54 protein-coding genes (2 of these 54 cut by a window edge) are annotated in these 55957 nt (G+C 70.5%); 27 read left to right on the top strand and 27 right to left on the bottom strand.

Features of this window, described 5'->3' with window-relative positions:
• The 7 genes from OHT21_RS01400 to OHT21_RS01370 form a co-directional block, all read right to left on the bottom strand.
• On the bottom strand, nt 1–820 hold the 5' portion of the coding sequence (locus OHT21_RS01400; RefSeq protein WP_328766270.1) for a branched-chain amino acid ABC transporter permease. 212 nt of this gene lie to the left of the window's left edge; 820 of the gene's 1032 nt are visible here — the first part of the coding sequence; it begins with the start codon at nt 818–820; the stop codon falls past the left edge of the window.
• Nucleotides 817–1689 (bottom strand): branched-chain amino acid ABC transporter permease, encoded by an 873-nt coding sequence (locus OHT21_RS01395; protein ID WP_328766268.1) that lies wholly within the window; start codon nt 1687–1689, stop codon nt 817–819. The genes OHT21_RS01400 and OHT21_RS01395 overlap by 4 nt, the downstream gene beginning before the upstream one ends.
• Nucleotides 1686–2423, bottom strand: coding sequence for an ABC transporter ATP-binding protein (locus OHT21_RS01390; RefSeq protein WP_328766266.1), 738 nt, complete (start codon nt 2421–2423; stop codon nt 1686–1688). Before OHT21_RS01390 ends, OHT21_RS01395 begins: the two co-directional genes overlap by 4 nt.
• Nucleotides 2420–3184 (bottom strand): ABC transporter ATP-binding protein, encoded by a 765-nt coding sequence (locus OHT21_RS01385; protein ID WP_328766265.1) that lies wholly within the window; start codon nt 3182–3184, stop codon nt 2420–2422. The genes OHT21_RS01390 and OHT21_RS01385 overlap by 4 nt, the downstream gene beginning before the upstream one ends.
• 4 nt (nt 3185–3188) lie before the next feature.
• Complete coding sequence (locus tag OHT21_RS01380) at nt 3189–4517, bottom strand: ABC transporter substrate-binding protein (RefSeq protein ID WP_328766264.1); 1329 nt, start codon at nt 4515–4517, stop codon at nt 3189–3191.
• 502 nt (nt 4518–5019) lie between these two features.
• Entirely contained in the window at nt 5020–6528 is a 1509-nt protein-coding gene (locus OHT21_RS01375; protein WP_328766262.1) for a metallophosphoesterase family protein, read from the bottom strand.
• A gap of 404 nt (nt 6529–6932) precedes the next feature.
• Nucleotides 6933–8153 (bottom strand): acyl-CoA dehydrogenase family protein, encoded by a 1221-nt coding sequence (locus OHT21_RS01370; RefSeq protein ID WP_328766261.1) that lies wholly within the window; start codon nt 8151–8153, stop codon nt 6933–6935.
• Between the two features lie 171 nt (nt 8154–8324).
• Here OHT21_RS01370 and OHT21_RS01365 point away from each other — a divergent pair, with 171 nt between their 5' ends.
• The 7 genes from OHT21_RS01365 to OHT21_RS01335 all read left to right on the top strand — a co-directional run bounded on the left by OHT21_RS01365 (nt 8325) and on the right by OHT21_RS01335 (nt 15944).
• Entirely contained in the window at nt 8325–9149 is an 825-nt protein-coding gene (locus OHT21_RS01365) for an enoyl-CoA hydratase/isomerase family protein (protein WP_328766260.1), read from the top strand.
• A 91-nt stretch (nt 9150–9240) separates the two neighbouring features.
• Nucleotides 9241–9873 carry a hypothetical protein gene (locus OHT21_RS01360; protein WP_328766259.1) on the top strand — a complete coding sequence of 211 codons (633 nt, stop codon included), beginning with the start codon at nt 9241–9243 and terminating at the stop codon, nt 9871–9873.
• Nucleotides 9870–12443, top strand: coding sequence for a putative PEP-binding protein (locus OHT21_RS01355; RefSeq protein WP_328766258.1), 2574 nt, complete (start codon nt 9870–9872; stop codon nt 12441–12443). Before OHT21_RS01360 ends, OHT21_RS01355 begins: the two co-directional genes overlap by 4 nt.
• A complete protein-coding gene (locus tag OHT21_RS01350) occupies nt 12440–13558 on the top strand; it encodes an acyl-CoA dehydrogenase family protein (protein ID WP_328766257.1) in 1119 nt (372 codons plus the stop codon). The genes OHT21_RS01355 and OHT21_RS01350 overlap by 4 nt, the downstream gene beginning before the upstream one ends.
• An 81-nt stretch (nt 13559–13639) precedes the next feature.
• The gene (locus tag OHT21_RS01345; RefSeq protein ID WP_328766256.1) at nt 13640–14071 is read left to right on the top strand and encodes a Zn-ribbon domain-containing OB-fold protein; all 432 of its coding nucleotides are present in this window, start codon (nt 13640–13642) and stop codon (nt 14069–14071) included.
• Complete coding sequence (locus OHT21_RS01340) at nt 14068–15222, top strand: thiolase family protein (RefSeq protein WP_328766255.1); 1155 nt, start codon at nt 14068–14070, stop codon at nt 15220–15222. The genes OHT21_RS01345 and OHT21_RS01340 overlap by 4 nt, the downstream gene beginning before the upstream one ends.
• A 17-nt stretch (nt 15223–15239) precedes the next feature.
• Nucleotides 15240–15944, top strand: coding sequence for an SDR family NAD(P)-dependent oxidoreductase (locus OHT21_RS01335; RefSeq protein WP_328766254.1), 705 nt, complete (start codon nt 15240–15242; stop codon nt 15942–15944).
• A gap of 20 nt (nt 15945–15964) precedes the next feature.
• Here the strand turns inward: OHT21_RS01335 and OHT21_RS01330 are convergent, their stop codons facing one another.
• On the bottom strand, nt 15965–16621 hold the full coding sequence (locus OHT21_RS01330; protein ID WP_328766253.1) for a TetR/AcrR family transcriptional regulator: 657 nt from the start codon (nt 16619–16621) through the stop codon (nt 15965–15967).
• Between the two features lie 141 nt (nt 16622–16762).
• On the opposite strand from OHT21_RS01330, the gene OHT21_RS01325 reads away from it, so the two are divergent.
• The gene (locus tag OHT21_RS01325; RefSeq protein ID WP_328766252.1) at nt 16763–17374 is read left to right on the top strand and encodes a TetR/AcrR family transcriptional regulator; all 612 of its coding nucleotides are present in this window, start codon (nt 16763–16765) and stop codon (nt 17372–17374) included.
• 29 nt (nt 17375–17403) lie between these two features.
• Here the strand turns inward: OHT21_RS01325 and OHT21_RS01320 are convergent, their stop codons facing one another.
• The 4 genes from OHT21_RS01320 to OHT21_RS01305 form a co-directional block, all read right to left on the bottom strand.
• Nucleotides 17404–19011, bottom strand: a complete 1608-nt coding sequence (locus tag OHT21_RS01320; protein WP_328766251.1) for a 2-oxo acid dehydrogenase subunit E2 — start codon at nt 19009–19011, stop codon at nt 17404–17406.
• Nucleotides 19012–19015: 4 nt separating this feature from the next.
• Nucleotides 19016–20041 (bottom strand): alpha-ketoacid dehydrogenase subunit beta, encoded by a 1026-nt coding sequence (locus tag OHT21_RS01315; protein WP_328766250.1) that lies wholly within the window; start codon nt 20039–20041, stop codon nt 19016–19018.
• A gap of 5 nt (nt 20042–20046) precedes the next feature.
• Nucleotides 20047–21102 (bottom strand): thiamine pyrophosphate-dependent dehydrogenase E1 component subunit alpha, encoded by a 1056-nt coding sequence (locus tag OHT21_RS01310; protein ID WP_328766249.1) that lies wholly within the window; start codon nt 21100–21102, stop codon nt 20047–20049.
• Between the two features lie 112 nt (nt 21103–21214).
• A complete protein-coding gene (locus OHT21_RS01305) occupies nt 21215–21751 on the bottom strand; it encodes a VOC family protein (protein WP_328766247.1) in 537 nt (178 codons plus the stop codon).
• A gap of 245 nt (nt 21752–21996) precedes the next feature.
• On the opposite strand from OHT21_RS01305, the gene OHT21_RS01300 reads away from it, so the two are divergent.
• The 4 genes from OHT21_RS01300 to OHT21_RS01285 all read left to right on the top strand — a co-directional run bounded on the left by OHT21_RS01300 (nt 21997) and on the right by OHT21_RS01285 (nt 26251).
• Nucleotides 21997–23265, top strand: a complete 1269-nt coding sequence (locus tag OHT21_RS01300) for an aromatic ring-hydroxylating oxygenase subunit alpha (RefSeq protein WP_328766246.1) — start codon at nt 21997–21999, stop codon at nt 23263–23265.
• Nucleotides 23262–24086, top strand: coding sequence for an SDR family NAD(P)-dependent oxidoreductase (locus OHT21_RS01295; RefSeq protein ID WP_328766245.1), 825 nt, complete (start codon nt 23262–23264; stop codon nt 24084–24086). The genes OHT21_RS01300 and OHT21_RS01295 overlap by 4 nt, the downstream gene beginning before the upstream one ends.
• Before the next feature lie 32 nt (nt 24087–24118).
• On the top strand, nt 24119–25855 hold the full coding sequence (locus OHT21_RS01290; RefSeq protein ID WP_328766244.1) for a PEP-utilizing enzyme: 1737 nt from the start codon (nt 24119–24121) through the stop codon (nt 25853–25855).
• An 81-nt stretch (nt 25856–25936) separates the two neighbouring features.
• Nucleotides 25937–26251 carry a putative quinol monooxygenase gene (locus OHT21_RS01285; RefSeq protein WP_328766243.1) on the top strand — a complete coding sequence of 105 codons (315 nt, stop codon included), beginning with the start codon at nt 25937–25939 and terminating at the stop codon, nt 26249–26251.
• A gap of 18 nt (nt 26252–26269) precedes the next feature.
• Here OHT21_RS01285 and OHT21_RS01280 read toward each other — a convergent pair whose 3' ends face one another.
• Genes OHT21_RS01280 through OHT21_RS01265 form a run of 4 tightly spaced genes read right to left on the bottom strand, consistent with a single transcriptional unit; the run spans nt 26270 to nt 29283 of the window.
• Entirely contained in the window at nt 26270–27322 is a 1053-nt protein-coding gene (locus OHT21_RS01280) for an NADP-dependent oxidoreductase (protein ID WP_328766242.1), read from the bottom strand.
• A gap of 4 nt (nt 27323–27326) precedes the next feature.
• The gene (locus tag OHT21_RS01275) at nt 27327–27542 is read right to left on the bottom strand and encodes a transposase (RefSeq protein ID WP_189322789.1); all 216 of its coding nucleotides are present in this window, start codon (nt 27540–27542) and stop codon (nt 27327–27329) included.
• A 5-nt stretch (nt 27543–27547) separates the two neighbouring features.
• Nucleotides 27548–27877: a 2Fe-2S iron-sulfur cluster-binding protein gene (locus tag OHT21_RS01270; protein ID WP_246567836.1), complete on the bottom strand. Its 330-nt coding sequence runs from the start codon at nt 27875–27877 to the stop codon at nt 27548–27550.
• Nucleotides 27874–29283, bottom strand: a complete 1410-nt coding sequence (locus tag OHT21_RS01265) for an aromatic ring-hydroxylating oxygenase subunit alpha (protein WP_328766239.1) — start codon at nt 29281–29283, stop codon at nt 27874–27876. Before OHT21_RS01265 ends, OHT21_RS01270 begins: the two co-directional genes overlap by 4 nt.
• A 334-nt stretch (nt 29284–29617) precedes the next feature.
• Here OHT21_RS01265 and OHT21_RS01260 point away from each other — a divergent pair, with 334 nt between their 5' ends.
• Genes OHT21_RS01260 through OHT21_RS01245 form a run of 4 tightly spaced genes read left to right on the top strand, consistent with a single transcriptional unit; the run spans nt 29618 to nt 34414 of the window.
• The gene (locus OHT21_RS01260; RefSeq protein WP_328766238.1) at nt 29618–30760 is read left to right on the top strand and encodes a sugar ABC transporter substrate-binding protein; all 1143 of its coding nucleotides are present in this window, start codon (nt 29618–29620) and stop codon (nt 30758–30760) included.
• Nucleotides 30757–32274: a sugar ABC transporter ATP-binding protein gene (locus tag OHT21_RS01255; RefSeq protein WP_328766236.1), complete on the top strand. Its 1518-nt coding sequence runs from the start codon at nt 30757–30759 to the stop codon at nt 32272–32274. Before OHT21_RS01260 ends, OHT21_RS01255 begins: the two co-directional genes overlap by 4 nt.
• The gene (locus OHT21_RS01250) at nt 32271–33371 is read left to right on the top strand and encodes an ABC transporter permease (RefSeq protein ID WP_328766235.1); all 1101 of its coding nucleotides are present in this window, start codon (nt 32271–32273) and stop codon (nt 33369–33371) included. The genes OHT21_RS01255 and OHT21_RS01250 overlap by 4 nt, the downstream gene beginning before the upstream one ends.
• Entirely contained in the window at nt 33371–34414 is a 1044-nt protein-coding gene (locus tag OHT21_RS01245) for an NAD(P)-dependent alcohol dehydrogenase (protein ID WP_328766234.1), read from the top strand. Before OHT21_RS01250 ends, OHT21_RS01245 begins: the two co-directional genes overlap by 1 nt.
• 278 nt (nt 34415–34692) lie before the next feature.
• Here the strand turns inward: OHT21_RS01245 and OHT21_RS01240 are convergent, their stop codons facing one another.
• From OHT21_RS01240 to OHT21_RS01230, 3 genes are all read right to left on the bottom strand, one after another.
• Entirely contained in the window at nt 34693–35520 is an 828-nt protein-coding gene (locus OHT21_RS01240) for a ThuA domain-containing protein (RefSeq protein WP_328766233.1), read from the bottom strand.
• A 3-nt stretch (nt 35521–35523) separates the two neighbouring features.
• The gene (locus OHT21_RS01235) at nt 35524–36288 is read right to left on the bottom strand and encodes an SDR family NAD(P)-dependent oxidoreductase (RefSeq protein ID WP_328766232.1); all 765 of its coding nucleotides are present in this window, start codon (nt 36286–36288) and stop codon (nt 35524–35526) included.
• A 79-nt stretch (nt 36289–36367) separates the two neighbouring features.
• Complete coding sequence (locus tag OHT21_RS01230) at nt 36368–37597, bottom strand: acyl-CoA dehydrogenase family protein (RefSeq protein WP_328766231.1); 1230 nt, start codon at nt 37595–37597, stop codon at nt 36368–36370.
• A gap of 196 nt (nt 37598–37793) precedes the next feature.
• On the opposite strand from OHT21_RS01230, the gene OHT21_RS01225 reads away from it, so the two are divergent.
• The 5 genes from OHT21_RS01225 to OHT21_RS01205 all read left to right on the top strand — a co-directional run bounded on the left by OHT21_RS01225 (nt 37794) and on the right by OHT21_RS01205 (nt 43840).
• Nucleotides 37794–39332: an AMP-binding protein gene (locus OHT21_RS01225; RefSeq protein ID WP_328766230.1), complete on the top strand. Its 1539-nt coding sequence runs from the start codon at nt 37794–37796 to the stop codon at nt 39330–39332.
• Nucleotides 39333–39380: 48 nt separating this feature from the next.
• Nucleotides 39381–39986, top strand: a complete 606-nt coding sequence (locus OHT21_RS01220) for a histidine phosphatase family protein (RefSeq protein ID WP_328766229.1) — start codon at nt 39381–39383, stop codon at nt 39984–39986.
• Nucleotides 39987–40017: 31 nt separating this feature from the next.
• Complete coding sequence (locus OHT21_RS01215) at nt 40018–41211, top strand: acetyl-CoA C-acyltransferase (protein WP_328766228.1); 1194 nt, start codon at nt 40018–40020, stop codon at nt 41209–41211.
• Nucleotides 41212–41268: 57 nt separating this feature from the next.
• Nucleotides 41269–42228, top strand: coding sequence for a PDR/VanB family oxidoreductase (locus OHT21_RS01210; protein ID WP_328766227.1), 960 nt, complete (start codon nt 41269–41271; stop codon nt 42226–42228).
• A gap of 133 nt (nt 42229–42361) precedes the next feature.
• Complete coding sequence (locus tag OHT21_RS01205; protein ID WP_328766226.1) at nt 42362–43840, top strand: glutamate--cysteine ligase; 1479 nt, start codon at nt 42362–42364, stop codon at nt 43838–43840.
• A 39-nt stretch (nt 43841–43879) separates the two neighbouring features.
• Here the strand turns inward: OHT21_RS01205 and OHT21_RS01200 are convergent, their stop codons facing one another.
• From OHT21_RS01200 to OHT21_RS01190, 3 genes are all read right to left on the bottom strand, one after another.
• A complete protein-coding gene (locus OHT21_RS01200; RefSeq protein ID WP_328766225.1) occupies nt 43880–44992 on the bottom strand; it encodes a Gfo/Idh/MocA family protein in 1113 nt (370 codons plus the stop codon).
• Nucleotides 44971–45672 carry a ThuA domain-containing protein gene (locus tag OHT21_RS01195; protein ID WP_328766224.1) on the bottom strand — a complete coding sequence of 234 codons (702 nt, stop codon included), beginning with the start codon at nt 45670–45672 and terminating at the stop codon, nt 44971–44973. Before OHT21_RS01195 ends, OHT21_RS01200 begins: the two co-directional genes overlap by 22 nt.
• A gap of 259 nt (nt 45673–45931) precedes the next feature.
• Nucleotides 45932–46798, bottom strand: coding sequence for a class I SAM-dependent methyltransferase (locus tag OHT21_RS01190; RefSeq protein WP_328766223.1), 867 nt, complete (start codon nt 46796–46798; stop codon nt 45932–45934).
• A gap of 74 nt (nt 46799–46872) precedes the next feature.
• Here OHT21_RS01190 and OHT21_RS01185 point away from each other — a divergent pair, with 74 nt between their 5' ends.
• From OHT21_RS01185 to OHT21_RS01175, 3 genes are all read left to right on the top strand, one after another.
• A complete protein-coding gene (locus OHT21_RS01185) occupies nt 46873–47307 on the top strand; it encodes a helix-turn-helix domain-containing protein (protein WP_328766222.1) in 435 nt (144 codons plus the stop codon).
• A gap of 302 nt (nt 47308–47609) precedes the next feature.
• Nucleotides 47610–48548, top strand: a complete 939-nt coding sequence (locus OHT21_RS01180) for a pectate lyase family protein (RefSeq protein ID WP_443050609.1) — start codon at nt 47610–47612, stop codon at nt 48546–48548.
• A 192-nt stretch (nt 48549–48740) separates the two neighbouring features.
• Entirely contained in the window at nt 48741–49298 is a 558-nt protein-coding gene (locus OHT21_RS01175) for a hypothetical protein (RefSeq protein WP_328773929.1), read from the top strand.
• Between the two features lie 69 nt (nt 49299–49367).
• On the opposite strand, the gene OHT21_RS01170 is transcribed toward OHT21_RS01175, so the two are convergent.
• From OHT21_RS01170 to OHT21_RS01155, 4 genes are all read right to left on the bottom strand, one after another.
• Nucleotides 49368–49685 carry an antibiotic biosynthesis monooxygenase family protein gene (locus tag OHT21_RS01170; protein ID WP_328766220.1) on the bottom strand — a complete coding sequence of 106 codons (318 nt, stop codon included), beginning with the start codon at nt 49683–49685 and terminating at the stop codon, nt 49368–49370.
• 69 nt (nt 49686–49754) lie between these two features.
• Nucleotides 49755–51098, bottom strand: coding sequence for a D-arabinono-1,4-lactone oxidase (locus OHT21_RS01165; protein ID WP_328766219.1), 1344 nt, complete (start codon nt 51096–51098; stop codon nt 49755–49757).
• Between the two features lie 55 nt (nt 51099–51153).
• Nucleotides 51154–52386 carry an amino acid deaminase/aldolase gene (locus OHT21_RS01160; RefSeq protein WP_328766218.1) on the bottom strand — a complete coding sequence of 411 codons (1233 nt, stop codon included), beginning with the start codon at nt 52384–52386 and terminating at the stop codon, nt 51154–51156.
• Nucleotides 52387–52495: 109 nt separating this feature from the next.
• Complete coding sequence (locus tag OHT21_RS01155; protein WP_328766216.1) at nt 52496–53092, bottom strand: TetR/AcrR family transcriptional regulator; 597 nt, start codon at nt 53090–53092, stop codon at nt 52496–52498.
• A gap of 216 nt (nt 53093–53308) precedes the next feature.
• Here OHT21_RS01155 and OHT21_RS01150 point away from each other — a divergent pair, with 216 nt between their 5' ends.
• The 3 genes from OHT21_RS01150 to OHT21_RS01140 all read left to right on the top strand — a co-directional run bounded on the left by OHT21_RS01150 (nt 53309) and on the right by OHT21_RS01140 (nt 55949).
• Nucleotides 53309–54193 carry an SIS domain-containing protein gene (locus OHT21_RS01150; RefSeq protein WP_328773928.1) on the top strand — a complete coding sequence of 295 codons (885 nt, stop codon included), beginning with the start codon at nt 53309–53311 and terminating at the stop codon, nt 54191–54193.
• 34 nt (nt 54194–54227) lie between these two features.
• A complete protein-coding gene (locus OHT21_RS01145) occupies nt 54228–55082 on the top strand; it encodes a class II fructose-bisphosphate aldolase (RefSeq protein ID WP_328766215.1) in 855 nt (284 codons plus the stop codon).
• Between the two features lie 72 nt (nt 55083–55154).
• A complete protein-coding gene (locus OHT21_RS01140; RefSeq protein ID WP_328766214.1) occupies nt 55155–55949 on the top strand; it encodes an AraC family transcriptional regulator in 795 nt (264 codons plus the stop codon).
• Here the strand turns inward: OHT21_RS01140 and OHT21_RS01135 are convergent.
• Nucleotides 55939–55957, bottom strand: the final stretch of a protein-coding gene (locus tag OHT21_RS01135) for a methyltransferase (protein WP_328766213.1). 1142 nt of this gene lie beyond the right edge of the window; only the last 19 of its 1161 coding nucleotides appear in the window; its start codon lies beyond the right edge, outside the window; its stop codon occupies nt 55939–55941. The genes OHT21_RS01140 and OHT21_RS01135 overlap by 11 nt on opposite strands.

Here is a 55957-nt window from a genome sequence, read left to right as displayed (position 1 = left end):
TGCCGAGGCCGCCGATGACCACCATGAAGATCATGTACGCGGACCAGTGGACCCCGAAGATGGAGTCCGGCTGCACCCGCAGGGTGTTGGCGAGGGTGAGTCCACCGGCCGCGGCACCGCCCACCGCCGCCAGGACGAAGACCAGCCGCTTCGCCGAGGTCACCCGTACCCCGACGGATGCCGCGCCCACCGGGTCGTCGCGGATCGCCTCCAGCGAAGCCCCCAGCCTGCTGCGCAGCAGCACGAACACGGACAGCAGCAGCGCACTCATCAGCGCCAGGGCGAGCCAGTACACCTGGGCCTGCCGCACCGCCGGATCGGTGGCCGACAGATCGGTGAGCGAGCGGCCGGAACCGCCGCCCAGCGAAGGCGTGTTCACCACGACCAGCCGGAAGAACTCCGCGATCGCCCACATGCCGATGGCGAACTGCCCACCGGTGAGCCGGAATGCGAGCAGCGAGGTGGGTACGGCGAGGGCACCGGCGAGCAGGGCCGACAGGACGACCGCGACGAAGGGGTTGACGCCCCGGTCGACGAAGAGGAAGACACCGTACGCGCCGAGACCGATGAAGCCCTGCTGGCCGACGGAGACCAGACCGGCGTAGCCCGCCAGAGCGTTCCACATGGCCGCGATGATGACGAGGACGAACAGGGTCGTCAGCTTCGCGGTCACCTCAGGGGTGAAGACCAAGGGCGCGAATGCCAGGACGAGAAGCAGGGCAGCCAGAGCACTCGAGGCCGTACGGGAGACGGGGGTCCATCGGTGGATGGTCGAGGGGGCGGTGGTGGTAGCGGGGGTCACCGGTGGTGCGGTGGTCATGTGCGGCTCCTTCTCATGCCGAGCAGTCCCTGCGGACGGAAGGCCAGGACCGCGAGGAACACCGCGTGTCCGGCGATGATGGAGAAGCGCGGATCCACCTGCGCGCCGACCGTCTGGGCGACGCCGAGGACCATGCCCCCCACGAGCGTCCCCCACAGCGAACCGAGCCCTCCGATCACGACGACCTCGAAGGCGAACAGCAGCTGGGTCGGCCCCATGGACGGGCTGAACGACGACCGCATCGCGAAGAACGCTCCCGCCAGACCGGCGGTGGCGACGGCGATGGCGGCGGCCCAGGCGTACACCCGGCGGCTGTCGACCCCGACCAGCTCGGCGGTGTCCGCGTCGGCGGCCGTGGCGCGGATCGCCCGGCCGATTCCCGTACGGGCCAGCAGCAGTTGCAGCCCGCCGAGCAGCGCGACCGCCACCACCACGGTCAGCACACCGAGATACGGGATGCTCACCGACGACCCGAGCTGGAGACCGGCCGTGGACAGCGAACCGACGTTCAGGGAGCGGGAGTCGGCGCTGAAGATCTCCAGCAGTACGTTCTGCAGCACGATGGCGAGACCGAAGGTGGCCAGCATCGACGACATCCCGCCCGTGCGCAGCGCCCTGCTGAGGATGCCCCGCTGCAACGCCACTCCGACCAGGCCCATCACGGGCAGGACCAGCAGTACCGCGAAGAACGGGCTGATGCCGACGGCGGCGGCCAGCACCGCCACCAGGAACGCGCCGAGGACCGCGAGGTCGCCGTGGCTCAGGTTGACGGTCCGCATGACGCCGAACATCAGGGAGAGGCCGCAGGCGAAGAGCGCGTAGACACCGCCGAGCATCACGCCCTGCACGATGGCGTTGATCCAGTTCATGCCGGCTCCTCCTGCACGGTTGCGGCTGCGGCGCGGCTCAGCCCGAAGTACGCCTCGACCACCTGTTCGCGGGTGACGTCGCCGGCGGGTTCGTCCAGGACGACGCGGCCTTCGAGCATGCACAGCACGCGCCGGGCCACCCCCAGGGCGCGGCCGAGGTCCTGCTCCACCAGCAGCACCGTCGTACCGCCGGAGAGGATCGTGCCGAGCGAGTCGTAGAGGGTGTCGACCATGACGGGCGCGAGGCCCAGCGAGACCTCGTCGAGCAGCAGCAGCCGGGGGTTGGTCATCAGCGCCCTGCCGATGGCCACGGCCTGCTGCTCGCCGCCCGACAGGTTGCCGGCGCGCCGCTTCAGCAGCCCGTCGAGCAGCGGGAAGGCGGCCACGACGGCTGCCAGGTCCCATGGTCCGGGGCGCCGTACCCGGGACGCGACCAGCAGGTTCTCCTCCACGGTGAGGTCGGCGAAGAGCCGCCGCCCCTCCGGGACCAGCGCGATCCCGCCTGCGACACGGTCGTGTGCCCGCCGGGCCGTCACATCCACACCGTCCAGGCCGATACGGCCCTCGGCCGGCTGGTGTGCTCCGGCGACGGCCCGCATCAGGGTGGACTTTCCGGCACCGTTGGCCCCGACCACCGCCACGACCTCGCCCTCGTCCACGGCGAAGGAGACGTCGCGGACGGCGCGCAGCAGCCCGTGCCGTACTTCGAGATTCTCGACCGTCAGCAGACTCATGCCGCGCTCCCGAGGTACGCCTCGACGACCCGGGGATCGGACATGACGGCGTCCGGTTCGCCCTCGGCCAGGACCCGGCCCTGCGCGAGACAGACCAACCGGTCGATCACCCGCAGCAGCGCGTGGATGACATGCTCGATCCAGACGATGGCGATGCCCTCGGCGCGCAACTGCCCGATGGTGGCGATCAGTTCGTCCGTCTCGGCGTCGGTGAGACCACCGGCGATCTCGTCAAGGAGCAGTACCTGCGGATCGGTTGCCAGCGCCCGCGCCATCTCGAGCCGCTTGCGCTCCAGCAGGGTGAGCGCGGCCGCGGGCCGGTTGGCCTGGCCGAGCATGCCGCAGCGCTCGAGTACGCCGAGCGCGTGCTGCTGCGCGGCCCGACGCCGGTGCGTACCGCCCTGCACCGACGCGACCAGCACGTTCTCGTAGGCCGTCATGCCGGTGAAGGGGCGCGGCACCTGATGGGAGCGCCCGATACCGCTGCGACAACGACGGTCGACCTTCCAGCGGGTCACGTCCTGCCCCTGAAAGGTGACGCTGCCCTCGGAGGGGGCCTGCGCCCCGGAGAGGATGTCGAGCAGGGTCGTCTTTCCGGCGCCGTTCGGGCCGACGATGCCGAGGGCCTCGCCGGGGGCAAGGGTGATGTCGATGCCTTCGAGGACGACCAGACTGCCGAAGCGCCGGTGAATGCCGTTCGCCGAGAGCACCGGCGGGGCGGGGGAGGCCGCCCCGGCGGCCTCCCCTGTGCCCACGGTCATCGGCTCAGCGGAGGGGCTCAAGTTCGCCTCCCAGCGGGATGTCGCCGAAGCCGCCGTTGTCGACGATGACCGGCTCGACGGCGAACTTGCTGCCCCCCGTTGCCTTGCGCCACTGCGCCATGACCAGCGGCTCCGTGGACACGTTCTTCACCGGCCCCGACGTGAAGTCCAGCGGCCCGGCGACGGTGGTGAGCTTGGCCTTGCCGAGGGCGGCCGCCAGTTCCGTACGGTCCTTGGGGTCGGAGGTCGCCTTCAGTGCGTGGACCGCGACCTCGAAGAGCGCCATGTTGGACCCGATGACCTGGTTCCACTGCTTGCCCGTCGACTTCTCGTAGTCGTCGGCCAGTTGCTTGGCGGTCTGGTCGGTGAGGGTGGAGGTGTACGGGAACTGGGGCGACCACCAGAAGCCGGCGCTGAGGCCGTGTCCGAGCGAGCCGAGCGCCTCGACCTGGGAGGGGAGGAGACCGGTCTTGGCGATGGACGCGATACGCGGCCGATAGCCCTGCTGCCGGGCCTGCTTCCAGAAGGTGGCGAAGTCGGGCGGCAGCGGGAAGGTGTTGAAGATCTCCGCGTCCGCCTTCTTGAACGCCGCTATCTGTGCCGAGTAGTCGTTCGTCCCGTCCTCGTACGCCCCCGGGTCGACGATCCTGAACCCGCTCTTCTTCAGCTGCGGTCCGAGCCCCTGCCGGATCGCCTTGCCGTCGGGGTCGTTGGGCCACATGACGCCGACCCGCCGGTTGGTCTCCACCCCGCCCTTCGTCCACAGGGAGACGTACGCGGCATGGATCTCCGCGACGCCGATGAAGAAGTGGTAGGTGTACGCGAACGGCTTCTCGGGGGTGGCACCGCGGCCGAAGTACCAGGCCTCCCACGGCACGGCGGTCGACAGACACGGGATCTTGGCCGCCTCGCACGCGTCGGCGACGGGGTTGACCGTCTCCGGCGTGGAGGTGACGAGCATCAGATCGATCTTCTCGCTGTTGATCAGATCGCTCGCGACCTGCGCGGCCGTCTGCGGGTTCGACTGACTGTCGCGGTCGACGATCTCGACCGAGTACTTCTTGCCGCCGATCTTCAAACCGTCCTTGAAGGTGGCGCGCAGCTTCTTCAGCAGGAACGCGTTCGGCTCGCCGAAGCCCGCGGCCGGGCCCGTGCTGGGCGAGACATAGCCGATCCGGAGCACCGTGTCGGCCTGCGCGGCGGACTCCTTGATGCCGCCACACGCGGTCAGCAAACCGCCTGCGGTGAACAGCCCGGCGGCTCCGGCCGTCCCCCGGATAATGGATCTTCGGGACAAATTGCCGTTCGCGGGTGTGCTGATGGGCGCGCTCATGAATGCCTCCGGGCACTTCGAGGGAGCGGAGCTGAGGGTGGTGAAGCTGCTGAGGAAGCCGGAACGGGCGGCTGAAGCCGCTGGGGGAAGCCGTGGCCGGCAGCAGAAAGCGGTGGCGGGTTCCTTCGCGTCCCGGTAGGGCCGGGCAACGTGCCCGGATATCAGGAACCCTGATGATGGCCACGATGATGCACGCGGCGACGCCGGATGACAAGGGTGTTGCCGAGACATCTCGGACGCACTCCTCGGGGGCCGCCCATCCGGCCCCTCGGGGGAGAGGAGTTGCCGCGACGGCCTTGACGCGGCTTGTTCGCAGGCGTATTTGTTTCGCAGGTTTCCTGATATTCGTCCCGAGTGGACCGCTCGTGACGCATGCCTCGGGTTCGAGCGTTAAAGGTGCTCGAGACAGCGGACGACCTCACCGAGCGGGAGAACTCATGCAAACGGCGCCGGACGAGGAGTCCGGCGCCGAGTAGAACGCCTACCTGGGAGGCAAGGGATGTCAGGGGCCTGCCGGCCCTGTGGCTGCAAGTCGGAGAGGGCTGATGCCGGACAGGTCGTGGGCGGTCACGCTGTTGCGGTCGGCGACCGAGCGGCCGAGGGCGTGGTGCGGCCACAGGCCCCCGGCCACGCGGCGGCTGCGCTCGGTCCATTCGCGGGAGGGTGCGCTGCTGGTCTTGTAATGGTTGAGCGCGTAGCCGCCGGAGTGGATACGGAGCAGACAGAAGCCGCCCGGATAGTCCTTGACGGCGCTGACCTCCTGCAGCGTGACGTGCGGGGTCTGCGGCAGGACGGTGCGCTTGTTGCGGTGGGTGTGGCCCGCATGGTGGAGGAAGACACCGGGCGCGGCGGCGTAGGCCTCCAGGATGGAGCGGGCCTGGCGACGGCCCAGGCGCTGACCGCGGGCCACCGGGAAGGCGGAGTCCCGTACGGTCAGCGGATGGTGGCCGAACACGATCGTGGGCTGCTCCCTGTGCTCCCTCAACCGGGCCCGGAACCAGGACAGTTGCTCGGCACCGAGCCCACCCGCGTCCGCGCCGTTGCCGCGCTTCTCGTAGGTGTCGAGCCCGATGATCCGTAGCCCGCCCAGGTCGCGGGCGAAGTACGCTGGCCCATCGCCGCCGAGGAAACCGTCGCGGAAGGCGTCGCCGTCGCCGTCGCGGTGGGGCCGGTCGTGGTTGCCGCGTACGACGAAGTAGTCCTGCCCATGGCTGCCGAAGCCGTCCAGGATCCGCTTGGCCTCGGCCAGGTCATGCAGCGCACCGCCGGCCGAGATGTCCCCCGCGGCCAGCAGCAGATCCGCTCCACGCCGCCGGGCCTCCTCCACCAGGGCGCGGCTCATGATCTCCGGATACGGAGCGAGCCCCGGCTCCTGCGCCACCCCGCGCATCAGCGGTACGCCGGTCATGAGACCGGAGGTGGTCTCCCCGATGTGGAGGTCGTTGCAGAGCGCGATCGACAGCAGGTGCCGTCCCGGCGGGGGCTGCGGTGTGGTGAAGGAGTACGTGCCTCCGCTCCAGCCGAGCCCGTAGAGGTTGGTGCCGACGGCGTTGCCGCGCACGAGGTGCAGGGGTGTGGGTTTGGCCGCCCGGCCCCGCGAGCGGGCCTGGTAGTAGTACGTCTGCCCCGGCTCCAGGCCCGTGAGCTCCACCTGGTGGTGTGCGGTGGGGCGGTCCTCCGCCGCGCTGCGGTCCAGCCGGGAGGGGTGGGTGCCGTAGACGACTTCGCCCTCCGTGACGGCGGGGAGCATGTGGCCAAGCCCGTCGTCGGTGCCGGGTATCCCCGTGTACCAGGTGATGATGGCGCGGTCCTCGGTCAGGGTGACCAGTTCCAGATTGACGGCCGCCAGGGTGTCGGGGTGGTGACGGCGGTTCTTGTGCGCGGAGCCGTGCAGTGCACCGGCGGCGGCCCGCAGCAGAGCGGGGGCGAAGAGGGCACCGGACCGTAGAACTTCGCAGGGGGAGGGCAGGGCCGACAGGGCCGCGAGGGGAGCGGAGAAACAGCAGCGCATGACTGAGTATGTGCCCGCGTGCGGTGAACGCCGACCGTTGTGCCGGGGGCGGAGCCGGGTATGGAGTGCGACATCTCCGCCCGGATGCCGACTTGTTGGATCTTTCTCCGCGCTTCGCGCTTCGCGCGCGCAGACCCAACAGCGTTGCGAAGCAAGGAGTTTGGCGGGACCTGGAGAGTGCCTCCCTCGCGCGGAGGTGGAGCGGCGCACCGGCGAGCAGGCCGCGCCGCGCACCCGGACGTGTTTTTCGCCACGTGGTTGCCCCGGGCCATGATGAGCGTGGGCAGCCGCATGCCGCGGCCGGCCATGAGCTGCCGTACGCGATTGGGTTGTTGGAGATGATGCCGTAGGTTCCCGGAATCCCGGCAGGCGCCGGAGCCGACCCGGTCACGAGCCGGGCCCCGTCACGAGCCGGCGGCCGTCTCCGGGCGAGGCTGCCGATAGGGCTTCACCGCGCGGCGTGCGATGGCGAAGCGGTGCGTCTCCGACGGGCCGTCGTAGATCCGGAACGGCCGCACCTCCCTCAGCAGGCGTGCCAGGGGGGCGTCGGCGGCCGAGATGCCGAGTGCTCCGCAGATCTGCACCGCCCGGTCGACGACCCGGTTCACGGCCTCCGCCACGAAGGTCTTGGACACCGATGTGAGTTGTGCGGCGGCCGCGGAGCCGGTGTCCAACTCCCAGGCGGTACGCAGGATCAGGGCGCGGCTCGCCTCGATGTCGATCTCGGAGTCGGCCAGCATCTGCTGCACCATGCCGAGGTCGCCCAGCACGGAGCCGAACGCCATCCGGGTGCCTGCCCGCTCCAGCGCGACGTCCTGGGCGCGACGGGCTGCTCCCAGCCAGCGCATGCAGTGGGTCATACGGGCGGGGCCGAGCCGGACCTGGGCGTTCTCGAAGCCGCGGTCCACGGCTCCGAGCACCCTGTCGTCGCTCACCACGCACTCCTCGAAGGCGAGTTCGCTATGCCCGGCGAAGATGCTCTCGTCCAGGGTCTCGATGTCCCGGACGACGCGCATGCCCGGGGTGCCGGCGTCAACCAGGAACATGGTCGCGCCGCCCGGGTCGCCGGGCCTGCCGGACGTGCGGGCCATGACGATCGCGAAGCCGGCGCCATGAGCTCCGCTGATGAACCACTTGCGCCCGTCGATGCGCCACCCGCCGGGGACCCGGGTCGCGGTGGTTCGCAGGGAACGGGGATCGGCGCCCGCGCCCGGAGCCGGTTCGGTCATCGCGAAGCAGGACCGCACCTCGCCCGCGGCGAGCGGCCGCAGGAAGCGGTCCTTCTGCTCCTCCGTGGCCACCTTCTCCAGCAGATGCATATTGCCCTCGTCCGGAGCGGCGCAGTTCAGCGCCAGGGGGCCCAGCAGCGAGTACCCGGCGGCCTCGAACACCACCGCCTGTCCGCGCAGGTCGAGCCCGTGCCCGCCCCACCGCGCCGGCACGTGCGGCGCGAACACGCCTGCCTCGCGGGCGCCTTTCTGCAGGGTGTCGCGCAGGGCCTCCGGAGCGTCGTGCACCGACCCTCCGCACTCGCGCTCGGCCGGGATGACCACCTCGCGTACGAACTCCGCGGTGGCGGCGGCGAGTCGGGCGACAGGTGGATCGACATCGAACTGGATAGGCACGGTTCCTCCTGCCGACGGGCTCCGGGCACCGATGCCCGTCGCGTCCTAGAAACTGTACAGCGTCTTCAGTATCTTGCTGGGTGGCGCTCGTCTTGAGGAGCGTGGGATCTGAGGAGCGCTTGATCTGGGGGCACTCGGCCCGGCGGTCCTCGACGACGGAAGAAGACCCTTATGAGCACCCAGCCGGTCCGTGTCGTCCGTCACCCCGACGGAGTCGTCGAGCTGAGGCTGGAGGATCCCGGGAGAGGCAACGCCCTGGACCTCCCGACGGCCGAGGCGCTGCGGGACGCAGCCGTCGAGGTGGCCGCCGATCCGGGCGGCGCGGTTCTGCTGCGGGCGGCCGGCGCCGCCTTCTGTGTGGGCGGTGACCTGCGTGCCTTCGCCGGCCGGGGCGAGGACACGGGCGCCTATGTGCACGCCGTGGCGACCGCCGCACATGCGGCGGTGCGGACTCTGTACGAGCTGCCGGTCCCCGTGGTGACCGCCGTGCGCGGCGCCGCCGCGGGCGGCGGGATCGGTCTTGCCCTGGTCGGCGACATCGTCCTGGCCGCACGGTCGGCGCGCTTCCGGCTGGCCTACACGGCGATGGGGCTCACCCCGGATTGCGGGGCCACCTGGCTTCTGCCGCGCCTGGTGGGCCCCCGTCTGGCGACTGACCTGGTCCTCACCAACCGGGTTCTCACGGGCGACGAGGCCGAGCGGCTCGGTCTGGTCTCCCGGGCCGTCGAGGACGACGAAGTGGACGAGGCCGCGTACCGGACCGCCGCCGAACTCGCAGGTGGGGCGGGTGAGGCACTGCGCGCCGCGAAGCGCCTGCTGCGTGACGGTGCCGAGGGCGGGCTGAGTCGTCACCTCGACGAGGAGGCGCGGCTGATCGCCGGCCTGGCGGGGAGCGACGAGGCGCAGGCGCGGATGACGTCGTTCCTGGCCCCGCGGGTTCGTGCACGGGTGGGCAGCGGCCAGTCCGCGCCCGGCAGTCCGGAAAGTGTTTCTTGATTCCCTCTTCACTAACCCCTCCGTCGGAGCGTAACCTCCGGGCAACACAGAACTGAGGACCGGGCGACAGCACCGGGGAAATGGTGTGGCGATGCAATCTGCTGCCGTGGGCCGGACGGACGCTCTCGACGAGAACCTCACCGAAGCCGTTGTCGACCTCGTTCTGCGCGGAATGTGGCGCGGGAGGCCCGAGTCCGACCATCGCCCCCTGGTCGACGCCGGGCTGGCCATGGTGAAGGGTCCGATGGTGCTGCCGACCGAGCCCGCCAGGGCAGCCGCGGCGCGGATCCTGCGGGTCGCCGCCGATTCCGAACAGGAGCAGCGGATCACCGCCGCCTACGAGGCTTTCCTGCCCGTCAACAGGACGCTCCGCGAGGTGTGCACGGCCTGGCAGTGCCGGCCCGACGGCACGGTCAACGACCACAGCGACAGCGTCTACGACGCCGGGGTGCGCGAGTCGCTGGAAGACGTGCACGAGGCCATCCAGCCCGTACTGCGCAGGCTGGACGGGCTTCCGTCGGGCAGCGGGAGTTATGTCACGGCGCTGGAGGAAGCCCTCGATCGGTTCGACGACGGCGCGGTGGAGTGGCTGGCCTCGCCCCTGTGCGACTCGTACCACACCGTGTGGATGCGGCTCCACCAGGAGCTGCTGCTGGTTCTGGGGATCAGCCGGGCGCAGGACGAGGCGCTCGAAGAGGAACTGGTCACCAGGAGCCGGGGTTGAGCATCACCGACCGCCACTCCGGCGTACCCACACAGGCGCACCCCCCTAGCCACGCCCTGGTGCCCTACGGCCAGGGACGGATCCGAGGGCTGGACGCCGGTGAACTGGGCACGCACGGCATCGCCATGGACCGGCTGGTTGCCCTCGGACTCCCAGTGGTGCCCGGACTGACGGTGCCGGCGGGCTCGGCCGCGTCGCTGTGCGAGCCGGGCACCGCCCGCACCGCCCTGGAACTCGTGGAGCAGCTGACGGGACGGCGGATCGGCGACCGGAGCAGGCCGCTGCTGCTGCGTCTGTCGGCGAGCGCGTCGACCGAGGTCGCCGGGCTGCCGCCGGAACTCGCCTGCATCGGTATCACCCCGGCCGACGCCGATGGCATCCGTGCCGTCATCGGCCGCGACGATGTGCTGTACGAGGTATGGGCGGCCACCGTCCGGATGATCGCGGAGTACGCCCTTGACGTGCCCGCACCGGAGCTCGACGACGCTTCGCTCGACGCCCCTGATGCCAGGGCCCGCGTCGACGCACTGCTCTCGACGGTCGCCCGGCATGCCGAGCGGCCGTACCCCGACGACCCGGCCGAGCAGCTCGCGCTGGCCGCTCGGGCGGTGCTGGGGCGGTGGGCCTCACCCCGGGCCAGGCGGTCCCGCAAAGCCCAGCGGCTCCCTGCGGAGCTGGGCATCGCACTGCATGTCCAGGCCGTGCGCATCGGGCCATGGGACCACTCCGGCTTCGGCACGGCGGTCAGCCGGCACCCCGACAGCGGCCGCTTCTCGCCGCAGGGCTCCTTCTTCCGGGGCGTACGCCGCAGCGCGCCGCCCCCGCGCACGGGCGAGCCGCTGGAGAAGCTGGGCGGGAGTTCCGCGCTGCTCGAGCACTCGCTGCTCACGCTCGAACGTCATCTGCACGCCCCGGTCACCGTCGACTTCGAGGTGCGCGACGGCGAGATCTCGCTGCTGGCCGCCTCGGCGCAGAGCCGCCCGCCGCTCCGTGCGGCGGTGTGCCTCGCCGCGGACCTGGCCGGGGACGGAGCACTCGACCGGGAAGAAGCCGTACGGCGGATCAGCCCCGCGCAGGTGCAGGAACTGCTGCACCCCCAGCTCCGGCTGACCGGCGGCGAGCAGCTCCTGGTGAAGGGACTGCCCGCCTCCCCGGGGGCGGCGACCGGCGCGATCGTCCTGTCGAGCGAACGTGCCCTCGAACTGGCCGCGGACGGCACGCAGGTCGTGCTCGTGGCCCATGAGACGACTCCCGCCGACGTCCCCGGGATGCTGGCCGCCGTCGCCGTACTCACCGGCAGCGGCGGCATCGCCTCGCACGCCGCCGTGGTGGCGCGGGGCGCGGGCAAACCCGCCGTGTGCGGCGCCGAGGGACTGCGCGCCGACCGGGCCGCCGGCACCGTACGGATCGGGGACCGGGTGCTGCGCGAGGGCGACGCCGTCTCGCTGGACGGCCGTACCGGAGCCGTCTACGAGGGGACACTGAGCGTCAGTGTCGCCGGACCACCGCCCGAACTGTCCACCCTGCTGGAGTGGGCGGACGGCATGCGCCGGCTGGGCGTGCGGGCCAACGCCGACACCGCCGCGGAGGTGAGCACCGCCGTCGCCCTGGGCGCGGAGGGGGTGGGGCTGTGCCGTACCGAGCACCAGTTCCTCGGCGACCGGCTGCCGCTGATCCGCCGGGTGATTCTGGCCGCCGACGCCGAGGCTCGAGACGAGGCGCTGTCGGCACTGGAAGAGGCTCAGCACGAGGACTTCAAGGCCCTGCTGGCCGCGGTGGGGGACCGGCCGGTGACCGTACGCCTTCTGGACGCCCCGCTGCACGAGTTCCTGCCTGCTGCCGGGGAAGCTCAGGACGCCGCCGAGGAACAGCGGGCCGCCGCACTGCGCGAGGCGAACCCGATGCTCGGTCTGCGCGGCGTGCGCCTGGCCCTGCTGCACGAGAGGCTCTACCCGGCGCAGGCCGAGGCGCTCTTCACCGCCTGGGCCGATGTGGCTGCCACCGGAGTCCGCCCCCAGCTCGAAGTGATGATCCCGCTCGTCAGCCTGCCGGAGGAACTGGCTGCCGCGGCAGCCTACGTACGGGGCGCCGCCGAGGCGGTCGCCGCCCGCACCGGCGTGGAGGTCCCGTACCGGCTCGGCACGATGATCGAGACACCGCGGGCCGCGCTGCTGGCCGGCGAACTCGCCGAACACGCCGAGTTCTTCTCCTTCGGCACCAACGACCTCACCCAGCTCACCTACGGATTCTCCCGCGACGACGTCGAGCGCCAGGTACTCGCCTCCTACCAGGAACGCGGGTTCCTGACGGCCAGCCCGTTCGCCCGGCTCGACCCGCACGGGGTGGGCGCGCTGATCGCCCTGGCGGTGGAGCGGGCTCGGAGCGTACGCCCCGACATCAAGCTGGGCGTGTGCGGTGAGCACGGCGGAGATCCGGAGTCCATCGCCTTCTGCGACGGCCTGGGCCTCGACTACGTCTCTTGTTCCGCGCACCGCGTGCCGGTCGCCCGGATGGCGGCGGCCCACAGTGCCGTGCGGGAGCAGCGCGACGAGAGCGGGAGCGCACGATGACGAGCACCGTGACCGATAGCACGGCCCTGTCGGACGCCGAACTGGACGACCTGCGCGAGACCGTACGGTCGGTGTGCGCCGACGCGGGCGGTACCGCCGCGGTGCGCCGGCTGTCCGAGCATTCCCCGGGCATCGACGCCAAGTTGTGGGACACCCTCGGCGGGCAGGTCGGCCTCGCGGCCCTCGGTCTGCCCGAGGCGGCCGGAGGCATCGGCGGCCTCGCCGAGATCGCCGCGGTCTGCGAGGAGTTGGGCCGGACACTGACGCCGGTGCCCCTGTTGTCGTCCACCGTGCTGGCCGGGCAGGTCCTGGCAGGCTGCGGCACGGCCGAGCGGGCACTGGAGGAGCTGGCCGAGGGCAAGGCGCACGCCCTCGCGGTGGCGGCACCTGACGGGGTGTGGCGGCCGGACGCCGTGCCGGTGGCCGTCACCTGGCGAGGCGGCGTCCCGCTCCTCGACGGCACCGCTCCCTTCGTACTGGACGGTGCCGACGCCGAAGCGCTGGTCGTCGCCGCGGCCGGGGCCGACGGCCTGGACCTCTTCCTCGCCGACCCGCGCGAGCCCGGAGTGACCGTCCGCCGCGTACCCACCCTGGACCTCAGCCGCGGACAGGCGGTCGTCTCCTTCTCCGGCGCCCGTGCCCGGCCCCTGACCGCCGGGGGCGAGGGAGCGGACATCGTGAGCCGCGCCCTTGACGTGGCCCTGGTGGCCCTGGCCGCCGAGCAACTCGGCGGAGCGCAGGCCGCGTTGGACATGACGGTGGCCCATGTACGGGACCGCACACAGTTCGGCAGGGCCATCGGCGGCTTCCAGGCGATCAAGCACACCTGTGCCGACATGCTGCTTCAGGTCGAGGCCGCGCGGTCGGCGGTGGTGCGCGCCGTCCGGTCGGCCGACTCTCCCGAGGTGCTGGCCGAGGCGGCGGCGGTGGCGCAGGCGTGGTGCGGCGAGGCGTTCGTGTTCGTGGCCGCCGAGTGCGTCCAACTGCACGGCGGCATGGGCTTCACCTGGGAGCACGACGCGCACCTGTATTTCCGGCGCGCCCAGTCCGACGCCGTCCTGCTGGGTGGCGCCGCACACCATCGGGAACGGTTGGCGGGACTGCTGGGCTGGTGACTTCACCCGCGGTCACAGCACCACCGCACGACGACCGTGCAGGGAACCGCACGACGACCGTGCAGAAAAGGGTAGGACGGCATGATCAGCAGACTCATCGATGAGGACCTGTTCGAGAGCGTGAATCCACCGCGCCTCACGGGCGCGCGCTGCTCCGGCTGCGCCACCGTGGTCTTTCCCCGGCAGGACTCGTGCCCCAAGTGCTCGGACGGAGCCATGTCCGCGCATGTGCTGCCGGTGAGCGGGCGGGTGTGGTCGTGGACGCTGCAGGCGTTCCAGCCCAAGCCGCCGTACCGGCCGCCGGCCGGGGGCTATCGCCCGTACCACGTGGGCTATGTCGACCTCGGTGAGGTGCTGGTCGAGGCGCGGCTGGAGGTTCCCCGCGCCGAGATACGGATCGGGCTGCCGGTCCGGCTCACCACGGTGACCGCCTACCGCGACGAGGACGGGACCGAGGTGCTGACCTTCGCGTTCCGCCCGGACGGGGATCCGGACGGGGATGGGGAGCGATGAGCCGGAGCGACGAGGTCTATGTCGTCGGCTGCGGAATGCATCCCTTCGGCCGCGACGAGAGCGTTACCGGGATGGACATGGCCGAGCGCGCGGTACGCGAGGCCCTGGCCGACGCCGGTGTCGCCTGGGAGGACATCGGTTACGCGGCGGGCGGCTCCGACGTGTCCGGCAAGCCCGACACCCTGGTCGGCCGTCTGGGCCTGACCGGTGTGCCGTTCGCCAACGTACAGAACGGCTGCGCCACCGGAGCCTCGACGGTGCTCGCGGTGGCCAACGCACTGCGCGCCGGCGAGGCCTCGCTCGGACTGGCCGTGGGCTTCGACAAGCACGAGCGGGGCGCCTTCAACGTCTCCGCGGCACGCTACGGACTGCCCGACTGGTATGCCGAGACCGGCATGATGCTGACCACCCAGTTCTTCGCCCTCAAGACTCAGCGGTACTTGCACGAGCACGGGATCTCGGAGCGGGCGCTGGCGAAGGTGGCCGCGCGGGCCTTCCGCAACGGCTCCCAGCACCCCCTGGCCTGGCGGCGCAAGGAGCTGACGGAGGAGGAGATCCTCAACTCCGCCGAGGTCAGTCCGCCCCTCACCCAGTACATGTTCTGCTCGCCGGGGCAGGGCGCGGCGGCTCTGGTACTGGCGCTCGGCGACCGTGCCTTCGACCTGTGCGAACGCCCCGTAAAACTGGCGTCGTTGGCCTTCAGGACCAGACGGTTCGGCTCGTTCGAGGTGTTCTCGCCCTGGCTGCCGCCCGGACCGCACCGCAGCCCGAGCGTCGACGCCGCGGAGGCTGCCTTCCGCACGGCGGGGCTGCGGCCCGCGGACGTACAGGTCGCCCAACTGCAGGACACCGACAGCGGATCGGAACTGATCCACCTGGCGGAAACCGGACTGTGCGGCCACGGCGAGCAGGAGGAACTCCTCGCCGACGGGGACACCGATCCCACGGGCCGGATCCCGGTCAACACCGACGGCGGTTGCCTGGCCGGTGGCGAGCCCGTCGGCGCCTCCGGACTGCGCCAGTTCCACGAGGTCGTACGGCAGTTGCAGGGCCGGGCGCCGGGTGTGCAGGTGCCGGGTGCTCCCCGGGTCGGCTTCACCCATGTGTACGGGGCGCCCGGGATCAGCGCCTGCTCGGTACTGACGATCTGAAAGGCGGCAAACGCACCATGTGGCACGGCGACAGAACCGCACTGGTCACCGGCGGAGCGCGCGGCATCGGCCTGGAGATATGCCGACAGCTCGCGGACGGGGGGCTGCGGGTCCTGGTCGGGGCGCGAAGTTGGGAGGCGGCCGAGGAGGCGTGCCGCGCCATCGGTCCGGCGGCACTGCCGCTGGCCCTGGACGTGGCCTCGGCGAAGAGCGTCGCCGAAGCGGCGCGGGAAGCCGGGGAGTTGACTGGCGGGATTGACGTCCTGGTGAACAACGCGGGAGTGTCCCTGGACGGCGACCTACGGCCCCCGTACCTCGACGAGGAGATCCTGCGCACGACCCTGGAGACGAACCTCGCGGGTGCCTGGCGCATGGCGGAAGCCGTCGTGCCAGGCATGGTGGAGACCGGCTACGGACGGGTCGTCAACGTCACCAGCTCATACGGCTCGCTGGCGCTCATGGACTCCGGCCGCCACCCGGCCTACCGGATCTCCAAGACCGCCCTCAACGCCCTGACCCGTATGCTCGCGGCCGAACTGGCCGGCACAGGCGTCCTGGTCAACGCCGCCGATCCGGGCTGGACCCGCAGCGGTATGGGCGGTCCCGCTGCCCCGCGCGGTCCGGAGGCCGGCGCGGACACCCCGGTCTGGCTGGCCACCCTCCCCGAGGGCGACGGGACGACGGGCAGGTTGTTCGCCGACCGCAAGCCCCTGCCCTGGTGAACTGGACCTGGTGAACCCCCTCAGCTAGAAGCCGCGGCCGGCTTCTGCTCGGCGGTGACGATGCGCAGCGCCAGCGACCTGACCGCCTCCTGTACGGACCGGGAGGGCAACTGGGACAGCGGCCCGCCTTCCGCTCGCAGCGCGGTGACCAGGATGGTCGTACTGATCAGCGTGCGGACAGCGAGGGCCTGTGCCGCGTGCCGTGACTTGGCCGCCCGGGGACTGCGCGTGGTGCTCTCCGGCAGGTAGTCGTACGCCCGCTGGATGTGCCGCTGCTCGAACTCGTCCCGCAACACCTTGACGTTGCCGTTGGCCGAGGAGATCTGCACCTGGTACAGCCGGGCCTCCTCCGGGTTCTGCTCCACCCAGTCCCACACCGCGTCGATGACCCGCAGCAAACCCTCCGCACTACCCGGCTCGGACTCCGGACGGGCCGCCTCCACCACCGCGTTGAGCTGGTCGAAGACCCGCCGCATGGCGAGTTCGAGCAGCTCCTCCTTGCCGTCGAAGTGGTAGTAGACGGCCGTGGGTACCACCTGGGCCTCGTCCGCGATGTCCTGGATGCTGGTCTCCGCGAATCCGTTGCGGCCGAACACGCGCACGGCGGCAGTGATGATGTGCTGCCGTCGCGAGGGGCGGTGGGCGGGCTGCTTACCGTTCTGCGTGGTGGCCATCATGCTCCCTGGCGGCTGCCGCGACCCGCGTCTGTGTGGGCCCTGTTCACTGACCATGCTATCCAGTAACTCCGGCAGGTCGATGGCGTAATTCCTGCTGCGCGTGTGCCGTCGGAGTACGAAGATCCCGGCATACTTGACACCATGACGACATCCGGAGCCCGCGCCGCGCACCGTCCTTCGCGCAAGCAGTGGGTGATCGAAGCGGCCACGGAGCTGTTCGCCACCCAGTCGCCGGACGAGGTGACGGTTGCCGACATCGCCGCTCGTGCGGAGATGACCTCGGCAGCGGTCTACTACCACTTCTCCTCCAAGGACAAGGTGCTGGTGGAGGGGATGCGGGTGTTCGCCACCGCGCTGCGCGAAGAGCTGCACGCGCTCACGGAGGCCCACACGCCCGGCTCGCCCGTCGGACCGACCGTCACCGCTCTGGTGGCCTGGCTGGGCGAACACCGTTCCGCCGCCACCGTCTTCTTCACGTCCTCGGCCGGCATGAGCCAGGAGGCGGAGGCGCTGCGCCACGAGAGCCGGACGCAGTTGCTGGAGGAACTGGTACGGCTGACCCGCAAGGCCCGGGAGTCGGTGTCCGATGCCGAGGCCGCCGTCATCGCCCTGGGCCTGTTGTCGCTGCTGGAGACCTCGGCGATCTCGCAGGTACGCGGGGACGACGTCTACCGCTCGCTCGGACACCGCTCGTTCGTCCGCGAGGTCGGCCGCCTCGCCGAGCGGATCGCCGACCCGGCGGCGGCCGAGTAGCCCAACCAGGATCCGCTCTCCGCCCAGGATCAGACCAGCAGCCGGAGCGGCTTGCGCAGCAACTCACCGACCGTGCGCAGATACTCGGCCGCCGGTGCCCCGTCGACGGCACGGTGGTCGAAGGTGAGGCTCAGGGTGAGAACCTGTGTCCGCAGCGGCCGGTCGTCCACCCACTCGACACCGTCCCTGAGCCTGCCCACGCCGAGGATGGCGACATTGCCGGGGTTGACCACGGGGGTGAAGAAGTCGACGCCGTATCCGCCCAGCGAGGTGACGGTGAAGGTGGCGCCTTCCAACTGGGTCGGCGAGATCCGCCCCTCACGCGCGGCCTCGGCCAGGGTTCTCGACCGGCGGGCGATCTCGGGCAGGGGCAACTCCACCGCGTCCTCGATCACGGGGACCATCAGGCCGCCCGGCACGGCCACCGCGAAGCCGAGGTGGATGTCGCCGAGCAGATGGATGCCGTCGTCCCGCACCGTCGCGTTGAGCAGCGGGTGTTCGCGTAGGGCCAGTGCGGCGGCCTTGAGCAGGAAGTCGTTGAGGCTGGGGACGGGCAAGTCGCTGTCGGCCCATTCCTCCTTGAGCCGGGCCCGCAAGGACACGACGGCGTCCATCCGCACCTCGTAACCGTGCGTCAGCTGGGCCATCTCCTGGAGGCTGGCATGCATCCGGCGGGCGATGGTGCCGCGCATTCCGGTGAGGGGGAGGACGTCCCCCGGTTGGGGCACCGCCTTCGGACGTACGGGCGCCGGTGCGGGCGTCGGGGTCACGGCGTCGAGGTCTGACCTGCGGATCTTGCCGCCCGGACCGGTGCCGTTCACCCCTGACAGATCGATGCCGCGCTCCTTCGCCAGCCGGCGGACCAGGGGCGAGACAGGGGTGACCGCGTCGCCGTGCAGGGCAGCGGCGGACGGCACCTGTGCCACCGGCGCGGCGGCAGCGGCGGCGAGAAAGTCCTCCACATCCTCGGAGACGATCCGGCCTCCGGGCCCGGTGCCGCGTACGGCGGTGATGTCCACGCCGGCCTCGGCCGCCACGCGCCGGGCGTTCGGCGAGGCGAGGAGTCGACCTCCGTGACCGACGGAGGCCGTGCTGCTGTTGAGGGATGGCGCCGCGGAGCCATGGCCGCCGTGACCGGAGGGTGTTGCGCCGTTGCCATTGAGTGCCGGGGCCACGGAAGCCCTGTCGGCATCGAATCCCAACGCCGCCGAGCCATTGCCGGCATGACCGGACGGTGACGCGACCGCTCCGGTGCCGTTGATTGCTGGGGCCACGGAAGTCCCGCCGCCATCGAATGCCGACGCCGCGGAGACAGCGCCCACGGCCACGGACTGGGCGGCCGTACCACTGGACCCGGATCCGGAAGCCATCGGCGTACCCCCCGGCTCCGGCGGCTGCTCTCCTTCGGCCAGCAGCCAGCCGATGAGCGCCCCCGCCGGGACGGTCGCCCCGACCGGAACCACAGGGTGGAACAGTCCACCGGCCTCCGCCTCGACGTCCACGTCGACCTTGTCGGTGGCCAGCCGCAGCAGGGCCTCGCCCTCCGAGACGGCCGTTCCGGTGGGAACGAGCCACTCGTCGATCGTGCCTTCCTGCATGGTCAGGCCGATCTTCGGCAGCAGAACCTCGACCGCCACTTCGTCACGACCTTTCGAGGAGACGGCGGCACCCTTGTGCGATGCGGGCGCCATCGGGGACGTACGCCTTCTCCAGAACGGGGGAGAAGGGCACGGGGGAGAAGGGGGCGCCGATGCGCAGGACCGGTGCGTCCAGGTAGTCGAAGGCCGCGTCCTGGATCTGGGCGGCGATCTCCCCGCCGAGCCCGCCGAAGGTGACGGCTTCGTGCACGACGAGGACCCGGTTGGTGCGGCGTACGGAGGCGATCATGGTCTCGGTGTCCAGGGGCTGGACGGTGCGGGGGTCGATCACCTCGATCTCGACGCCCTCGGCGGCGAGTTCGTCGGCCGCGGCGAGGGCCTCGCCCACCATGCGGCCCAGCGCGATGACGGTGACGTCGGAGCCCTGGCGCGCGGTGTGGGCCTGGCCGAGCGGGATGCCGTAGATCGGCTCGGGCACCTGGCTCTTGCTGCCCAGCAGGACCTTGTTGAGCATGACGACGACCGGGTTGTCGTCCCGGATCGCCGAGACGGTCAGGCCCTTGGCGGTGTACGCGTCGCACGGCATGACGACCTTGAGGCCGGGCACATGCGCGAGCCAGGCCTCCAGGCTCTGGCTGTGCTGGGCTGCGGCACCGAGGCCCGCGCCGGAGGCGGTCGTGATGGTGAGCGGCACCGAGAGGGCGCCGCCGAACATGTACTTCATCTTGGCGGCCTGGTTGACGATCTGGTCCAGGCAGACGCCGATGAAGTCCATGAACATCAGGTCGACGACGGGGCGCAGACCCCGGGCCGCGGCGCCCACGCCGAGGCCGACCAGGGCGGCCTCGGAGATCGGGGTGTCGATCATGCGGCGTGGGCCGAACTCATCGAGGAGGTTGTCGAACATGCGGAACACGCCGCCGTATCCGGCCACGTCCTCGCCGGCGACGAAGACGTTCTCGTCCTCGCGCATGGCCTGTGCGAGTCCTTCGTTGAAGGCCTTGACGTAGGTCAGTTCGCGGGCCGTGGCGTCCGGGGCGACGGCGGGTGCTTCGGTGATGGTGGTCATGGCGGTCACCCCGAGTAGACGTTGAGGAGCAGGTCGGCGGTGTCGGGCAGCGGGCTGGCCTCGGCGTACGCGATGGCGTCGGCGATGTCGTCCCGGGTGCGCTGCCAGGTGTCGTCCAGCTCCGCGCGGGTGGCGGTGCCGTCGGCGAGGGCGCGGGCTTCCAGCAGGTCGATCGGGTCGCGGGCCTTCCACTCGGCGACCTCCTCGTCCGAGCGGTAGGGGTGGCGCAGTCCCTTGACGCCCTGATGGTCGTAGAAGCGGTAGGTCTTGGCCTCGATCATCATCGGACCCTCGCCTGCCCGGGCGCGTGCGACGGCCTCGGCGGCGGCCTGGTGGACGGCGGCCGCGTCCATGCCGTCGACGATCACGCTGGGCATGCCGTAAGCCGCCGCCCGGTCGGCGACGTCTGTGATCAGCATGTGCTTCGACTGGGGGGTGAACTCGGCGTAGCCGTTGTTCTCGCAGATGAACAGCACCGGCAGGCGCAGTACGGCGGCCATGTTGGCGGCCTCGTGGAAGGTGCCGATGTTGGTCGCGCCGTCGCCGAAGAAGGAGACGGCGATGCTGTCCTCGCCCTTGTAGTGGGCGGCGAAGGCGGCGCCGACGGCGATCGGGATGCCCGCGCCGACGATGCCGTTGGCGCCGAGCATGCCGAGGGTGAGGTCGTTGATGTGCATGCTGCCGCCGCGTCCGAGGCAGGCTCCGGTGACCCGGCCGTACAGCTCGGCGTACATGTGCCGGAAGCTGACGCCCTTGGCCACGGCGTGCCCGTGTCCGCGGTGGGTGGAGGTGATCTGGTCGTCGTCGCGCAGTGCCGCCATCACGCCCGCGGCCACGGCTTCCTGGCCGACGTACAGGTGGAGGAAGCCCGGCAGCTTGCCGGCTTCCATGAGCTTGCCCGCCTCGGTCTCGAACAGCCGGATGCGCACCATGCGCTCGTGCAGGTCCCTGACGACCTGCGCGGATGCCTGGTTCGCGGCCGGATCGGCCGACTTCTTCCGGGCCCTTGATGGCCTGGCTGTGCTTGATGCGCTTGATGTGCTTGAGGCCCGTTGAGCCATCGTCCGCCCCTTCGCCCGAGGGAGGTGTGCCGGTGTGCCACGCATTCGGACTTTGTTGTGCCGGTCTACAGTAAGTAGCAGTGGGCACCTTACTGAACAGGCTCTCTAATTACTACGCCTCTGTCCGATCCGGCCCCGGATCGTCGCCCCGGCCGTCGACCAACTCCACCGTGTTGCCTTCCGGGTCCGCCCAGAAGCTGATCCGCCGCCCCCGTGCCCGGACGACGACCGGGGACGACAGCGGGCGGGCACCGGCAGCCGGCAGTGCGGCGACGACCGGCGCGATGTCCTCCAGGTGGAACGTGAGATAGGACAAGCCGCGGCGTGCGGTCAGCGGCACGGCCGGCGGGGCGGGGACGGGTGCGGCACTCACCCGAGGCTGCACCAGCTTGATCCGCCCGCCGGAGGACGTCCCGGGCGCCGCCCCGACGGGCACCTGAAGCCATACGACCAGAAGCGGTCCGCCCAGCCCGGCGGGGCCACCGATCGACTGCGGGATGTGCGACCGGTGCACCGGGACGCAGCCGAGCGCCTCACGATAGAAGCGCTCCATCAGTTCCAGGTCGCGCACCACGACGCCGGCCTCGAAGGGTTGAGTCATCGCCGCCCTCAGGGCGGCCCTGGCCGGATCGGGCGCGTCATGGGTCACCGGACCACCTTCCGTCGGGCCATTACCCACCGCACTCCCGCAGCTGGAGCCGATCCCTAGAAAGATCCAGTCGGGCCAGGGTTACCCTCGCAGCGGATAGCGAAGATGACCTGCGGAATGTCGTGCAGCCGACTTCGGCACTTTCTATTGACACACAACACTAACTCCTGTTGTTGTGGCGATCGCAGCGGAGCTGTAGCACCAGAACCCTTCACCAGCTCGCGGCTGGGAGGATTGAGGACATCGTGGTCCAGATCAATTCACCGGAGACCCGGGCGGCAGGCGACGAGCGTCCCCTGCCGCCGCCCGCCCCGGAATACCACTCATGGATCGGCCAGAACCACGCCACCGATGCCGCGAGCGCGGCCATGCGGCAGGACGCGGCCGAGCTCGCCGAGCGCGTCATCGAGCACTACCGCAACAACACGACCCATGAGGTCGAGGAGCAGTGGACGGAACCGGTCGACAACTACCTCGACGCCGACCGCTGGCTGCGGGAGATGGACGCCGTCCACCGGAGTGTTCCGCTCCCCCTCGCCATGTCGTGCGAGCTCCCCGGACCAGGCACCTACAAGGCGCTGGACGTGCTCGGCATGCCGGTCCTGATCACCCGGGACCGCAAAGGCGTCGTGCACGCGATGATCAACGCCTGCCGGCACCGTGGCGCCGAACTCGTCGAGCCGGGCTGCGGCGTGGCGAAGCGCATCACCTGCCCCTACCACGCCTGGTCGTACGACCTTTCGGGCGAGCTGCGCGGCGTGTACGCCGAGAAGACCTTCGGCGACGTACCGCGCGAGAAGCGCAGCCTCGTACAGCTCCCCGTGGGTGAGCGCGCCGGCATCGTCTTCGTATCACTGGACCCCTCCGCCGAGCACGACCTGGACGCCTGGCTCGGCGATCTGCAGCCACTGCTGGAGGGGCTCCGCTTCGCGGACTGCCACCACTACGGCACCCGCGAGCTGACCAGCCCCAACTGGAAGGTCACCCTCGACGGGTACCTGGAGACCTACCACTTCGCCTCGCTGCACACGAAGACGGTCTTCGAGACGAACTTCTCCAACATGATGGCCCACGACACCTGGGGCCCCCACCAGCGCCTCGGCGCCGCCCTGCGACCCGTCGCCGACGTGGTGGACCTGCCGCCGGACAAGCGTGACCCCGGCGACGTGGTCGGAGCCATCTACTGGCTCTTCCCCGGCCTGGCCATCGCCGGCACCTGGCGCAACAAGATCGCCGTCTCCATCGTGATCCCCCGAACGGCCACCGAATCGGTGACCCAGCAGATCATCCTGCTGCGCGAGCCGGCCGTCACCGAGGAGGAGCGGCACGCCGCCGACCAGTTCGGCGAGTGGTTCTACGAGGTGGTCCGCGACGAGGACTACGCGACCACCTACGGAGTGCAGCGGGGACTCAAGGCCCTCGCCGGGACCGACTTCGTCTTCGGACGCAACGAGCCCGGACTCCAGCACTTCCACCGCACCATCCACCGCCTCCTGGACGAAGCGTCCAGATGACGAACTCTCAGAACTCGCAGGAGAACAGCATGGTGGCTACTGGCAGCCTCGACGGACGTGTCGCGGTGATCACGGGCAGCACACGCAGCATCGGCCGCGCCATCGCCGAGGCCTTTCTGGCCGACGGCGCGACGGTCGTGATCAGCGGCCGTTCGGAGCTCAAGGGCAAGCAGGCCCTGGAGGAGATGGACGCCGGGGACCGGGCGGTCTTCCACCCCTGCGACGCAAACAGCCAGGAGGACATCGAGGGGCTGGCGGACTTCGCCGCGGAGCGCTTCGGCCGCCTCGACATCTGGGTCAACAACGTCGGCGGCACCTCGGGCTTCGCCCCCGTCCACGAGCTCAGCGACGAGGCCTGGCACAACGCCCTCAACCTGAACCTCAACGCCTACTTCTACGGCACCCGCCGCGCCCTGCCGAAGATGCTCGCGGGCGGCTGGGGCCGCGTCATCAACATCTCCTCCGTCGAAGGCAAGCAGGCCAACAAGCCGGCGATCAGCCACTACATCACCAACAAGCACGCCATCCACGGTCTGACCAAGGCGACGGCCTTCGAGTACGGCACCCAGGGCATCACCTGCAACGCCATCTGCCCCGGCGCCGTCGACACCGACCTGATGCGGGCCGCAGGCCCCGCTGCGGCCGAGGCCGAGGGCATCTCGTACGAGGAGTGGCTGGGCCGCTTCGCCGAGCACGCCGCCACCAAGAAGATCACCACCGTGGAGCAGATCGCGGGCGTCGCCTCACTGCTCGCGAGCGACGCGGGCGCGGGCATCACGGGCACGCTGATCAGCGTCGACGGCGGAACGGCGCAGTGGTGAGCGAGGGAACGGACGGCGGGAGACCCATCGCCATGAAGCACTGGATCACCGACTGGCAGCGCAGCGAGCGACTGCCCCACTACACCCGGGCCAACGCGGGCGAGACCCTGCCGGAGCCGGCCAGTCCGCTGGGCTGGTCCCTGATCTGGGGGCGCGGTCTGCAGGGCTGGCGCCGCGGCTTCGTCGAGTTCGGCATCTACCGCGGGGACGAGATCACCGGCGACCGGCCTCCCTTCGTGGGAATCTTCGGCGGCTACTTCTACCTCAACCTGTCGCACCTGCGGCTGTTCGGCATCCGCATGGGGCAGACCGCGGACGACATCGACGCGGCCTTCGTCGGCCAGCGCTCCGACACACCGGTGTACGTGCCGCATCCCGACGACCAGGATCCGGAACTGACGGCCAAGGCCGGGGGGACGCTCCAGCGGATGCTCGGCCAGGCCGACTACCCGCAGGGCGACGCCGACCAGGAGCGGCTGCGCCGGATCCGCCGCGAGCGACCCGATCTGGCGTCCCTGTCCGACGTCGAGCTGGTGGCGTACGCCCGCTCCTTGCTGGACGAAGTGGAGACGACCTTCCAACGGCATGTCGAGACCTCGCTGCCCGCGTCGGTCGGACCGGCGATCCTCGGCCCGCTGTGTGCGAGCGTGGACCGTCCGGGAACCATGCTGGACCTCATCAGCGGTCTCGGTAATGTCGATTCGGCCTCCCCCTCGACCGGGCTGTGGACGCTGTCCCGTCAGGTCGTGGCCTCGGCCGAGCTGACTGCGCTGTTCGACCAGGGTCCGGCCGCCGTGGAACGGGCGCTCGACGGGGCGAGCGGGGACGTGAAGGCGTTCCGCGACTCCTTCGAGGAGTTCCTGGCCGCCTCCGGCGACCGCGGGCCCAACGAGTGGGACATCCACGCGCTGTCCTGGGAGGCCTCGCCCGTCCAGGCGCTGGCCCTGGTCGACCGGGTACGGCACAGCGCCGACGACGACTCCCCCGCCGAACGTCACCGCCGGCTGGCCGAGCGGCGCGAGCAGCTCGCCTCGGAGATCCGGGCCCTGCTCCCGGAGGACGTGCAGCCGATGTTCGACGCCGGAATGCACGCCGCCCAGGTGTGGATCCCGGCCCGCGAGCGCACCAAGGCGAACTGTGTGACCGTCATCAACGAGATCCGGATGACGGTACGTGAACTCGGCCGCCGCGGCGTCGAGGCGGGGCGCTTCGCCCGGCCGGAGGACGTGATGATGCTGCTGGACACCGAACTCGACGACTATGTCGCCGACCCGGAGTCCTTCGGCCCCGTCATCGCGCAGCGCCTCGAGGAGTACGCCGGGCTGCACGAGCTGGAGCCGCCGTTCTTCGTCGCCGGTGACGCGGAGACCGAGGTCGACAGCTGGCCGCGGCGTGCCGAGGGGCGGACCGAGGCCGCGATCGAGGGCGATGTGCTCAGCGGAGTGGCCGGCAGCCAGGGGACGTACACCGGAAAGGTCCGCGTCGTCACCGACCCGGCCTCCTGCGAGGCGCTGGAGCCGGGCGAGGTACTGGTGGCGCCGATCACGGACGCGGCCTGGACCCCGCTGTTCCTCGTCGCCGGAGCCGCCGTCGTGGATGTGGGCGCGCTCAACAGCCACGCCGTCGTGGTCTGCCGCGAACTCGGCATTCCGGCCGTCATCTCCGTCGAGGGCGGTACGCGACGGCTGCGGGACGGCATGGTGATCACGGTCGACGGCGACAAGGGAACGGTCACCGTGGACAGCGTCCCGGCGGCGCTCGTCATCTGAACCGCCGCGGGCCCGTCGCTTCCCCTGACAGGGGCGACGGGCCCGCGCGCATGACCCGAGAAACCCGAGAAGAGGACCACCGTGTCAGAGGAAGTCATCGTCGCCGGCTGGATGGACTACGAGCCTGGCGACCGCGACACGATGCTGGGGCAGCTGGTCGAACTGGGGCACCGGACTCTCGAAGAAGAGCCCGGTTGTCTGGACTACGCCATGACCGCGGACCCGAGCGACGAGCGACGGATCCGCGTGTACGAGCGGTGGGCATCCCAGCAGGCTCTCGACGAGCACTTCACCACCCCGCACATCAAGGACTTCCGGGCCGCCGTGGCCGGGCTGACCCGCGTGGGCGTCTCCTTGCAGGCCCACGTGGTGGCAGCGTCGCGCCCCATGCGCTGACGGCGAAACCCCCTGCGGTTACGCGGAATCGCTCAGCCGGACGAGCATCTTGCCGACGTTGCCACCGTCCAGCAGGGACAGCAGCGCCCCGGGAGCGTTCTCCAGGCCGTCAACCACCGTCTCGCGCGCGGTGATCCGGCCCGTACGGAGCCAGCCCGCGACCCGCTCCTCGAACTCCGGCCGCAGATCCTCGTGGTCGCGGACGATGAAGCCGCGCAGGGTCAGCCGCTTGAGCACCGCCTGGATCAACTGGTTGATGTCGGCCGACCGCCGGTTGCTGCCGGCGGACCGCCGCTCCCCGCCGAACTGCGACATCATGCCGCACAGGGCGACCCGGCCACCGGTCCGCAACGCGTGCAGGGCGGCGACCAGTTGCTCCCCGCCCACGTTGTCGAAGTAGACGTCGACGCCCTCGGGCGCCATCCGCGCCAGCGCCTCGCGCACCGGCTCGGCGCGGTAGTCCGCGGCGTCGTCGTAGCCGAACTCCTTCACCAGCAGGGCGCACTTGTCCGGCCCTCCGGCGGTCCCGACGACCCGCTCCGCGCCCAGCAGCCGCGCGAACTGCCCGGCGGCACTGCCCACGGCCCCGGCCGCCGCCGACACGAAGACGGTGTCGCCAGCGCGTATCTCGGCGATCCGGGCCAGCCCGACGTACGCGGTGAAGCCGGTCTGCCCGAGCAGCCCCAACCATGTGGGCAGCGGCGCGAGTTCAGGATCGATACGACCGGCGCCGTCGGTGTCCGAGGCATCCAGCACGGCCCACTCCCGCCAGCCCAGCTGGTGGCGCACATACGCCCCCGCCGGCACGGACGAACAGCGGCTCTCCTCCACGACACCCAACGCCCGGCCGTCGAGCGGCGATCCGGGCGTGAAGTTGTGCGTGTAGTGCTTCTCGGTGCTCTCCAGCCGCCCGCGCATGGACGGGTCGACGCTCATGTAGAGGTTGCGGACGAGCAGTTGACCCTCGCCGAGGGACGGGAGCGGGCGTTCCTCGACGGCGAAGTCACCGGGGACCGGCTCTCCGTCGGGCCGGCGCACGAGACAGACCACCCGGGTCGTACGGGGCGTCACGGGGTCACTCCTCCGGCTGCTCGGGGACGCGCCGCCGGGCGAGGCGGCCCACCCAGCCGGCCATCTGGAGGTCGGCATGGCGCAGTTCGCCCGACTGCCAACGGGCCTGGAAGTCGAAGATGCCCCGTGCTCCGGTCTTCGGGTCGGTCACCTCGACCAGACCGTCCTCGGTGAGCCGGTACACATGCCCGGTCAGCGGGTGGATCACTTGCTTGGACATGGGGCTCACTCCTGCACTCGGCGGCGTACGCCGCGCTTGGTCACGGTCACCGGGCCCTCGACCCGGAGCCGGCAGGCGAGCCGGGTCAGGCCGTCCACGGGTTTGCGCAGGGCTTCGATGCCCTCGCGTTCCAGCGGGTCCACGGGGGAACAGTTCTCGGTGCCCTCCTCGACCGCTACGAAGCAGGTACGGCAGGTGCCCTTGCCACCGCAGACGGTGGGCCAGCGGTATCCGAGCCGCTGGGCGGCGCTGAACAGGTCTTCGCCGTCGAGCACTTCGAGTTCGACGCCGGAGGGCCTGACCGACACACGATGGCCCGCCACACGGTGCGTCACGTGTTCATCCACCGGTCGAGCGTCTGGTTGAAGTGGCGGATGCGGCTCTCCTGGTAGTTGGCCAGGGTGATGCCCGGCTTGCGCATCGCCTTCAGCCCCTGCTGGACGTAGGGGAGGTTCTCGCAGTCCTGGTCGAAGACGGGCCCGAGGACACCGAGTTCGGGGATGTCCGCGAAGAGCATCTCCTCCGGTACCCAGCGGATCTTGGCCGGGGGCGGCATCTCGCCGGGCTTCTTCGGGGCCGACATGAAGATGATCTCGGCGGTGCAGGAGTCGGGGTCGAGACCGTTGGGCCTGAACCGGTAGATGATGTTGGACTTGGCGCCGCCCCAGGGGTTGAAGTTGGGGAACAGCAAGTAGTTGATGGCGTCCAGGAGTTCGGTGTCGGCGGTCTGGGAGAAGTCCTGGGTCGAGGTGGCCGCCAGCTGTGCGCGCATCCGCTCGGCGAGGACCTGGCGGGCGGTGCCGCCGGCCGGGATCGCCGGCATCTCGTCCCCCTCCTGCATCACCAGGTCACGGCCCTGGGCCGCCGCGTAGAACGCACGCGAGTCGTAGAACGTCTCCAGGACGTCCTCCTCCGTGACGGAGTCCGCCACGTGCGGGCTGGGGGCACCCTGGATGTTGATCATGCGGTTCCAGTTGGGCTGGTCCGCCATGACGTCGTACTGGGAGTTGGCGTCCGCCAGCCACGGCAGCATCTGCGGGTGGGTGGCGATCACATGGAAGGACTCGATGAACGCGTCCTGGGCGACCTTCCAGTTGCAGGGCAGCACCTTCGCGATGTGCAGCGACTTGTAGCGGTCCTCCAGCGGCCAGATGTAGTACTCGTCGAAGGTGCCGCGATAGCTCTCGAAGGACTCCGCGTACGGATCCATGTTGATGAAGACGAAGCCGCGCCAGGTCGCCACCTGGGCCTCGGGGAGCGCGAACTTCTCCGGGGTGACGTGCGGGAAGTCCCAGGCGCAGGGCGGGGTCTGCATGGTGCCGTCGAGGTTCCAGGTGAAACCGTGGAACGAGCAGCGGAACTCGCCGACGTTGCCGCCACTGGTGCGCAGTTTGCGGCCGCGGTGCAGGCACACGTTGACGTACGCGCGGATCTCGTCGGGGGCCGTCCGTACGACGATCAGCGAGTCGTCGCCGATCTCGTAGACCTCGTGGTCGCCGACCTCCGGGATCTCGCTCTCCAGGCAGGCGAACTGCCACACGCGCCGCCACACCTGCCGCATCTCGCGCTCCGCCCAATCGCGGGAGACGAAGCGCGCGGAGTCGATGTCCTCGCTGCCGATGTAGTCGTTCCTGTCATGCCTCAGGGCGGCGGGAACGGGGCGGCTGTCCTGGTCGAGGTAGTCCTGGACGCTGGGCCCGGGGCACCGCGCGGCGACCGACTCCGACGTTTCGTCCATCATCTCTCCTCCGACAGAAACTTTAGAGTGAGTGTAGTTAGCAGGTGCGGCCGGGAGCAACACTCGTGACGGTGTCCGGATCCCGGATCGGCCGAGGTTGTCGAGGGAAAGTCCCGTACGGGCTTGAATTCATGGTGACGAACCTCTCCCCAAGCCTGCCGGGGCGTGTCACACTCCGACGCACTCGAGGCTGTAGTGCCTCATAAGTTTCTTGGCCTGGGCGGAGTTTCGCCGCCCCGGCCGCAGCGCCGCGCGGTCACCCCGGCGGCCCGCGCCGTACCCCACGACGGCGGTTCACGCAGCCTTCTCGACCCTCCATGCGTGGGAGCACTCAACGATGAGTTCCAGACCCCGTAGCGCGGTCCGCCGCGCCCTCACCGCCATCGTCCCCGTCACCGCTCTGCTCGCCCTGACGGCGTGCGGCGGCGACGCCACTCCGGCCACAGGCGCCTCCCAGGCCGCCGCGGCCAACAGCCCGGGCCTCGCGGCAGCCCGCGAGGCCGCGGAGATGTACTCCGACCGCCCGGCCCGCATCCCCATCACCAAGCCGGTGGGCAAGGAGATCCCCAAGGGCAAGCAGATCGACTTCATCCTCTGCGGCGTCCAGTCCTGCAAGGATCTCGCCGACTTCTTCACGGCCGCCGCCGAGGAACTGGGCTGGACGGTGAAGCAGATCCCCACGCAGGGCACGCCGGAGTCCGTCCAGGCCGCCTACGAGCAGGCCGTACGCGACAAGCCGGACGCCGTCGTCGCCTCGGGCTTCCCACGCGCGGTCTACGCCAAGCAGCTGGCGCGGCTGAAGGCGGCCGACATCCCCGTCATCCAGTCGAACGCCGACGACGTGGTGGGCGACGGCATCTCCCTGCTCAAGAACGGACCGAAGGACGTCGGCGTCCAGGGCGAGATGCTCGCCTCATGGGTGGTGTCGGACAGCGGCGCCAAGGCCAACACCGTGTACTTCGAACTCCCGGCCTACACGATCCTCAAGCCCGTCAAGGAAGGGTTCGCGGCCAAGTACGAGCAGTGGTGCCAGAGTTGTGCACTCGACACCGTCGAGGTGCCGATCACGGCCGTCGGCAAGGACATGCCGGACCGCGTGGTGTCGTACCTCAGATCGCATCCGAAGGTGACCCACGTCGTCTTCTCCCTGGGCCTCCTCAACGTCGGCGTCCCGGCAGCGCTGAAGACCGCCGGCATCACCGGCAAGCACATCGTCGTCAACGTCGGTGACGCGCAGAACTACCAGTACATCCAGAGCGGCCTCACCGACGGTGCCATGGCCCTGAACTCCCACGAGACGGCATGGCTCCAGGCAGACGCGCTGGCCCGCCACTTCACCGGCCAGTCCATGGACGTGGCCCAGGAGGCGGTGCTGCCCAACATGCTGGTCACCAAGGACAACCTCCCCTCAGCCGACGGCGACTTCCCGCTCATCGAGGACTACGAGGCGCAGTTCAAGGCGCTCTGGGGCCTGAGTTGACCCGGCCGCTGCTCCGGGTGGCCGCCCTGTCGAAGCGATTCGGCGGAACCCAGGCGCTGAAGGACGTCGATCTGGAGGTCGCACCCGGCGAAATCCACGCACTGATCGGCCCCAACGGTTCCGGCAAGTCCACCCTCATCAAGATCCTCGCCGGCTACCACCATGCGGACCCCGGGGCGGTCGCCGAACTGGACGGCGAGCCGTTCGACCTGAGCCAGGTCGCCGCCTCCCGCCATGACCGGCTCCGCTTTGTCCACCAGGAACTGGGCCTGGTGGGCGAGTTGAGCGCCATCGACAACCTCGCGCTCAGTCGCGGCTTCGCCCGTACGGCCTTCGGCAACATCCGCTGGCCGGAGATGGAGCGGCGGACGACAGCGCTGGTGGAACGGTTCGGCCTCGGCATCGACGTACGCCGGCCCTTGGCCCTGGCCTCTCCCGTCCAGCGCGCGGTGGTGGCCATCGCCGCCGCGCTGCAGGGCTGGGAGGGCCGGCGCGGCGTCCTGGTACTCGACGAACCGACCGCTGTCCTCCCGCCCGGGGAGGTGGCCCGGCTCTTCGACATCGTGCGGGAGATCCGCGACACGGGTGCCGGCGTCCTGTACGTCTCGCACCGGATGGACGAGATCTTCGCGCTCGCCGACCGGGTCACCGTGATCCGCGGCGGGCGCCGGATCGCCACCCTTCCCGTCGCCGGCCTCACTCCGCGCTCGCTGGCGGAGCTGATGGCGGGAGAGGAGATGGAGACCGACCACCGGCCGGCTTCTGCTCTCGGTCCCTCCGAGGCCGTACTGGAGGTCCGCGACCTGTGGGCGGGCCCCCTGCGCGGAATCGACTTCGACCTGGCCAGGGGCGAGCGCCTGGGCATCACCGGCCTCGTCGGCTCCGGCCACGAGATCGTGCCGTACGCGGTGTGCGGGGCCCACACCGGGCCGGTACGCGGCAGACTGCGCCTGCCGGAGCGCTCCGAGCGGTGGGTTGACGCGCGCGACGCCGGCGGTCTCGGCCTCCCCCTGGTCCCCGCGGACCGGGCGGGCGAGGGAGTGATCGGCGACTTCTCGGTGGGGGAGAACCTCACCCTTCCCCTGCTCGACCGCCTCCGTGCCCGCGTCGGCCGGCTGCACCGAGGACGGGAGGGCGCGCTCGCCGAGGAGTGGATCGAGCGGGTCGGCGTGCGCACCGCCGGGCGCGGGGCCCGGATCACCACCCTGAGCGGCGGCAACCAGCAGAAGGTCGTGATGGCCCGCTGCCTGGCCCAGCGCCCGCCGGTGCTGATGCTCTGCGAACCCACGGCCGGCGTCGACATCGGCACCCGCCTGCAGCTGTACGACCTGATCGAGCGTCAGGCCGACGAGGGCATGGGCGTCATCGTGTCCTCCTCCGACACGCAGGACCTGCTCGCGCTGTGCAACCGAGTCCTCGTAGTGAGGGACGGCCGGGTCGTACGGGAGATCGGCGGCCGGGACATCACCGAGCCCACGCTCGTCCATGCCATGGAAGGAACTTCAGGGACATGACATCCACCCCGACCCGGGCCCGCCCCGCCGCGCCACCGGAACCGGACAGGCCCGCGCCCGCCCCTGGTGCGTGGGGCCGACGGGCAGCGGCGGCCCTGTCGTTCCGGAACATCGGCGCCGTCTACGTATGGCTGGTCATCGTCGTGCTCTTCTCCGTCTGGGTGCCGGAGACGTTCCCGACAGCCATCACGGTCAAGCAGGTCCTGAACGGCAACGCCGTGGCAGGGCTGGTCGCCCTCAGCGTCGTACTGCCGCTCGCCGCGCGCGTCTTCGACCTGTCCGTCGCCTTCATCATGTCGCTCACCAGCGTGCTGACCGCGTACTTCATGGTCTCCACGGGCCTGGGCCCCGGCGCGGCGATCGCCCTGGCGATGACCGCCGCGCTGCTCATCGGCGTGGTCAACGGAATCGTGGTGGTGGTGCTGCGGGTCGACTCGTTCATCGCCACCCTGGCCACCGGGGCACTGATCCAGTCCCTGATCACCATGGTCACGAACGACAGCTCCATCACCGGTGTGCAGCTGCTCGACAAGCCGTTTGCGAGCATCGCCCAGCTGGACGCGGGCGGCATCACGCTGCCGGTGCTGTATCTGCTGCTCGCCGCGACGGCCATCTGGTTCCTGCTCGAACACACCGCCGGCGGGCGCCGGTTGTACGCGACCGGATTCAACGCCGACGCGGCACGCCTGCAAGGAGTACGCACCGACCGGCTGCGTTTCCTGACACTGGTGGCGTCCGCGCTGCTCTCCGGTTTCGCCGGGATCGTCTTCGCGTCCTCGGTGGGATCCGGGTCGCCGACCGCCGGCACGCCGTATCTGCTCTCCGCCTACGCGGCGGCCTTCGTCGGGGCGACCCAGCTGCGCGCGGGTCGCTTCAACGCCTGGGGCACCGTGCTCGCCGTACTGCTCCTCGGCACCGGCATCACCGGGCTCGGGCTCGCCACCAGCGCGCAGTGGGCAGCGAGCCTGTTCACCGGCTCGGTCCTCATCGTTGCGCTGGTCCTCACGGGTGGGCGGATCGCGCTGCCGACGGTTCTGCGCCGCCGGAAGTCGCCGCCCGCCGAGCCCGTAGCCACCCCTGACAAGGAGATCTGCTGATGAAAGCGGTTCAGTACCGCACGGTGGGCAGCGCGCCCGAGGTGGTCGAGGTTCCGGTGCCCGAGCCGGGCCCGGGCCAGGTGCTGTTGAAGGTGACGGCGGCGGGGCTGTGCCACTCCGACCTGGCGGTCATGAGCTGGCCGGAGGAAATCTTCCCCTACCCGCTGCCGATGACGCTCGGACACGAAGGTGTCGGCACGGTAGCGGCTCTGGGCAGCGGTGTCACCGAGGTCGCGGAGGGCGACGAGGTGGCGGTGTACGGCCCGTGGGGCTGCGGCCGCTGCCGCACCTGCGCCGAGGGCAGGGAGAACTACTGCCCGCACGCCGCCGGGCTCGGCATCATGCCGCCCGGCCTGGGCTCTCCCGGTGCCCTCGCCGAGTACATGGTGGTGGATTCGCCCCGCCACTTGGTGCCGTTGGGCGGACTGGACCCGGTGCAGGCGGCACCGCTCACCGATGCCGGGCTGACGCCGTATCACGCGATCCGGCAGGTGTTGCCGAAGCTGGTCCCCGGCAGCACGGCAGTGGTGATCGGTGTCGGTGGTCTGGGGCATCTCGCCGTGCAGCTGCTGCGTGCGCTGACGTCGGCCCGGGTGGTCGCTCTCGATGTGAGCAAGGAGAAGCTGGAGCTGGCGCGCACGGTGGGCGCCCACGAGACGTTGCTCTCCGACGGCGAGGCGGCGGCAGGGGTACGGGAGCTGACCGGCGGCACCGGGGCGGAGGTCGTGCTGGACTTCGTGGGGGCCGAGGCGACCTTGGCGGTGGCCGCCGCGGCGGTGGCGGTGGCGGGGGATGTGACCGTCGTCGGCATCGGGGGCGGGACTCTGGCGGTCGGCTTCGGTGGGGGGTTGCCGTTCGGGGTGTCCGCGTCGGCGCCGTACTGGGGGAGCCGGGTGGAACTCATCGACGTTGTCGGGCTTGCGCGGGAGGGGTTGGTCTCCTCCCATGTGGAGACGTTCTCGATCGAGGATGCTCCGTTGGCGTACGAGCGCTTGCATGCCGGGGAGATCGTCGGCCGGGCGGTGGTGCTGCCGCGCGGGTGAGCCGGGATGCGGGCGTGGTTTTTTCGCCCCCGCCGCCCCTTCCCGTCCCGTCCCTGGGGCCTGGCCCCAGAGCCCCGCTGGGGGCTGCGCCCCCGGCCCCGTTTCGGGGGCCAGCCCCCGGACCCCCGCTCCTCAAACGCCGGAGGGGCTGATTTTCCGCGGACCTGGGCTGATTTCCGCAGCTGAGGTTCCGCTGCCCAAGTGGATCCTTGCCCAGGGGCACTTTGCAGCCCAGTCCCGCATCAATCAGCCCGTCCGGCGATTGAGGACGAGGCCGTTCAGGCCGAAAGCGGGGGTCTGGGGGCGGCAGCCCCCAGGGACGGGACGGGAAGGGGCGGCGGGGGCGAAACCACCCTCTCCACACACCGCCCCAACACCGTCACGAACTCCGGCGTCTCCCAGGGCCCCCGGTCCACCCGCCCGGTGTCATCCACACCGAGGTCCTGCACGTCGTACCGCCCCCGGCAGTGCCCGAGGGTGAAGCAGCACACCTCCCCCAAGCCGTGCCGCTTCAGATACAGCACAGGCCGCGGCGCATCGTCGAGCGCCGCCGTGTCCCCCTCGGCGAAACCGCGACACGGCCCCGTGTACTCGGCATGCAGCAGCACCTCCAGCTCCCCGTGCAGCTCACAGACGTACAGCTCGTCGGTGACCGTGAACGGCTCGATCCCGGCGACCAGCGGATGGCCGGGCCGGGTGACCTGGACCTCGTACGGCTCGATCGGCGGGTGGGCGACGAACTGGCTGCCGAGCACCTCGGCGAGCTCCCCGAGGAGCCGCGGAGTGGTGAACACCCGCGGCCCGTTGGGTGCCGGTGCCTCGATCACCGCGTTGGTGCCGTGCAGGGCGAGCCAGCGCCCGCCCCGCTCGACGAACCGGGCCAGCGCGGCCCGCTCGGCCGGGCGGGGACGGACGTCGCAGGTGTACGTGACCAGCAGGTCGGCCTTCTCCAACTCGGCCACGCAGTCGTAGTCCCGGTGGACCGTAGTACGTACCTGGGGGTGCTCGCCGAGCAGTTCCAGCAGCCGCAGCCGCGCGTAGTCGAAGTCGTGCCATTTGCCGCCGCAGACCAGCACGGCGTCCAGGCGGCCGGCCGGGCCCGCCACGGCTCAGTACTGGACGCGGGTCAACAGCCCGCCGTCCACCACGAGGTTGACGCCGACGCAGAACGAGCCGGTCCGCCCGAGCAGGAACGCCACCGCCGCGGCCACGTCCTCGGCGGTGCCGTAGCGGCCGATGGGCAGCTTGGCGAGCACCTCCTCGTAGACCTCCGGACGACTGGTGCGGATGGTCTCCCAGGCGCCACCGGGGAAGTCGATCGGGCCGGGGGACACCGTGTTGACGCGGATGCCCTTCGGAGCGAGGGAGTGCGCCAGAGCCGAAGCGTGCTGGACGACCGCGGCCTTCATTGCGGAGTACGAGTTGGCTCCGGCCGGGCGGGCGGTGTCGGAGGCGTTGGTGGTGCCGATGGCGACCACAGCTGCCCGGTCGGAGGCCTCCAGGTAGGGCATGGCCGCCTCGACGAGTCCGGCGAACGGGACCAGGTCACCGCGCAGGCTGGCCTCCCACGACTCGGGGCCCTTGACGTTGCCCGCCGACACGTTGGACACCAGCAGGTCCAGGCCGCCGAGTTCGCCGCCCGCCCGCTCCACGAAGCCCGCGAGCGCGGCCGGATCGGTGACGTCGACCGCCTCGGCGAACACCGTCGCCCCCTCGCCGCGCAACTCGGCGGCGGCCTTCGCGAGTGCCTCCTCGCCCCGGGCGCACAGCGCCAGCGCGCAGCCCTCGGCGGCGAGGGTTCCCGCGATCGCCCGCCCGATGCCGCGGCTCGCACCGGTCACCAGTGCCTTCGCACCTGTCAGTCCCAGATCCATCGATGCCACTCCTTTGTGATGCCGTGATGCCGTGATGCGGCTATGCCGTGATGCGGTGAAGGCCGTAGCGGCCGGTGTGTCAGTTGCCGGGAAGCTGTGAGAACGGCACCCGGTCCACCCGCGGTTCCGGCGGCAGTTTCAGTACGCGCTCGCCGATGAGGTTGCGCTGGATCTGGTCGGTGCCACCGGCCAGCCGGTACCCAGGGGCGCCGAGCAGGTGCTGGGTCCAGGCGAACGTGCCCTGTTCCCCGGTGTCGGCGCTGATCCGGGCGCCCATCAGTTCGGCGGCGACCTGCCCGGTGCGGCTCAGCAGGTCGGATGCCATGAGTTTGGTCAGGGACGCCTCCGGGCCCGGCTTGTCACCGGCGGCACTCGCCCTGGCGACGCGGTCCACCGTGGCGGCACGGAGTGCGGTACGCACGTACAGGTCGGCGAGCTGCTGGCGAACCAGCGGATCTCCCGTGCGCTCGAGCGAGCGCGCGAGGGCGAGTACGTCCGGGAAAGTGCCGCCCTTGCGCCGGTTGCCGCTGCCGGAGGCGGTCCGCTCGAAGGCGAGGGTGGTACTGGCGACCTCCCAGCCCTGCCCCGGACGCCCGATCCGCAGCCGGTCCGGAACGCGTACGCCGCTGAGGAAGACCTCGTTGAACGAGGCCCCGCCGCTCATCTGGCGGATGGGACGCACCTCCACGCCGGGCGCGTCCATCGGGACCAGGAACGCGGTGATGCCCGCCTGCTTCACGACGTCCGGATCGGTGCGGGCGAGCAGCAGCCCGTAGTCGGCGAACTGGGCTCCCGAGGTCCACACCTTCTGACCGTCGATCACCCAGTCCTCGCCCTCCCGCCGGGCGCGCGTACGCACCGCGGCGAGGTCGGAACCGGCGCCGGGCTCGCTGAAGAGCTGGCAGGCCAGCAGGTCCGTACGAAGAAACGCCCGTGCGTACTCGTCGCGTTGCTCGGCCGTCCCGAACAGGGAGACCGACATCCCGACCAGGCGCACGGTGACGCTGATCAGCTCGGTGGAGGTCGGCACCTCGAAGGCCGACTCCTCCTGGGCGAAGGCCGCCACGTGGGCGGCGGTCAGGCCCGCTCCGCCCTTGTCCCCGGGGAGTGTCAGGGCCTGGTACCCGGCGTCGAAGCGGGCGCGCTGGTAGACGCGGCAGCGTTCCAGCAGCAGGCGTTCCTCGTCCTCGGGGAGGTTGTGGAAGACGGCGAGGTCACCGGTGGCCTCGGTTTCCCGGGCCGGTTCGAGCACGGTGGCCAGCCACTGCCGGACCTGTGTGCGCCATGCGTCCAGATCAGGCTGGGACATGGCTCCTCCTCAAGTGCAGTTACCAGATGGCGGGTTCAGTAACGGAGAGGGCGTGTGCGGCCCCGTGCCCGCCGGAGCCATGGGCGGATGCTTCCGGCTCGGGTCAGAGTGTTCCGTACTTTCTTGATAAACGCTACAGTCTCGGCATTCGCTCTCCCACGCACCGGGAGGGGCCCGAGGAGCCGCCGGAGGAGACATGTCTCTGCTACCACTCGACCGTCGTGCCCAAGAGACACCCCACGAGCCCGCTCTCGTCGACGACCAGGACGTGCTGACCTGGTCGGAGCTCGCCGACCAGGTCGCGCGGGTGGCGGCACGGCTGCTGGAGATCGCGCCCGGCCCCGACGACCGGGTCGCCGTCCTCGGCGACAACGCGATCCCCACCCTGGTGGCCCATCTGGCCGGCCTGCGCGCCGGAGTGGGAACCGTCGCCACGTCCCGGCACCTGATGGTGGGCGAACTCGTCGACCAGATCACCGACGCGGGCGCGACCGGGATCATCACCGGACCCGTCGGCGCGGTCGCCGCCCTGGAGGCGGCCCGCGAACTGGGCCTGCCGCTCGTGACGCACGGAACCCCAGCCATCGGGCACGCCTTCGAGTGGGACCTGTGGCTGGCGGCGACGCCCACCGGGCAGACCTTGCCCACGGGCCGTGCCGCCCGGCCGCCCCTCGTCTACACCTCCGGAACCACCGGCAGGGCACGCGGCACCGAGGTGCGCTGGGTGAGCGGCCCGGTCGCCGACAGCTCCGCGTACCTGGCCGCGATGGCGGCCCGCCCCGGATTCCCGCCGGGACCGCACCTCGTGTGCGGCCCGCTGCAGCACAACGCGCCGCTGACGTCCCTGCGGCACTTGGCGGCCGGTCAGCAGGTGGTCGTACTCGGCGGATATGACGCGGAGGCTTTCCTGCGCCGCGTCGAGGAGTGGCGGGTCACCTCCACGGTCATGGTGCCCACCCACTTCCAACGCCTGCTCGCCCTACCGGAAGAGGTCCGAAGCCGGTACGACGTCTCCAGCCTCCTCCAGGTCTCCCACACCGGATCTGCCTGCCCGCCGGACGTGAAGCGGACCATGATCGAGTGGTTCGGCCCGGTGCTGACCGAGTCCTACGGCGCCAGCGAGGCGGGCACCGTGGCACGCATCAGCAGCACCGAGTGGCTGGAGCATCCCGGTTCGGTCGGGCGAGTCCAGCCCCCGTACGAGGTCCTGGTGGCCGACGACGACGGCCGTCCGCTGCCGCCCGGCGAGCTCGGACTGCTCGCGTTCCAGGCACCCGAGGGCGGCGGAGTGCGCTATCACGCGGACCCGGACAAGACCAAGGCCGCCTATATCGCGCCGGGCGTCTTCACCCTCGGCGACATCGGCTACGTCGACGCGAGCGGCTACATCTTCATCACCGACCGGGCCGCCGACGTCGTGGTCTCCGGCGGGGTCAATCTGTACCCGGCCGAGAGCGAGGCGGTACTGCGCCGCCACCCTGCGGTCGCCGAGATCGCGGTCATCGGTGTGCCCCACCCGGACTTCGGCGAGTCGCTGCGCGCCCTGGTTGTGGCCGCCGGGGACGAGTCGTCGGCCGAGGAGCTGGACCGGTTCTGCCGCGACCGGCTGGCCGCCTACAAGTGCCCCAAGTCGTACGAGTTCGTCCCGAGCCTCCTGCGCAACGCGATGGGCAAGCTCGACAAACGCGCGATGCGCCGCCCCTACTGGCGCTCCGAGCGCACCATCGCCGGCTGAGCCGCGACAAGCACCTGTGCCCGCCCCACGTACGTACGAAGGATCCTCATGACTGAACTCCTCCTCATCCGGCACGGCCTCCCCATGGCGGGCGTCTACGACCCGGGCCTGTCGCCGGAGGGCACCGCCCAGGCCGAGCGTCTCGCGGCCTGGCTCGTGCACGAGAACGTCGACGCCCTCTACACCAGCCCCTTCCAGCGGGCCCGCGAAACAGTGGCCCCGCTGGAGCGGCTCACCGGCATGACCGCCGCCGTCCTCGACGACCTGCGCGAGTGGGACACCGACGTCTCGCACCCCTACACGCCGCCGGAGCAGATCAACGCCGACGACCCCCGTTCGGTGGCGCTCTCCGAGGGACGGTACGAGGACTTCGTGCCCGACCTGGACTGGGACGCCTTCCGGGAGCGGGCGGCGCGGGCCATGGACACCATCCTGGACGCCCACCCCGGCGGGCGGGTCGCGGTCGTGTGCCACGGCGGCATCACCAACACCTACCTGGCGACGGTGCTCGGCCTCTCCCGCATGTTCTGGTTCCACCCCGGCTACACCTCGGTCAGCCGGGTGCGACGGATGCCGGGCGGACGCATCGTCCTTCACTCGGTGAACGAGACGGCCCACATGGTCGCCGAGCGCGCCGTCGACGCCGTCGCCTGACCTGCCCCATCCCCTTCAGGAGGTCCCGTCCGTGCCCGGATCCGTCATCGTCGCCGGCGCCAGAACACCCATCGGCAAACTGATGGGCGCCCTGAGCCCGCTGTCCGCCGCCGACCTCGGCGCACACGCCATCAGCGCCGCCCTGGCCGCCGTACACCTGGACCCGGCCGCGGTGGAAGCCGTCGTCATGGGCCATGTCGTCCAGGCCGGAGCCGGTCCCAATCCCGCACGGCAGGCCGCCGTCAGCGCCGGCATTCCGTTCGCCGTACCGGCGAGCACCGTCAACAAGCTCTGCCTGTCCGGCCTGCACGCCATCGCCCTGGCCGACCTCATGATCGCCTCCGGGCGCCACGAGGTGGTCGTCGCGGGCGGGATGGAGTCCATGTCGGGGGCCCCGCACCTGCTGCGCGGAGCCCGCACCGGCTGGAAGTACGGCCCGGCCGCGATCGAGGACGCCCTCGACCGGGATGCCCTCGTCTGCGCCTTCGACGGGGTCTCCATGGGCGCGGCCACCGAGCGGTACCAGCAGCCGTTCGGCTTCACCCGCGAGGAGCAGGACGAGTACAGCGCACGATCGCACCGACTCGCCCTGCGCGCCCGGGAGTCCGGCGCACTGGCCGCGGAGATCGCCCCGGTCGCGGTGGCCGGGCGCCGGGGCGAGGAGACGGTGGTGGCGGCCGACGAGGGGATACGGCCGGGAAGTACCGCGGACAGCCTGGGGCGTCTGAAACCCGCGTTCTCCTCCGAGGGCACCGTCACCGCGGGCAACTCCTCACAGCTCTCCGACGGCGCAGCGGCCGTCATCGTCATGAGCGCGGAACGCGCCCGGCGGGACGGCCTGACCCCGCTCGCGGAGATCGGCGCCTACGGCACCGTCGCGGGCCCCGACCCCTCCCTGCTCGTCCAGCCGGCCGGCGCGATCCGTGACGCCCTGTCCCGGGACGGCCGGCTGAAGACCGCCGACCTCGACCTGTTCGAGATCAACGAGGCGTTCGCCGGTGTGGCCCTGGCCTCTGTACGGGAGCTGGACATCCCCCTGGAGAAGGTGAACGTCAACGGCGGCGCGATCGCCCTGGGACACCCGGTCGGCATGACCGGCACCCGGCTGGTGCTGACCCTCGCGACAGAACTGGCGCGGCGCGGAGGCGGTACCGGAGCCGCGGCCCTGTGCGGCGGCGGCGGCCAGGGCGACGCACTGCTGCTGCACGTACCACCGCGAGCCTGACCCCGCACCTCCCACCCGCGTCCATCCCCACATCCGTACTAGACCAGGTTGACCCACATGACCGACCAGCTGCCCCTGGACGAGCAGACCCTCGTCGTGGCGACCCGTACCCACGTCGCCGACGGCGTCGTCTCCCTCACGCTGCGCCGCCCCGACGGCCGGCCGCTCCAGCCCTGGACGCCGGGAGCGCACATCGATCTGCTCCTGGACGGCGGCCTGATCCGCCAGTACTCGCTGTGCGGGGACCCCGCCGAACCGGACGCGTGGCGCATCGCCGTCCTGCGTGAGCCGCAGGGCCGGGGCGGCTCCGCGTACGTCCACGACCACCTGCCGGAAGGCACCGCCGTGCGCGTCCGCGGGCCGCGGAACAACTTTCCGCTGCGGCCGGCCTCACGCCATCTGTTCATCGCCGGCGGCGTCGGCATCACACCGATCCTGCCGATGGTCGAGGCCGCCGAGGCTGCCGGGGCCGACTGGCGTCTGCTGTACGGCGGCCGCACCCGCACCTCCATGGCGTTCCTGGACCGACTCACGCCCTACGGGGACCGTGTGCTCGTCCGCCCACAGGACGAGTACGGCCTGCTGGACCTCGCAGCTTTTCTCGGCTCACCCGAGGAGAGCACCCTGGTGCACGCCTGTGGCCCCGAACCCCTGCTGCGCGCGGCACAGGAGCAGTGCGCCGACTGGCCGGCCGGCACGCTGGGCATCGAGCGGTTCGCCCCGGTGCAGGCAGCCGATGCCCGCCCCGCCGCGGCCTTCGAGGTGGTGCTCGCACGCGCCGGGCTCACTCTCACCGTGCCGCCCGACCGCTCGGTGCTCGAATCCCTGGAGGAGGCAGGCGTCGACGTGGACTTCTCCTGCCGCGAAGGCACCTGCGGCACCTGCGAGACCGACGTACTCGACGGCACGCCCGACCACCGCGACTCCCTGCTCAGTGAGGACGAGCAGGCCACCGGCGACACCATGCTCATCTGCGTCTCCCGCTCATGCGGGCCTCGCCTCGTACTCGACCTGTAACCGGCCCGGCACGGCACCGCCTGCTCACTCGGTACCGCGGAACCGCCACCGTTCGCTGACTGTCCGAGTTCCGCCCGAAGTGCGACCCTAGGGGGACAAGAGGCATCCGCCGAGGGAACTCGGGAGGGCCACGATGGGACGTGATGTGCCGGCCCTGGTGTTCACGCGGGAGGACCGCCGTCGGTACCGGGAGAAGATGCACACCTGCCTCGATGTGCTGACGCAGATGTTGCGGGAGTCGGCTTTCGAGAGCGAGCGCCCCCAGGTCGGGCTGGAGATCGAGCTCAACCTGGTGGACGCCGACGGTCGGCCGGTGATGCGGAACACCGAGGTCCTCCAGGCGATCGCCGACCCCGCCTGGGCGAGCGAACTGGGCCGCTTCAACCTGGAGATCAACATCCCGCCCCGGCAGCTGACGGCCGGCGGCCCCGGCGACTGGGAACAGGAGATCCGCGACGCACTCAACCACGCCGAGGAACGCGCCTCCGCCGTGGGCGCGCACTTGATCATGATCGGCATTCTCCCGACCCTGGGGGAGAGCGACGTCGGCGAGAGCGCCCTGTCCGGCGATCCGCGCTACCGCCTGCTCAACGAGCAGATCTTCGCGGCACGCGGCGAGGACCTGCGGATCAGAGTGGACGGCGTGGAGCGCCTGTCGATGTACGCCGACGCCATCACCCCCGAGGCGGCCTGCACCAGCACCCAGTTCCACCTGCAGGTCGACCCGAAGCAGTTCGCGGACTACTGGAACGCGGCCCAGGCCATCGCTGGCGTACAGATCGCCCTGGCGGCGAACTCGCCTTTCCTGTTCGGCAGGGAGCTGTGGCGCGAGACCCGTATCCCCCTGTTCGAGCAGGCCACCGACACCCGCCCCGAGGAGATCAAGGCCCAGGGGGTACGACCCCGCGTGTGGTTCGGTGAGCGCTGGATCACCAGCGTCTTCGACCTCTTCGAGGAGAACGTGCGCTACTACCCGGCGCTGCTGCCCCTGTGCGACGACGAGGACCCACAGCAGGCGCTCGACGGCGGAGGCATCCCGCAACTGGGCGAACTGACGCTGCACAACGGCACCATCTACCGCTGGAACCGCCCCGTCTACGCCGTCACCAAAGGCCGGCCCCATCTGCGCATCGAGAACCGCGTCCTGCCAGCCGGCCCCACCGTGGCCGACATCATCGCCAACGGCGCCTTCTACTACGGCCTGACCCGCGCCCTGGTCGACGAGGACCGGCCGGTGTGGACGCGGATGTCCTTCTCGGTCGCCGAGGAGAACCTGCACACCGCGGCCCGCGACGGCATCGACGCCCGCCTCTACTGGCCCGGCGTCGGCGAAGTGCCCGTTACGGAACTGGTGTTGCGGCGCCTGCTACCCCTGGCCCACCGCGGCCTCGAGCTGACCGGCATGGACGCGGAGTGGCGCGAACCCCTGCTGGGGATCATCGAGCAGCGCTGCGTGACGGCTCGAAACGGCGCCTTGTGGCAGGCGGAGATGGTCCACCACCTGGAGAAGGCCGGCACCTCCGACCGGGGGGAGGCGCTGCGGCAGATGACCACGACGTACATCGACTACATGCACATGAACGCGCCCGCCCACACATGGCCCGTGGACTGACGCCCGTCGCCCTCAGCCCGTCGCCTTCAGCCCCCGGCTTCACCAGGCGGCGAGCCCACTCCACTCCTCGGCAGCCGTCAGCGGAACGGGAACGGGCGGCTCCGCCGCCGACGTCAGCTCGATCCGCCGCCCCTCGGCCGACGAGCGGAGAAGGGCACTCATCGTCTCCAGTACATGCAGGGCGAGTTCGCCGTTCGCGCGAGGCGCCCGCTGCGCGTCGGCGGAGACGAAGTCGAGCAGTCCGACGCCCCGCGCGCCACCGACGTACCCCGCCGACGCCGGAAGCGTGCGCCACTGCGTATCGCCGAGTTCGAAGCGCCGCACCGCGCCGTCGAAACCGTTCGGATCCGGAACCGCGAGGGTCCCCGTCTCGCCGTGGACCTCGATCGGCGCGGCCGTGGTGGCCACACCGTCGAAGCTCGTCGTGATCGTCGTCAGGACCCCGCTCACGTGCTCGAGCACACCGGAGACATGACTGTCCACCTCGACCGGTATCCGCTCGCCCGCACGCGGCCCGGAACCGATGACGCGCTCGCCGCGCAGCCGCCCGGCCGCCCCGGTCACGGCACGCACCGGCCCCAGCAGGTGAACGAGCGACGCCAGGTAGTACGGACCCATGTCCAGCAGAGGGCCGCCCCCGGCGGTGTAGTAGAAGTCGGGGTGCGGGTGCCAGCGTTCGTGCCCCGGGGTGACCATGACGGCCGAAGCGAACAACGGGCGCCCGATGCTCCCCGCTGCCACCGCCGCCCGCGCCGTCTGAATTCCGGTGCCCAGGACGGTGTCCGGCGCGCACCCCACACCGACACCCGCCCGCGCGGCGGCCTCCATGACGGCACGGGCCTCGGGCAGGGTCGCGGCCAGCGGCTTCTCTCCGTATACGTTCTTGCCGTAGCCGATCGCACCGAGGGCGATCTCGGCATGAGCTGCGGGCACGGTGAGGTTCAGCACCGTGTCCACGTCCGGGCTGCTCAGCAACTCCTCGACGGACAGCGCCTGGACGCCGGGCAGTTCGGCGGCGACCGCGGCCGACCGGGAGGCGTCGAGGTCGGCGACCGCGGTGACCTGCACGGCGGGATGGCCGATGAGCGTGTCCAGGTACGCGCGGGAGATGACTCCGAGACCTACGACGCCTATGCGGTGCGCGTCGCCCACAGCATGCCCCTTTCGATGATGGTGCGGACGTTGGGGTTCTCGAGTACGTCGAGGCTGTGGCCCGGTGTCGTCACCACGACGCGTCCGGCGCCCCAACGGCGGGTCCAGATCGCCGGCGTGGTGACCGGCCGGTGCCAGGGCTGCCACGGCTGGGCGGGATGGGTGGTGGTGGCCAGGACCTCGATGAGGTCGTCGTGGAGCACCCAGTACTGCTCGGTGTCCAGCTCGAAGTCCTCGATGCCCGCGGTGATGTGGTGGTCGCGGCCCAGCTCGGTGATGTTGATGGCGTGCGGCTGGTAGTAGTCCGTCTCGTCACCGCGTCGCTCGCACGGTTCCTTGCCCGGATGCGTGGCGAACTGGCCTCCCACCAGGTGGAGATAGTCGGAGGAGGCGCGGAAGGAGTCGGCGATGCCGCCGTGCCAGCCGGTGAAGCCGGTGCCCGCCACGACTGCCGCACTCAGTCCCGCGAGCTGCTCGGGGGCGATCTCCGACATGGTGATGCACTGCACGACGAGGTCGGTGCCGGCCATCTCGGCGGTGTCGGCGTAGACGTCGGTCGACTCCTCGACCCGGACGGTGTATCCATTGCTCTCGAGGAAAGGCAGAAACAGCTCCGTGGCCTTGACCGGCTGGTGCCCCTCCCATCCGCCTCTGACGACCAGGGCTTTCTTCCGCGTCATCTTGTCCCTTCATGAGGCCGTAGACAGCGCCATCACTATCCTTCAGCCGCCCACGACCCCGAAAGGGGCGCCGGACAACACGAAAGTTTCGACGACCGGAACGGACCCGATGGGACTGACGCGACCGAACCCGACGCGACCGAACCCGACGGGACCGGATCCGACGGACCGGATGGGCCTGAAGAGTCCACCTGCCCGATCGTGCAGCGCGAGTGACCCTGACGCCTCCCACCCCGTGGTGAGCATCGGACCGCGCGCCCTACTCCGGAGCGGTCGACGCGGAAGAAGCCCGGGCGCCCACCATCCAACAGGCCGCGGTGAAGCAGACATCCGAGCCCCGCACATAGGTCTCGAACGCGGCACGGACCGTTTCGACGACCTGCGCGCGGGTCCGCTCGTCCCCCTCCCGCAGGGCCAGGCCGACGGGACCGAACCGGGTGAAGTAGCCGACCAGCTCTTTCTCGGGCAGGGTGCAGGCCACGTCGACCGGCCGGATGTCGATACCGGCCCAGCCGCTCTCCGTCAGGATGCGGTGAATCCGGTCCGGGTCCGCGAAGGCGAACTGCCCCGGCTCGTCCGGCTTCCGGGCGGGCAGATCCGGCAGGAACGGTGCCGCGGCGCGTTCGGCCGTCGTCATGAACGGATTCTCGGCGGGGCCGCGCCAGGTGATGAACCGGAGCTCGGCTTCGTCCTTCGCGGCGCGCCGTAGATTCGAGAAGGCCCGGACGGAGTCGTTGAAGAACATGACGCCGAAGCGCGAAATGACGGCGTCGAAAACGCCGCTGCCGAATGCGTGGTCCTCTGCGTCGGCGTGGATGAACGACGCCGGTGTACCGGCTTCCTCGGCACGCACCCGGGCGGCGCTGAGCATCGGATCGGAAATGTCGACGCCGACGCAGCGACCCGCCGGACCGAGCCGTCGTGCGACGGTCACTGTGGTGCTGCCGGTGCCGCAGCCCACGTCGAGAACGTGAGCTCCGGGTCCGACGGACATCGCTTCGACGAGGAGCTCTTCAAACGGCCTGAGCAGCTCGTCCATCACTGCCTGTGCATCGACCCAGGCGTTGCCGGCGGGCCCGCTCCAACGGGCTGCCTGTTCGTCATCGGTCTTGCGCGTGGCGTCCATGGTCGTCTCCTGGGCTTGTCCACATCGGGGCGAGGTGAAAGCGTGCTACTTCAAGTCGACTTGAGGTCAAGGGTATGGCGGAGGAACTGGACATCGCGGAGGTGGCGCAGCGCGCCGGGGTGCCCGCCTCGACGCTGCGGTTCTACGAGGAGAAGGGGCTGATCGCCTCGTCGGGCAGGCGGGGCCTGCGCCGTCAGTACGATCCCGGTGTACTGGAGCGCCTGGCGCTGATCGCGTTGGGGCGCACGGCCGGGTTCTCGCTCGAAGAGATCGCGCGCATGTTCGCGCCGGACGGACAGCCGCGTATCGACCGGCAGATGCTCGCGGCCAAGGCGGAGGAGCTGGACAGGAAGATCCGCGAACTGGGCGTCCTGCGCGACTCCCTGCGGCACGCCGCTGACTGCCCCGCTCCGAGCCACATGGAATGCCCCACATTCCGCCGCCTCCTCAAGGCCGCCGCGTCCCGCCCCGTTGCGATGCCCGGGAGGCGAGCCCCGGGGGCACCGTGATGCCCCGCCGCCTGTGCCCGGCTCCGCACAGCCTGACATGGCTCCGCCGATCAGTTGACATGCTCAAAACACCTGATTAGCATTCACGAAATCTTGGAAAGCGCTTTCTCTCTGCTCGAGCCTCTGCATTTACGCCTCCGCGCACCCGAAGCGCGGGGTGCATCTCCTGACGGGAGAGTGCCGACATGCACTCGAGGAACCGCAAGACGGCGTCGTTCCCGAAGACGCCCGCATGGAAGCGCCAGTTAGGCACCGCACGCGGCGTCCCCGCTCTCGCTCTCGCCCTGTTGCTCGGCGCGACCATGATGCCCGCAGGCAGCGGCAGTGCCACCGCGCAGACGTCGACGCCAGTGGCTGAGACCCCGCCCACCGGCTTCGCCGCGGTCAACACACTCGGCCAGAACGGCACCACCGGCGGCGCCGGCGGCCCGACCGTCACCGCCACCAGCACAAAGCAGTTCCTGGAGTACATCGACACGACCGGTCCGCTGGTCATCCAGGTTCAGGGCACCATCGACATCACCAGCAAGCAGGGCGTGCGCCCGAACAAGACCATCGTCGGAGTCGGTTCGTCAGCCGTCATCAACGGCGGTGGCCTGGACTTCTACCGCTCGCACAACGTCATCGTGCGGAACATCAAGTTCACCAACGCCGAGGACGACGCCGTCAACGTCGGCCAGGAGTCCCACCACATCTGGATCGACCACAACGAGTTCGTCGGGGCCGTCGACGGGGCGATCGACATCGTTCGCGGCTCCGAGTACGTCACCGTGTCGTGGAACCGGTTCAACAAAACCGACAAGAGCATGCTGCTCGGCCACTCCGACAGCAACGGCGGCCAGGACACAGGCAAGTTGAAGGTCTCCATCCACCACAATTTCTTCGACGGCTCACGTCAGCGGCATCCGCGCGTGCGGTTCGGCGAACCCGTGCACGTCTACAACAACTACTACAAGGGCAACGCCATCTACGGCGTCGCGTCGACCATGAACGCGGGCGTGCTGGTCGAGGGCAACCACTTCGAAGGCGTCGAGTACCCCTGCTACTCCGCGAGCGGATACGACGAGTCGGGCCCGGGCCGACTGGTCCAGCGCAACAACACCTTCACCGGCTCCGGTACGTGCGAGACCAACGGCACCGTGATCGAACCGCGCACCTACTACTCGTACGCGCTGGACCCCGCTGCCGACGTTCCCTCGCTGGTACGGGCCGGGGCGGGCGTCGGAAAGACCGGTGGCTGAGCGCCTGAGCTCGCCACCCCACGACATTCCGTCCGCAGCGAGACGGACGGACTGATCCGCCGTCAGCCCCACAGCGACGGCTCACCCCCACAGGAGGACCCTTCCATGAGCCGCAGACGGACACTGGTGCTCACCAAGAGACCATCCATACCCCGGCGCAACAAGCTGGCCGTGGCCGCGCTGGCAGCCGCCATGCTGGCCGGGCCCGGCGTCGCGCAGGCCGCCCCGCAAGCCGCACCGGCACCCACGCAGGAACGGGTGGCGGCGGCCGGCATGACCTGGAGCCTCGAGCGGGCGAGCAACCCCACCGCGGACCAGCAGGACGCCTACAACCGCATCACGGCCGCCATGAACGCCGCGGTGGCCCGCTACAACAACCTCAGCGACCTCGGCAAGAACATCAGGGTCCGCTACGAGCCGGGCGTGCCCACCGCCGACGGCAACATCAACGGAACCATCCGCTTCGGCAGCAACCGCAGCTACATGACCCAGCGGACCGCCCTGCACGAGATCGCCCACACCATCGGCGTGGGGACGAGCTCGGGCTGGTCCCGTCTCGCCGGCAGCGGCACCTGGACCGGCGCGCAGGCCACGGCACTGGTCAGGCAGTACGACGGTTCGGGCGCCAAACTGTCCACCGGCGGCGGCCACTTCTGGCCGTACGGACTGAACTACGAGAACGAGTTCTCGAACACGGCGGCCGACCGGCACGTCCACATCGTCGCCGCCATGGTCCGCGACGGTCTGTGACGGTACGTGGCCCAAGAGGCCGGTGCTTGGGAGCGGCCTCCGCTCCCAAGCACGTCGCCGGGAAAACGGTCAGCCGGCCTTCGGTTCAGCCTGCTGCAGGACCTCCATGGTCCACACGGTCGACCCGGAGGCAGCCGGCTTGGGACGGTCGCTCCCGCCCTGGTGCGCTTCCTTCATCGAACCCTCCATCCAGGCCTGGAACGACTCCTCGTCACGCCACCGGGTGTAGACGAGGTAGTTGTCCGTGCCGTCGACCGGGCGGAGAAGCTCGAACCACTCGAACCCGTCGGCACTCTCGACGAGCCCGGCCCGCGAGGCGAACCGCTTCTCCAGAGTCTCGCGCTGCTCGGCCGGCACGGTGAGGACGTTGATCTTGACGATGCTCATGGGGCCATCCTGCCCCACAGAACCCCGGCAGCGGCGGGCGGCCCCGCCCCGTCGACCCGTGTCACCGCATCAGTCGCCCAGCACCCGGCGCAGGTAGGCATTGCCGAACCGCCGGTCGGGATCGAGGCGGTCGCGCAGGGCCGTGAACTCCGCGAAGCGCGGGTACGCCTCGGCGAAGTAGCCGGCGTCCCGCGTATGCAGCTTGCCCCAGTGCGGGCGGCCGTCGTGGGCGGTGAAGATGCGTTCCGCGGCCGAGAAGTACTGGTCGTACGGCGTGCCCCGGTACACGTGGACGGCGATGTAGGCGCTCTCGCGGCCGGACGCCGTGGAGAGCGTGATGTCGTCCGCGGGTGCCGTGCGGACCTCCACGGGGAAACTGATCCGCAGGTCCGAGCGGTCGACCATGGCCTTCAGTTCGCGCAGGGCCTCCACCAGGGCCTCGCGCGGGACGGCGTACTCCATCTCCGTGAAGCGCACCCGGCGCGGCGAGGTGAAGACCTTGTACGGGATTTCCGTGTACGTACGAGCCGAAAGGGCCCGGCTGGAAATCTTCGCGATCGCCGGGATCGTCGCGGGCACGGCACGGCCCAGCGAATTGGCCACCTGGTAGACGCCGTTGGAGAGGAACTCGTCCTCGAACCAGCCGCTGAGCCGACCCACCGGGGCGGGCGGGCCCGCGCTGCGGTTGTTGCGCTTGGTGTTGCAGTTGCCGGTGTGCGGGAACCAGTAGAACTCGAAGTGCTCGTTCTCCGCGTGGAGTTCGTCGAAGGTGGCGGTGGCCTGGTCGAAGGTCATCGGTTCTTCGCGCGCCGTGAGCAGGAAGAGCGGTTCGACGGCGAAGGTGACCGCGGTGACGACTCCCAAGGCGCCCAGTCCGATGCGGGCGGCCGCGAAGACGTCCGGGTTCTCCGTCTCCGAGCAGGTGATCAAGGAGCCGTCGGCGGTGACCAGTTCAAGGCCGCGGACCTGTGCCGCGATCGAGGCCGACTCGCGGCCCGTGCCATGGGTGCCGGTACTGATCGCGCCCGAGACGGTCTGCTCCATGATGTCACCCATGTTCGTGAGCGACAGGCCCTCCCGGGCCAGGGCCAGGTTCAGCACCTCGAGCCGGGTACCCGCAGCCACGGTCACGGTGCCGGCCGCGTGGTCGATGGCGCGGATGCCGGTGAGGTTGTCGGGTCGTATCAGCACGCCGTCGGTCGCGGCGGCGGGGGTGAAGGAGTGGCCGCTGCCGACGGGCTTCACCGTCAGGCCGTCCTCGGCTGCCTCGCGTACGACGACCTGGAGCTCCTGGACCGACGCGGGAGCGGTGACGCGTGCCGGGCGGACGGTGACGTTCCCGTCCCAGTTCCGCCAGACGCTCCTGCGCTCGGGGGCCTTGTCCCGGGGCGTACGGTAGCGGGTTGTCTCCACGACCTTCCTTCCTGCTTGCTACGTAACTGGCTGCCAGGTTGGGTGAGTTGGCGGGTCAGAGGAAGGCGTGTCCCTCACCGCGGTACGTCGGGACCTGGTCGACGACCTGCCCGCCCGCCACCAGCTGGAGCGTGTTCACGCGCTCGCACAGCTCGCCCGCCTTGGCGTGCCGGAACCACACATGGTCACCGAGCCGCAGTCCGTACGCGGCCTTGCCGAGTACCGGTGTCTGGACCTCGCCCGCGCCCTCCAGGGGGTTCATCCGCAGGCCCCGGGGCCAGCTCAGGGTGGGCAGCCGGTCCTTGCCGTGCGGGCCGGAGGCGACCCAGCCGCCGCCGAGGACGGTGGCGATCCGGTGGGAAGGGCGGCGTACGACCGGCATGACGAAGAAGGCGGCGGGCCGCGGGCGGAAGTGCCGGTAGAAGTCGAACAGTCCGGGCCCGTAGAGACCTGATCCCGCACCGACCTCGGTGATCACCTGCTCTGCCGCGGTCTGTTCGATGGAGCCGGTGCCGCCGCCGTTGACGAACTCCAGCGGCTGTATGGCCTCGACGGCGGCGATGGTGGCTGCCCGCCGTTCGGCCAGCTCCCGGGCCGAGAAGCGCTGCATGGCGCGGAGCGCGGCACGCTTCAGGGGCGACCCCGGCTGGTTGTCGCCGAGACCGGCGATCTGGCCCTCGTAGGACATGACCCCGGCGAGGTGGAATCCGGGACGGCCCACGATCGCGCGGGCGAGTTCCGCGGCCTGTCCCGGGGTGTGCACGGGGGAGCGGTATGGGCCCAGGTGGATGCGTCCGCCGGCCAGTTCCAGCGAGGCGTCCAGGTCGATGCAGAGGCGGAGGTCCGGTCGGACCGAGCCCAACACGTCGTCCATGAAGTCGAGTTGGCTGACGGAGTCGACCATGAGTGTGATGCGTGAGGCCGCGCGCTCGTCCTTCGCCAGTTGCCGCAATGCGGTGCGGTCCGTGGTCGGATAGCCGATGACCACGTCTTCGTGCTCCCGAGCCAGCCACAGGGCTTCGGGCAGGGTGAACGCCAGAATGCCGCGGTAGCCCTCCCGCTCGAGCGCACGCGCTATCAGATGGCGGCTGCGGACCGACTTGCTGGCCAGCCGGATGGTGGCGCGTGAGCCGGTCCGGTGTGCCAGATCGGCGGCGTTGGCGTCGAAGGCGTCCAGGTCCACCACGGCGAACGGCGGATCCAAGTGCTTGGTGGCGCGGTCGAGTTGGGCCATCCGGACCTCGTTCAGAGGGACCAGGGCGGAGGCGGCCGATGCCGTCTGTTGCATTGCAGAGGCTCCCTGCTGGCGCGGGGCTTAGGTTGCCCGGGCTGAGTTGGTCACTCGTACAAGACGCTTGACTCGTACGGGCGACCATCTCACTCCCGGCCAGCCGAAGTCAACGCTCCGCGAGGGTCATGAGGTGCTCGCCCGCCAGGCGCAGCACCTCGCGGCTGTGCTCGCTGTTGCGGTCGGCCAGCCAGCACAGCGTCACGCCGTCCAGCACCGAGTTGAGATAGCGGGCCAGGACGGGAAGGGGCACGGTCCACCGGATCCCCGCGCTCTCGGCGGCCGCCACCAGAAACTCCTGGTGGACCTCCAGGTAGTGGTCGTACTGCCGGCGGGCCAGTTCCTCGAACCCGGCCTGGCGCAGGGCGTAGTGGGTGAGTTCGTACCCCACCTGGTGCTCTCCCGGGCTGAGCTCCACACCCTCCCAGAAGGTGAACAGCGTCTTGGTGACGCGAGCGCCGAGGTCGTCGTCCTCCGCCGCGAACACGTCCCTGGCCTTGGCGACACTGCTGTCCGTGAGGCGCGTGATGACCTCCTGCAGAAGCTCCTCGCGCGAGTTGAAGCAGTAGTGGAAGACACCGAGCGGCATGTCCGCTTCGCCCACGATGGCGCGTGTCGTGGCCTTGGTGACGCCGTCGCGGACCATGACCCGGATCGCCGCGGCGATCAGCTCTTCCCGCCGGTCCTTCGCTGCCATACGAGCCATACGGTCGCCGCTCCTTCAAGCTTTGAGAGTGGATGCGTACGACGATGCTAGCGCCCTGTCTTGGACGCTCGACCAATATGGGGTGCCGGCGTGCTCGCACTGCAGGCGGCAGGTCACGGCCTCTCCCGCGAGAACACTCAGCCCGCCCGTCCCCGAACAGTGCGCGACGATGGACCCATGTCAGCCAGCCATTCGGCCATCCGGGGAGAGCACGGCATGAGCCATGTCGAGAACGAGCTGAACAGCCAGCCCGAGTGCTGGGTCCGGGCCGCCGAGCGGGCCGCGGAGCACGCGGCCGTGCTGCCCGCCGCGGGGGAGCGGGTCGCGATCGTGGGGTGCGGTACCTCGTGGTTCATGGGGCAGGCGGCCGCGGCGCTGCGCGAGCAGGCGGGCCAGGGCGAGACGGACGCCTTCGCCGCCTCCGAGTTCCCGTACGGGCGGACGTACGACCGCGTCCTCGCCCTCACCCGCTCCGGCACCACCACCGAGGTGCTCGACCTGCTCGGCCGGCTGAAGGGGCGTACGCGCACGGCCGCCATCACCGCGGATCCGCGAACTCCCGTGATGGAGGCGGCGGATGACGTGATCGTCCTCGACTTCGCCGACGAACGGTCCGTGGTGCAGACCCGGTTCGCCACCACCGCGCTCACGCTGCTGCGGACCCACTTCGGCCTGCACACCGAGTCCGTCGTCGCCGATGCCCGCACCGCGCTGTCGGTGCCGCTGCCCGAAGGGCTCGTCGACTGCGCGCAGTTCACGTTCCTGGGCCGCGGCTGGAGCGTGGGGCTCGCGAACGAGGCCGGGCTCAAGATGCGCGAGGCCGCCCTGGCCTGGACCGAGGCCTACCCGGCGATGGAGTACCGGCACGGCCCGATCAGCATCACCTCCGCCGGAACCGCGACCTGGATGCTCGGCGAGGCGCCGGACGGTCTGGCCGAACAGGTGCGGGCCACGGGCGGGTTGTGGGTCGAGGGTGGCCTCGACCCGCTCGCCGAACTCGTCCGAGCCCAGCGACTCGCCGTGGCCGTCGCCGCGGCCTGCGGCCTCGACCCCGACCAGCCGCGCCACCTCACCCGCTCGGTCATCCTCACTACGCCGTGAACCGGCGATCCCCGTCAGACGGAAGGGAGAAGCCGTGCCCCTCGCAGCAACCGGTGAGCTGGTCAGCCGGGCGGCCACGGAAGGCACCGCTGTCGCCGCGTTCAACATCATCACGCTGGAGCATGTCGAAGCCGTCGTCGCCGGCGCCGAATCCGTGAACGCCCCCGTCATCCTCCAAGTCAGCGAGAACGCCGTGAAGTTCCGCCGCGGACGACTGCTCCCGCTGGCCCGCGCCGCCACCGCGGCGGCCGAACAGGCCTCCGTACCCGTCGCGTTGCACCTCGACCACGTACAGAGCGACGGACTGCTGCGACAGGCACCCGACGCCGGATTCAGCTCCGTGATGTACGACGCCTCGCGGCTGCCATACGCCGAGAATCTCACCGCCACGCGGACCGCAGCCCGCTGGGCCCATGACCAAGGGCTATGGATCGAGGCCGAGTTGGGAGAGGTCAGCGGCAAGAATGGCCGACCACGGCTGGACGCCCATGCCCCCGCCGCCCGGACGGATCCCGCCGAGGCACGCGCCTTCGTCGCCGACTCCGGCGTGGACGCCCTCGCCGTGGCGATCGGCAGCGTCCACGCCATGACCACCCGCACTGCCGCCCTCGACCACGCCCTCCTCAAACGACTTGCCGCCACCCTCGACGTCCCCCTCGTCCTGCACGGCTCCTCCGGCCTCCCGGACACCGAACTGACGGCAGCCGTCACCGGCGGAATCACCAAGGTCAACTTCGGAACAGCCCTGAACCTCGCGATGACGGGCGCGATCCGCGACTTCCTCGCCGCAGACCCCGAGGCGGTGGACTCGCGCCAGTACCTCACGGTGGCGCGCGAGGCGATGACGGTGGCGGTGGCGCGGATCATGAGGGTGGTACGAGCCGGCTGAGCTGAGCACAGAAGCACCACGAAGTCCGATCGAGTGGCTGGTCGTGCTCGGTACCACTGGTATTTTTTCGCCATGCGGGAGACGCACGTCCACCTTGGAGAACCGCCCGTCGTGGTGAACGCCGGCGTCGGTGTGCACGGCGTCGCGAGCCGTACCGATGTGTTCCGGCTGCCCGAGCTATGGCAGCTTCACCTGTACCAGTACGAAGCGGAGCTGATCGTCGACGGCACCTCGCACGCCGTCCGCCCCGGCCGGGTCAGCCTCGTACCGCCCGGCACGACGGTCCGTTTCCGCTACCAGGGCCGCTCCGAACACCTCTACGCGCATCTGCGCATCGCCCCCGCCGGATCGCCGCGCACCCTCCCCGTGATGCAGGACGCCGGGCCCGAACTCCCCACGCTCACCAGCCTGTTGCTCCAAGCGATCGCCTCCGTGCCCGGCGCGCCCGAACGCACCAGGGCCGAGATCTGGACGGCCCTGTGGCGCATCGCCCACCTCACCCCGGACGCCGCCGGGCGCCCCGGCCCTCACCCGGCCGTCACCGCTGCGATCGCGTACATCGAAGCGAACCTGGCCGCCGCGCTCACCGTGCCAGCCGTCGCCCACGCCGCCGGCGTCTCGCACAACCACCTGACCCGGCTCTTCCGCACCACGACGGGCGGCACGGTCGTCGCATACGTCCGACGCCGCAGACTGGACCGGGCCCACCACCTGCTGCGCGCCTCGACCCTCTCCATCCCGGCGGTCGCCGCATCCGTCGGCATCCCCGACCTGCAGGCCTTCAACAAGGCGTGTCGACGCGAACTGGGAGCCTCACCACGCGCCCTGCGCGGCGCGACCGGGTCCCCCTCCGGCGCTACTTCTTGACGGCCTTC

The organism is Streptomyces sp. NBC_00286 (assembly GCF_036173125.1).
GTDB lineage: Bacteria > Actinomycetota > Actinomycetes > Streptomycetales > Streptomycetaceae > Streptomyces.
This window is presented reverse-complemented; position numbering and strand designations above follow the sequence as displayed.

Bases quoted from the DNA above. Each gene is read 5' to 3' on its own strand.
- OHT21_RS01245 (WP_328766234.1), top strand. From the start codon at position 33,371: ATGAAAGCGGTTCAGTACCGCACGGTGGGCAGCGCGCCCGAGGTGGTC.
- OHT21_RS01180 (WP_443050609.1), top strand. From the start codon at position 47,610: ATGATGCCCGCAGGCAGCGGCAGTGCCACCGCGCAGACGTCGACGCCA.
- OHT21_RS01155 (WP_328766216.1), bottom strand. From the start codon at position 53,092: ATGGCTCGTATGGCAGCGAAGGACCGGCGGGAAGAGCTGATCGCCGCG.
- OHT21_RS01330 (WP_328766253.1), bottom strand. From the start codon at position 16,621: ATGATGGCCACCACGCAGAACGGTAAGCAGCCCGCCCACCGCCCCTCG.
- OHT21_RS01395 (WP_328766268.1), bottom strand. From the start codon at position 1,689: ATGAACTGGATCAACGCCATCGTGCAGGGCGTGATGCTCGGCGGTGTC.
- OHT21_RS01265 (WP_328766239.1), bottom strand. From the start codon at position 29,283: ATGATGGACGAAACGTCGGAGTCGGTCGCCGCGCGGTGCCCCGGGCCC.
- OHT21_RS01380 (WP_328766264.1), bottom strand. From the start codon at position 4,517: ATGAGCGCGCCCATCAGCACACCCGCGAACGGCAATTTGTCCCGAAGA.
- OHT21_RS01140 (WP_328766214.1), top strand. From the start codon at position 55,155: ATGCGGGAGACGCACGTCCACCTTGGAGAACCGCCCGTCGTGGTGAAC.
- OHT21_RS01345 (WP_328766256.1), top strand. From the start codon at position 13,640: ATGATCAGCAGACTCATCGATGAGGACCTGTTCGAGAGCGTGAATCCA.
- OHT21_RS01290 (WP_328766244.1), top strand. From the start codon at position 24,119: ATGAAGCACTGGATCACCGACTGGCAGCGCAGCGAGCGACTGCCCCAC.
- OHT21_RS01205 (WP_328766226.1), top strand. From the start codon at position 42,362: ATGGGACGTGATGTGCCGGCCCTGGTGTTCACGCGGGAGGACCGCCGT.
- OHT21_RS01365 (WP_328766260.1), top strand. From the start codon at position 8,325: ATGAGCACCCAGCCGGTCCGTGTCGTCCGTCACCCCGACGGAGTCGTC.
- OHT21_RS01315 (WP_328766250.1), bottom strand. From the start codon at position 20,041: ATGACCACCATCACCGAAGCACCCGCCGTCGCCCCGGACGCCACGGCC.
- OHT21_RS01260 (WP_328766238.1), top strand. From the start codon at position 29,618: ATGAGTTCCAGACCCCGTAGCGCGGTCCGCCGCGCCCTCACCGCCATC.
- OHT21_RS01295 (WP_328766245.1), top strand. From the start codon at position 23,262: ATGACGAACTCTCAGAACTCGCAGGAGAACAGCATGGTGGCTACTGGC.
- OHT21_RS01310 (WP_328766249.1), bottom strand. From the start codon at position 21,102: ATGGCTCAACGGGCCTCAAGCACATCAAGCGCATCAAGCACAGCCAGG.
- OHT21_RS01335 (WP_328766254.1), top strand. From the start codon at position 15,240: ATGTGGCACGGCGACAGAACCGCACTGGTCACCGGCGGAGCGCGCGGC.
- OHT21_RS01360 (WP_328766259.1), top strand. From the start codon at position 9,241: ATGCAATCTGCTGCCGTGGGCCGGACGGACGCTCTCGACGAGAACCTC.
- OHT21_RS01250 (WP_328766235.1), top strand. From the start codon at position 32,271: ATGACATCCACCCCGACCCGGGCCCGCCCCGCCGCGCCACCGGAACCG.
- OHT21_RS01230 (WP_328766231.1), bottom strand. From the start codon at position 37,597: ATGTCCCAGCCTGATCTGGACGCATGGCGCACACAGGTCCGGCAGTGG.
- OHT21_RS01225 (WP_328766230.1), top strand. From the start codon at position 37,794: ATGTCTCTGCTACCACTCGACCGTCGTGCCCAAGAGACACCCCACGAG.
- OHT21_RS01195 (WP_328766224.1), bottom strand. From the start codon at position 45,672: ATGACGCGGAAGAAAGCCCTGGTCGTCAGAGGCGGATGGGAGGGGCAC.
- OHT21_RS01390 (WP_328766266.1), bottom strand. From the start codon at position 2,423: ATGAGTCTGCTGACGGTCGAGAATCTCGAAGTACGGCACGGGCTGCTG.
- OHT21_RS01210 (WP_328766227.1), top strand. From the start codon at position 41,269: ATGACCGACCAGCTGCCCCTGGACGAGCAGACCCTCGTCGTGGCGACC.
- OHT21_RS01220 (WP_328766229.1), top strand. From the start codon at position 39,381: ATGACTGAACTCCTCCTCATCCGGCACGGCCTCCCCATGGCGGGCGTC.
- OHT21_RS01185 (WP_328766222.1), top strand. From the start codon at position 46,873: ATGGCGGAGGAACTGGACATCGCGGAGGTGGCGCAGCGCGCCGGGGTG.
- OHT21_RS01235 (WP_328766232.1), bottom strand. From the start codon at position 36,288: ATGGATCTGGGACTGACAGGTGCGAAGGCACTGGTGACCGGTGCGAGC.
- OHT21_RS01325 (WP_328766252.1), top strand. From the start codon at position 16,763: ATGACGACATCCGGAGCCCGCGCCGCGCACCGTCCTTCGCGCAAGCAG.
- OHT21_RS01385 (WP_328766265.1), bottom strand. From the start codon at position 3,184: ATGACCGTGGGCACAGGGGAGGCCGCCGGGGCGGCCTCCCCCGCCCCG.
- OHT21_RS01170 (WP_328766220.1), bottom strand. From the start codon at position 49,685: ATGAGCATCGTCAAGATCAACGTCCTCACCGTGCCGGCCGAGCAGCGC.
- OHT21_RS01375 (WP_328766262.1), bottom strand. From the start codon at position 6,528: ATGCGCTGCTGTTTCTCCGCTCCCCTCGCGGCCCTGTCGGCCCTGCCC.
- OHT21_RS01160 (WP_328766218.1), bottom strand. From the start codon at position 52,386: ATGCAACAGACGGCATCGGCCGCCTCCGCCCTGGTCCCTCTGAACGAG.
- OHT21_RS01275 (WP_189322789.1), bottom strand. From the start codon at position 27,542: ATGTCCAAGCAAGTGATCCACCCGCTGACCGGGCATGTGTACCGGCTC.
- OHT21_RS01150 (WP_328773928.1), top strand. From the start codon at position 53,309: ATGAGCCATGTCGAGAACGAGCTGAACAGCCAGCCCGAGTGCTGGGTC.
- OHT21_RS01340 (WP_328766255.1), top strand. From the start codon at position 14,068: ATGAGCCGGAGCGACGAGGTCTATGTCGTCGGCTGCGGAATGCATCCC.
- OHT21_RS01190 (WP_328766223.1), bottom strand. From the start codon at position 46,798: ATGGACGCCACGCGCAAGACCGATGACGAACAGGCAGCCCGTTGGAGC.
- OHT21_RS01350 (WP_328766257.1), top strand. From the start codon at position 12,440: ATGACGAGCACCGTGACCGATAGCACGGCCCTGTCGGACGCCGAACTG.
- OHT21_RS01175 (WP_328773929.1), top strand. From the start codon at position 48,741: ATGCTGGCCGGGCCCGGCGTCGCGCAGGCCGCCCCGCAAGCCGCACCG.